This is a genomic window from Pseudomonas sp. BN515, from assembly GCF_029873155.1.
Taxonomy (GTDB): Bacteria; Pseudomonadota; Gammaproteobacteria; order Pseudomonadales; family Pseudomonadaceae; genus Metapseudomonas.
Window position 1 is genome coordinate 57,672 of record NZ_SSOH01000053.1, and the last position, 55,793, is coordinate 113,464.

Consider the following 55,793-nt stretch of genomic DNA (forward strand, 5'->3'; position numbering starts at 1 on the left):
GTGGTGCGCGGGATGTTCGGTTTCTACGTCCTCTTCGACCCTCTCGACTCGGGTAACGAGAAGGACCCGAGCCCCGAGGCCCTGCGCCTGCCCAGCTACCCGTATGACTACATGCTGAGCTTCAACGACATGCGCTTCGACGCGAGGGGCCAGCTCGTCTTCGACCGTTTCAGCCCCGACGGCACCCTGGGCGACAAGATCCTGGTCAACGGCAAGATCGAACCGGTGCTGCGGGTGGCCCGTCGCAAATACCGGCTGCGCCTGCTCAACGCCGGCCCGTCGCGCTTCTACGAGTTCTACCTGAATGACAGCAAGGGCAAGGCGCAGACCTTCACCTACATCGCCAACGACGGCAACCTGCTGCCCGCACCTATCCGCAACATGGGCAAGGTGCACCTGGGTGTTGCCGAACGCGCGGACCTGGTGGTGGATTTCTCCAAGTACCCCGTCGGCACCGAGCTGTTCCTGACAAACCGCCTGATCCAGGACACCACCAGGGGCCCGGACAAGGTGGAGGGCTCCGGTACCAAGGTGCTCAAGCTGCTGGTGGACCGCGACCCGCCTGAACAGGACCTCAGCCAGGTGCCCGACGTGCTGCGGCCACTGCGCCCACTGTGCGACGAGGAAATCGCACGGGCCAAGGTGCGCCGCTGGGTGTTCGACCGCAAGGGCGGTGAATGGGCGATCAATGGCAAGCCGGAGAACATCCTCGACACCAGCGCGAAGATCGACAAGGGCGAGTGCGAGATCTGGGAGCTGGTCAACGAAAGCGGCGGCTGGCAGCACCCGGTGCATATCCACTTCGAGGAGGGCCGCATCCTCAGCAAGGCGGTCAAGGGCGTGCCGGTGGCCATTCCGCAACACGAGCGAGGGCGCAAGGACGTCTTTGTGCTCGGCAAGGACGAGACGGTCAGGGTGTTCCTGCGCTTCCGCGATTTCACCGGCAAGTACGTCATGCACTGCCACAACGTGATCCACGAGGACCACGGCATGATGTTGCGCTGGGACATCGAGGATGACACGCCGCCCGAACCGCCGGCCGGGTGCGGCGTCAGCTGATCACAGCCAACCCTTGATCGTTACTGGAGATGCCAGATGAACACTCGCAGAAACCTGCTGTTCGGCGCCGGTATGGCTGCCGCGGGCCTGGCCGCGCTGGGCACCGGCCTGGTGGGCCGCAACTGGGCCGCCCCGGAGCCCGAGTACGCCGAGGGCGACAGCTTCGGCGCCCGCTACTTCCCCAACCTCACGCTCTACACGCACCAGGGCAAACGGGTGAAGCTCTACGACGACCTCATGCGTGACAAGGTGGTGGCCTTCAACATGATGTACACGATGTGCGGCGGCCTCTGCCCCACCATGACCGCCAACCTGCGCGGCACCCAGAAGCTGTTGGGCGACCGGGCCGGGAAGAATGTCTTCATGTACTCCATCACCCTGCAGCCTGAGCTGGACACACCGGAGATCCTCAGGGAATACGCTGAGTCCCACCACGTCGGCCCGGGCTGGCTGTTCCTCACCGGCGACCCGACCGACCTGGAGAAGCTGCGCCGCAAACTGGGCTTCTTCGACCCGGACCCGGTGGTCGACGCCGACCGCACCACGCACATCCGCATGGTGCGCATCGGCAATGACCGCTATGACCAGTGGACCATGGCCTCGGCCCGCTCGCAGCCCGAACAGCTGGTGGCAGCGATCAACATGGTGGACCGGTCGGTGGACTTCACCTCGCACAATGGGAAGGATGCGAGCTTGCCGGTTTGAGGATGAAGCTGACGGGAATCCTTGTAGGGGCGAATTCATTCGCCAAGGGTGGCGAAGCCGCCCCTCTGGGAGTCCCCAGGGCAGACCTTCGGCCTGCTTGGCGATTGAAATCTCCCCTACAGGAGGTCATGCCCCCACAAAGGGGTCAGGCGACTCTGCCCAGATTCACCACCAACGGCCAGCTCACCCGGCGGGTGCTGGCCGGGTCGCCCCAGGCCTGCTGGAAGCGTTCGCGCAACGGGTCCAGGGGGTCGGTGCCGTGGGCGGATTTGTAGGTGCCGAGGGCCGACCAGCTTTCCAGGTAGCCCAGCAGCCGCGCCAGGTCCCACTCGGCATCCAGGGTGAAGGGCGGTACGTCGATGCGTTCGAAGGGGAACGGCAGGGTGCGATAGCCCTGCTCCACGTGCTTGCGCTCTTCGGCCCAGTAGCTGCCGAGGATGTCGCTGTAGAGGTGATCGACCAGCGCATCCACTTCCGGCGCGATGGTCGAGCGGTTGTAGGAAATCACCGCCAGCAATCCGCCCGGCCGGCTCACGCGGCGCACTTCCGCGTAGAAGCGCTCCAGGTCGAACCAGTGCAGCGCTTGCGCCACCAGGGTCAGGGACACACTGCCAGCGGCCAGTGAGGTCTGCTCCGCCGGTTCGCAGCGGTAGTCGATGTTGGCCGCAGGCTCGGCCTTGGCCAGTTGCTGCGCACTTACATCGGTTCCCACCACCCGCTGGAAATGCCGCGCGAGGTCGACGGTCGCCTGGCCGGAACCGCAGCCGCAATCCCAGGCCAGGGAAAGGTCCGGTGCCTGCTGGCTGAGCCAGGTGATCAGGGCGGGGTCATAGGTGGGGCGATTGGCGCGGTAGGCGTCGGTGTTGCGGGTGAAGAGCGCACTGGTGTCGGACATGGCAGGAAATCCGCTTCGGGTCGCTGGGGCTGCCAGCATAGCGCGGGTTGCCTGCTAGCAGGGGCGGGCCTTCTGTGGGAGCGAATTTATTCGCGAAACCGAGCAGGCGAATCGGAATGCGGACTGTATTGCAGTCCTTCGCGATTGAAATCGCTCCTACAGGACGGTGCCCGCCGACAATCCGGCATTGTCATTTCACAATGGCCAGCTCGAAGGAGCCCTGGTCGGCATGCTCGTGCACCTGCATCCCCGCCTCGCTCAGGGCGAGGTCTTGCAGGGGGCGCTTGAAGGGTTTGTTGTCGAGGGTCTGCAGGCTGCGGTCTTCATCGGTAGTCAGCAGCAGCACGTAGCGCTCGCCCTGGTTGGCGCGGACCTGCACCGTGCCTTCGATGAAGGCGTAGCGGTACCAGGTTTCGCCATGGAGCTGGTACACGGCGTCGCTCACCAGGCGTGTCGGGCGCTTGGCTTCGTCGAGGAACAGCAGCGACGGGTAGACCACCTGACGATTGGCGAAACTGCGGATGCGCAGGCCGTAGCTGTGTTGCGAGCGCGGCAGTTTGAGCGCGCTGTAGTAACTGCGGCCCATGGGGAAATCGAAACTGGGCGACAGGTTGTTCAGCTCCTCGAAGCGCGGCTCTTCGACCGACACTTCGGTGAAGGCGTCATCCGGGAGCTGGCCGCAGCAGCGGTCCACCAGGCTCTGGTAGAGCGCCTCACCCTGCTCTTCGCTGCCTTCCAGCAGGGCCTTCATGGCAGCGGTGGGCTGGCCGTCCAGGGATGGCAACAGCGCCGTCTTGCGCTGGAACTCCATTTCACGCGCCTCGGTGTAGGCAATGGGGCCCGGCCGCTCTTCATCGTCTCCGCTGTCCTTGCCGCGCGCGGGCACTGGCGAGTTGTGGGTGCGGCCCTGTTCGTCGACCCAGGTGAAATACGCCGGGCCCTGCTCCGGGCGCGAATAGCCACGGCCTTCAAGCACGTCGGAGTCGACGTACTCTTCCGAGCGCTGGCCATTGGGCAGGACGAAATTGCGTTGCCCCGAGTCCACCTGCCCTGCCGCGTAGAAGCTGTTCTGCAGATTGCCGCTGGCATCCACCCAGGTGAAGTAGCGCCGCTTGCTCTCGCCGGCCTTGGCATTGCCGGGCCAGAGCGTGCCGTCGCCATCCTTGAGGCGCGCCTGGTCGCTCTGGACGATGCGCCTGGCAGCCTGGCGCTGCTGCTCGCTGTAGCGGCCATCGACGAAGGTGTTGTGCACCCTGCCCTGGTCGTCGATCCAGGTCAGGTAGCGGCCGCTGCTGGCATGGGCGGCGCCGGCGAGGGTCAGGGCGAGGAGCAGGATGGGTGCTTTCATCAGAAGGTCGTCTGGTAGGTCAGGGCCAGGATGTAAGCCTTCACCGAAGTCTCGACGTTCTGCCCGGCATAGGGGTTGTAGACCAGGTTGTCGATGCCGGTGCAGTTGAGGCTGCAACTGGTGTTGGCCTTGGTGCTCTGCTTGGTGGTGAAGTAGTTGAAGCCGATGTCGATGTTGGTGTCCTTGTCCCAGCGGTAACCCAGGCCAAGTCCGTACAGGTGCGCGTCGCCGATCGGCGCCAGCACATCGGCCTTGTCGTCGGGGATGGCCGACGGGCGCCACTCGTAGCCGGCGCGCACGGCAAGGCGGTCGGTCCACTGGTACTGCATACCCAGTGCCCAGCTCCAGGTGTCGCGGTAGCCGCGGTCGAGGATGATGCTGCGGTCGGTGGCATTGCCGCCGCCGAAGTTCTTGGCGATGCGCAGCAGGTCCAGTTCGCGGTCGAACTCGATCTCGAATTCGTTCCAGTCGCTGTAGCCGCTCCACTTCAGGTCGAGATTGAACTGCCAGCGCTCGAACGGCTTGAGCTTGATGCCGGTGGAGAAGTTGTCCGGGTAAGTCATGTCCAGGGACGCGTTGCCGACTTCCTCATCGACGTTGCCGAGGGGGAACAGCGGGCTCAACACCTGACCGAACAGCGAAGACTGCATGCCGGACCAGAAGCCCTGCCATTGCTTGCTGTAGTCCACCCGGTACTTGCCCTGCAGGTGCATGCGCGCCTCGCTCTGGTAGGTGGCGCCCCAGGCGAACCAGTCGGTGGGTTCCCAGAGCACGCCAATATTCCAGGTCGGCGACAGCGACTGTTGCAGGTCGAGATCCATGTTGGCCAGGGTGTCGAAGGGGCCGATCTTGCCACCGCAGACGTTGATGATCCCGGAGACGACCTCACCCAGCCCCGGCAGACAGAGGAACTCGTTGAACAGCCGCGTCAAGCCGGTGAGGAAGCCCGGGTTGCGGAAGTCCTGGTTGAGCGCCATGGCCTGGTGGGAGAAGCCGACGGACAGGCCCACGGCCAGCTCATCGTTCACCTGGTAGCCCACCGAGGGCGAGAAGTAGGTGATGCGCTGCAAGGCGACTTCACGCCCCTGGTAGCGTGCCGGATCGCTGTCGGAATCCCGCGAGTAGCCCAGGGCCATGGGCGCGTAGACGTTGGTGGCGAAGGTGAACTTGGATCCCGGCGGATTGATCGACAGGCCCGCCAGCGGTGCGAACAGCACCGGCACCTCGGTCATGCCGCCCATGCCGGGCAGGTACATGGCCGGGGTCAGGGTGCGGCTGCTGGAGTTGGCCACCGGGTCGTCGTCGAAGCCGAGGAAGCCGTAGTCCTCGGGGGCTTCGAACTTGGCGCGGATGTCCATCACCCCGGTGAGGAACTTCACCGTGGTCTGGCGGCCCTTGAGTTTGGTCAGGGCGGCCGGGTTGTAGTGCACGGCGTCGATCCCCGAGGAATCGGCGGTGATGGCGTTGGCCATGGCCATGGCCTTGGGGTTGCCGATGGTCAGGTCGTTGGCCAATTGGGCCTGGGCCAGCCCCGCCCAGCACAGACCGACCCCGGCGATCGCCCGCGCAAGCGGCGAAAGATGCATGCTCATGAGGTGTTCGCTCGTCGGTTACTGGGCCTTGAGGCCTTTGATGTCGAGGGGAACGGAAAACCCCAGGAGAACGTCGGGCGAATCCTCGGTCATGCCGAAGCCGGCGTTGACGTTGACGATGTAGTCCGGCGACGTTCGCAGGCCGAGGGAGAAGTTCATGATCGAACTGGTCTGCTCGGTCCCTTCCAGGTTCACATCGCCGAACTCGTAGGTCGGCTTGGTCGTGTAGGCCATCTGGTAGGAGGTGGCCAGGGACACGTCGTAGGACAGCGCGTAGGCGAAGCCCATGCTGAAGTTGAGGGTGTCGCCCGGCTCCACGTCCTGCAGGATGCGCCCGCCGCGCATCTGGTGGATGTCGTGCACCGGCATGTTGTAGGTGTAACCCACCGAGCCGAACAGCACGACCGGGTCGATCACGTAGGACATGTTGGCGCCCACGCCGAGGCTGTAATAGCCGTTACCGGTGGAGAGGTCGTTCTCCGAGTTGATGTCGTAGGGACTCTCGCCGGTGGGCAGGCCGAGGGTGGCGAACAGTGTGGTGACCGGGCGGCCGCGGGTGGACGCCCAGGGCTGCCAGCGCAGCGACGCGGAGATGTCGCCGAGGCTGTAGACGTTCAGGTCGCGCTCGGTGTCGTACTTGGCCACGAACGGCAGACGCACACTGAAGGTCAGGTTGTCCCACACCCCATAATCGAAGGTGAAGGAGTTGGTGAAGGTGTGCTGGGCCTCGCTCTGGCTGAGCACGCTGTAGACGTTCTGGCCAGTACGGAAGGTCTCGATCTGGGTGTCGCGTACCAGCGAATAGTCGAAGCCGTAGGTGAGCGTGCGCTCCCCTTTCTTCAGCAGGGTGTAGCTCTTCTCGGAGGCCTGGAACACCTCTTCCAGCGCCTTGGCGCTGTCGGCGTCGTCATCCTTCTTGCTCAGCGCGTCACGCGCGTCGTCCACCGAGGTTTCCTCGGCGTGCAGCGGCAGACTGGTACAAAGCACCAGCATGGCCAGCCATGCGTATTCCCTTGGTCCCATGGTGCAATCCCCAGGTCTTTCTTGTTATGAGCGGGTGTCACTTGCGGCGGATGTAGCGGATGTCGCCCCCCGAGCCCAGTTCGTCGATTTCGTTCTGGGTGAATTTGGTGATCTGCGGAAACTCTTGGAACGCCAGCAGGCTGACGATGCGGTCGTCCACCAGGCGCAAGTCGCGCTCGGTGAGGGCCATGGCGTTCTGTGGTTCATTGCCCGTGGGGAAGATCACGAAGAGGACGTTCTGGTCCCAGATCTCCTCGAAACGGGCACGGGTGAAACTGATGTTGCCCAGCGCGGGGTCCGCGACGAACACGTGGTCGTTGTAAACGTCGCGCACCACCACGAAATGCTTGAAGCCGCCGTAGTGGATCGGAACGATGGCCGGATGCTCCAGGGCGTCGAGGTCGGAGAATTCGGCACGGAAGCCGCCACTCTTGTAGCCCAGGGCACCGACGAAGCGCTTCATGTCCAGCAGCGAAAAGCCACGGCGCTCGACGATCTTGTCGGCTTCGCCATAGCGCAGCAGGCCCTCCATCACCTGGCGTTCTTCCAGGTTGCGGCCCAGGTAATAGTCCAGCAGCGAGGTCAACGCGGCGGAGCCGCAGCTGTAGTCGTACGCCTGGCGAATGACGTTGCGGAACTGCAACTGGCTCATCGGCTCGACCACGGCCGTTTCGCGATACGGGCCGTTGGGCGAGAGGGGCTGGCTGATGTTCACCGCACCTTGCGGTTGCGGTTTGGTGTCCACCGCCTGGGTGAAGCCGAACAGACCGAGCAAACTGCCAACCAGGATTTCGATCATTGCCGTTCCGACTACTCGACTCTTTTTCGGGGAAAGGCCCCGCCGACAGAGTCGGCGAGGCTTTCCGGCTTACAGGATGAACGCGTCTATCAGTGGCCCCAGACCTTGATGGTGGAACCGGACATGTTCATGTTGTTGATGGCCAGGGAACCGATGCTGGCGGCGCTGGAGTCGCCGACGCGGATAGCGCCGACCGACAGCTGGCCGGTGATGGCCGGCAGGCTGATCTGCAGCTTGTCGTTGCCACCAGCGCCACCGTCGATCACGTCGATCTTCAGCGGGTCGCTGTCGAGAATGTCGAAGCCGGTGAAGGAAATGGTTTCCAGACGCAGCGTACCGTTGGTGGTGGTGCCACCAGTGGTTTCGGAGTCGGTGTAGACGACGCTGCCGATGCTGCCGTTGAAGCTACCGGAGATGCTGATGCCGTCCTGACCGGTCACACCGGACAGAGCGGAGTCGTCCATGGCCTTGAGGTCGGCCTGGGCCATGAACGGAGCGGCGAGTACAGCTGCGGCCAGAGCCAGTTGTTTGAAGCTTTTCATTCTTTTTATCTCCAAAGTTCACAGGTGGGTTGCCCCAGGGCCTGCCGTCGACTCCTGTCATCGGCAGTTGGACCGGCTCACGCCGATCTCCTGGCCGGACACTGCTTCCCTAAGTGCATCCGGCGAGGATTCGTGAAGCACCATGCTTCTCGACCTGGGAACAAAACTACTGAGCCCCTCCCCCGCTGCCAGCCCATCCAAGGGATGGAGGGCAGTTGGGCTCCCCACCTCAGGCCTCGCTCAAGAGGCCCATGCTCTTGCCTTTCAATACCGCCTGGGTACGGCTACGCACCCCGAGCTTGGCGAACAGGTTGTGCAGGTGCCACTTGATGGTGGCCTCCGACAGGTGCACCGCCTGGGCGATGTCGCGGTTGGAAAGACCGGCCGCGACGTAGCGCAGGATCTCCCGCTCACGGTGGCTAACATCTTGATTTTCATCGAAAGTTTCAGGATCCACGGAAAGCCGGCGGCACTGTTCGCGCAGGCTCTCGGCCACCCCTTGCCAGGCGCCGGCGCGCTTGGGTTCGGCGGTGCGCCAGGCATCCCAGAGCGGCAATAGCCACAGCGCGTCGTCCTGGAACAGCCGGCGATAGCCGCGATTCCAGGCTTCTTCCAGGGTGTTCTGGAACAGGTTGAAGGCCTTCTCGCTGTTACCTTTGCGCCAGTACGCCACAGAAAGTAACAGCGACAGGCGCAGGCGACGGTCACGCTGGTGCTCGTCCTGCTGCCGCGCCAGGCAATTCTCCAGGCTGGCCTGTGCCCGTTCGGGGCGGCGCTCGGTCAGCGCGAGACGCGCTTCGGTGAGGGCCAACGCAGTGTGAGCGTCGGAGTAACGCGCCAGTGGCAGCACGGACAGGTGCTGCTGCAGCTGCAGGCAGATTCGCTCGGCTTCGTTGGGCCGGCGCAACCAGAGCAGGAACTGCACCTTGCACGCCATGCCGTGGGCGAAGACCCGCTCATAGCCCGCGCCCTGCAAGCCAGCCAGCCATTCGTCGAGCTGGACCAGCGCTTGCTCCGGTTCCCCGGCGAAAAAGCGCGCCCGCGCCATCACCAACTGGCCGCGGCTGATCAGTTCCACCGGGGTCGCCACATCACGCCAGGTAGTAGCGAGCGGCAGCTCGGCGAGGATCGCCGCCTGGCGATCCTGCTCGTACAGGAGGTCGGCATAAGCCAGGGCCAACGGTCCGCCTACCCGGCTGCGCCGGCCGAACACCCGCTCCACCCGCGCGCGGGCGGTCTCGGCGATGGCGCGGCCGCGTTCCAGCTCGCCGCTTTCCTTGCAGATCAGCGCCTCGATCAGGCTGGTCATGACGTGCAGGTATTCGCTGTCCACCAGCTTGAGGTTGTCGCGGGCAACGGCGATGGCCTTGGCGGCCTCGCCGAATTCGCCCATCAGCGCATAGGCCGCCGCCTGCACGCAGGCCAGGCTGGCGCGGAACACCGGCTGGTTGTCCGGCACCATGGCGAGCCACTGGCGCGCGACCTTCAGGCAGGCCTCGAGCTTGTCCTGGTAGAGCATCACCAGGGCCTTGAGCACCTGGGAGGCCGCCAGCAGTTCGCCGAGGCCGAAGTGGATCACCTTGCCGCGCCCTTGCAGCAGGCGCGTGCTGACTTCCTCGATCAGCGCCTCGGACTCGGCGAAACGCTGCTCGAAAGCCAACTGCCAGGCATAGAAGATCTGAAACACCGGATGCTCGCGGATGACCTCGGCAGGCACTTCCTTGAGCATCGAAAGAATGCCGTACACGCGGTTGCCAGCGATCAGGCGCGCGCCCTGGCGCTCCAGCATTTGCGCGGCGAAGGCAAAGTCGCGGCCACGCAGGGCGTACTTGATGGCGCGGTCCGGCATGTCGTGGGCTTCGCACCAGCGGGCGGCGGCGTGCAGCAGGGTCGCCGTGTCGGTCTGGCGCGCCAGCCGACCCTGGAGGAATTCGGCGAACAGGTGGTGGTAGCGGAACCACTCGCCCTGCTCGTCCAGGGGAATGATGAAGAGCTGCTCGCGCTGCAACCGCATCAGCATGTCGAGCCCGTCGCGGCGCCCGGTCAGGGCGTTGCAGAGGTCGGCGCAGAAATCGTCCAGCACCGAGGTCTGTTCGAGGAATTGCTGCAGCGGCGGCGGCAGGCTGTCGAGCACATCCTCGGTCAGGTAGTCGGCGATATTGCGCTCGGTACCGCTCAGGCTGGCGAGGAAAGCCGCGCGGTCCGGGTGCCGGGCCAGCGCCAGGCTCGCCAGATGCAGCGCAGTGATCCAGCCCTCGGTACGGGCGTGCAGCAGGCGTACGTCGCTGCCTGATAGCGGCAGCTGGCGTACTTCACGGAAGTACGCCTCGGTCTCTTCGAGGGTCAGGCGCAGGTCTTCCGCCTTCAGCAGCAGGGACTCCGATTCGCTGAACAGCATGCGCGGCGTGAAGCGGGTGCTGCTGACCAGGTGGACGTTGGCCGGCAGGTTCTCGATCAGGTAGCGCGCGCCCTGGTCCAGGGCGACGTGGCGGATGCGATGGAAGTCATCGAGCATCAGGTAGAGGTCGCCGTCGATGCGCTTGAGGTCGCCGACGAAGGCGTCGATCACCGCTTCGATTGGCCAGTTCACCTCGCCTTGCAGCAGCCCGACGGTGTTGCCACCGAAACCGGGCAAGGCGGCATCCACGGCGGCGACCAGGTATTGCAGCAGGCGCAGCGGCTCGCTGTCGGCCTCGTCGCAGGAGAGCCAGGCGACATGCGCGCCATCAGCCTGCAGCTGCTGGCGGAACAGGCTGAGCACGGTGCTCTTGCCGAACCCGGCGGGGGCGCTGAGGACCAGCACACGGCGCTGGCGGGCGAGCTTCAGGCGCTCGATCAGGGCACGGCGCGGCAACACCGGACGGCCACCGGCGTCGGCCGGGAACAGCTTGGTGCGTAGCAGGGGAATCTGGTGCGGACGTGACAGGCTGAGGTCGGTCATGATTCGAGCAGCCCCAGCTCGCGGGCACGCCGGATCGCCTGGGTCCGGTTACGCACCTTGAGCTTTTCGTAGATGTTGTGCAGGTGCCATTTGACGGTCCCCAGCGCCAGGGCCAGCTGCTGACCGATCTCTTCGTTGGAAAGCCCCTTTGCGGCCAGGCAGACGACCTCGCGCTCGCGGTCGGTGAGGCCCTCTTCGAGCACATCCAGGGATTTGCGCGCGTCCTGTCCCGGCCAGGAGGCCAGCAGGTCGCGGATGAACCCCTGCAGCGCCGGCTGGCGTTCGGCCGACTCCAGCTGCTGGAGCAATTGCCGAATCGCCTCGCCCTCCTCGATGAACAGGCTGCGCACACCTTCGCGCTCGGCGCTGAGCAGGCATTGCACCAGCAGGCTGTGGGCCCGCTCCTGGTAGCCCAGGCGCTGGTAGCTGAGGGCCGCCAGCAGGTCCAGGCGCAGGCGCTGCAGGCCGTGCCAGTTGGGCTGGAGCTTGCTGCGCAGTTGAGTGATTTCGTGCAGGGCCTCGCTGAAGTGGCCACGGGCTTGCTGCAATCGCACCCGAATCAGGCCCTGTACCCAGAGTGCCGAGTTGGCGCCTTGGTGGGTGCTACCGCTGGCCAGTTTGTTCCAGTCCACCCCCTTGAAGCGCTGCTCGGCCCGCTTGACGCGGTCGGTGCCGGGCTCCTGAAGCATCAGCGAAATCTCGTCGGCCACCGCCCGGGCGTAGAAGCGCCAGGACTGGTTGCGCGCGGCGAGATTCTGCATCAGCACCAGGGTGGCCTGGGCTTCCTTGGGCTTGTCCTGCATGCGCTGGATGCGTGCGAGGAACAGCATGCCCTGGGCATAGATGTCGATCGGTCGGATGACGTCGATATTGGTCAGGGCCGCACCAAGGCGCTCTTCCAGTCCGTCGAGACGCCCTTGCTGATAGGCGATCAGGGCCTCGACTATGACCGGCAGCGCCATGGCGCGGGACTTGTCGGCCAGGTGCGGCATGACCTGGGAGCGCATCTGGTCGAAGAGCATTTGCGCCTGCTTCACCTGGCCCTGCTCCAGGGCGAGGAGGATTTCCACGTTGGCCAGCTGCATGTCCAGGTAGCGGCCTTCGAGGAAGTGGTTGCGCTGCTGCGCGAGGGCCAGAAGGCGCCGCGCCTGGTCCGGCTGGGCAAGGGTCACCAGCGCCATGGCACCGATCACCAGGATGGCCACTTCGAGGAAGGCCTGGTTGCGCCCGAGCTGGGCCTCGACCCTCCGCGCAATGGTCACGCAGAGTTCGAGGTCGTCCTTCTGCAGGGCAAGAGCGGCCTTCACCGCCAGGGTGGCCAGGTACTTGTCGCTGAGCTGGGTCTCGGCACGGGCGCCGCCCCAGCGCGCCAGCACCTCGTCGAGCATCTGGTTGGCTTCGGGCAGGGCCATCTCGGTGGCGCGGTTCCAGACATCGGCCAGCACCAGGGTCGGATAGCGCTCGGCGATCTCGTCCGGCACCTTCTGCCGCCAGCGATAGATCTTGTTCAGCTGGCCACGGTTGATCAGTTCCAGGCCGCAGCCGTCCACCAGCGCCGCCAGCATCTCGGGGTCCTCGGCGAGGCTGGCGTGCTCGATGGCGAGGTTCTGCATGTGGTGGTTGGTGAACCAGAGGCTGGCGTTGAAGTGCAGTTGCTTCAGGCGCTCCGGATCACGGGCCTTGAGCCGGCTGCGCAGGAAGTCCGCGAACAGATGGTGGAAGCGGTACCACTGGCGCTCGCGATCCAGTGGCAGGAGGAACAGCTGCATGGTTTCCAGCCGTTCCAGCAGCGCCTGGCCGTCGTGACGACCAGTCAGGGCGTTGGCCAGGTCGCCGCTGAGCTGGCTGGCGATGCCCAGGGCCAACAGGGCGTCCTGCAGGTCGGCCGGCAGGTGTTCGAAGACGCTGGCCAGCAAGTACTGGCCCACGGTGGCCTGGTCGCTGCCCAGGCATTCCATCTGCTCGCTGGCCTGGGGCTGGTGGCGCAGCCAGAGGCTCGCCAGCTGCACGCCAATCGCCCACCCTTCGGTATGGCTGTGAAGTGCCGTCAGTACGGCATCATCCAGTTGCAGCCCGGTGCGGGCCATGTAGTCGCGGGTTTCCTCGGCCGACAGGCGCAGCTCGTCGAGGCCGACTTCCAGCAGCCAGCCCTTGGCACGCAGGGTGGCCAGGTTCAGCGGCGGCAGGGAGCGGCTGCCGACCGCCAGGGTGAAGCTGGCCGGTGCCAGGCGCACCAGGCGGCCGAGGGCGGAAAAGAGTTCCGGGTCTTTCAGCAGGTGCAGGTCGTCCAGCACCAGCAGAAGCGGAGCATTGTGCTGGGCGAGGTCCACCAGCAGGCTTTCCAGCACGGCGTTGACCGGCACCTGCATGGTGTTCTGCAGGTAGCCACGGGCGTAATCGCCGAGGCCGGGCACGGCTTCGCCGAGGGTCTTGAGCAGTTGCAGGAAAAAACGCGCGGGGTCGTCGTCCTCGGCCTCCAGGGAGAACCAGGCCACTGCGCTCCCGGTAGTGCGGCGCTGCTCGGCCAGGGCCGCGAGGGCGGTGGTCTTGCCAAACCCGGCGGGGGCCGAGAACAGCAGCAGGCGAGCATGGGGATGGGCGGCCAAGGCGGCTTGAACCTGGGACCTGGGCAGGTAATCGGCGGATGCCTGGGGTGTTACGAGCTTGGAGCGCTGGCGGCTACCGGCTGCGGGGTTGAGAACTGCGTCCACTGCCTGAATCCCTTATGTCGTTATCGTTGTGGATCGGAGGTACATCTCCGTGGGATTGGTACATAAGTAACAGAATGCTTTTCCTACGTAAACGTCAGAAAAGGCTCTAGGATCGACACTACAGGCAGACTAGAATCCGCTCCTGCATCCTGCCCGCGCCGCCCCTATGCCTGACTGCCATCTACACGTCCTTCCCTATCAAGAATCTCCCTGCGAACGCTTTGCCCTGGTGCGCCAGGCGCCGGGCGCCGTGCTGCTGGACGCTGGCCGCCCGGTCGCCGAGCGTGGACGCTATGACCTATTCAGCGCCTGGCCATTGGCAGCATTTGCAGCAACACCGGGCGAATCGGCCAACGACTTCGCCCAGCGCCTGCGGAAGGCTCTGGCCAGCCTCGGCGAAGCCAGTCTTCCTGCGGGAATCGAGCTGCCGTTCGTCGGCGGACTGATCGGTTACCTGGCCTATGACTTCGGCCGCCGGGTGGAACAATTGCCGGAACAGGCCATCGACGACCTGCAACTGCCGGATGCTCGACTGGGCCTCTATGCCTGGGCGCTGGTCAGCGACCACCAATTGCGCACCAGCCAACTGGTGTTCCACCCCAGCCTTGGAGAAGCCGAGCGCGCACGCCTGATCGCCCTGTTCAGCGAGCCGGCGCAGCCTTCGTCCGCCCCCTTCCGCCTGCGGGCACCGTTCAGCGCCAACTTGACGGAAGAGCGCTACCGCAGCGCCATCGAGCGGGTGCAGGCGTACATCCAGGCGGGCGACTGCTACCAGGTGAATTTCACCCAGCGCTTCCAGGCCCCCTGCGAGGGAGACCCCTGGACCGCTTACCAGGCCCTGCGCACGGCCTGCCCGACCCCCTTCGCCGGCTACCAGGCACTGGATGACGGTGGCGCCATTCTCAGTCTGTCGCCGGAACGCTTCATCAAGGTCAGCCAGGGCCAGGTGGAAACCCGCCCGATCAAGGGCACCCGCCCACGCGGCCGCACGCCCGACGAAGATCGCGCCCAGGCCGATGAGCTGCTGGCCAGCCGCAAGGACCGCGCCGAGAACCTGATGATCGTGGACCTGCTCCGCAACGACCTGGGGCGCAGCTGCGCCATCGGCTCGGTGCGGGTGCCCGAGCTGTTCGCGCTGGAAAGCTACCCCAACGTGCATCACCTGGTGAGCGCCATCACCGGCCGCCTGGCCGACGACAAGGACGCGCTGGACCTGATTACTGGCAGCTTCCCGGGCGGTTCCATCACTGGCGCCCCGAAGATCCGCGCCATGCAGATCATCGACGAACTGGAACCCAACCGCCGCTCGATCTACTGCGGCTCCCTCCTCTACCTGGACGTGCGTGGCGAGCTCGACAGCTCCATCGCCATCCGCACCGTGCTGGTGAAGGACGGCCAGGCCAGTTGCTGGGGCGGCGGCGGCATAGTCGCCGACTCCGACTGGCAGGAGGAGTACCGGGAGTCCATCACCAAGGTGAAGGTGCTGATGACGGCGCTGGAAGAAATGAGCGCCTGAGTCCTTGTAGGGGCGAATTCATTCGCCAAGGTCGGCGAAGCTGACCCCTGGAAGTCCGAAAAGGCAGACCTGCGGCCTGCTTGGCGATTGAAATCGCCCCTACAGGTTTTACCCGCGAGCAGAAATGAAAAAGCCCGCTTTCGCGGGCTTTTTCATGGGCGGGAGGCTCAGAGGCTCAGCTGGCGGCTGGAGGCCTTGATGAACTCGCGCTTGAGGTCTTCGTAGGTGTGCACTGCCGGAAACTGCGGGAATTCGCGGATCACGTTTTCCGGGGCATGGAACAGGATGCCGGCATGGGCCTCGCTGAGCATGGTGGTGTCGTTGTAGGAGTCGCCAGCGGCGATCACGCGGTAGTAGAGGCTCTTGAAGGCGAGCACGGACTGGCGCTTCGGGTCCTTCTGGCGCAGTTGGTAGTCCACCACGCGATCGGTGTCGTCGGTGATCAGACGGTGGCAAAGCAGCGTCGGGAAGCCCAGTTGGCGCATCAGCGGCTGGGAGAATTCGTAGAAGGTGTCGGAAAGGATGACGACCTGGAAGCGCTCACGCAGCCAGTCGACGAACTCGACGGCGCCGTCCAGGGGCTTCAGGGTGGCGATCACTTCCTGGATGTCGGCCAGCTTCAGGCCATGCTCGTCGAGGATGCGAAGACGCTGTTTCATCAGCACGTCGTAGTCCGGGATGTCCCGGGTGGTCGCCTTCAGCGCTTCGATTCCGGTTTTTTCCGCGAAGGCGATCCAGATTTCCGGAACCAGTACACCTTCAAGGTCGAGACAGGCGATTTCCACGAGCAATTTCCCCGCATGGCTTTTTTGATTGGAGGCGGCACTCTAGCGGCTCGCCCGGGACCACGCAACGCGAGGCTTATACCCAAACGCAGCAGTGGTACTTCCTCATGGTTATTTAGGGGCATATCCGCCCTTTGTTAAGATGCGCGCCATAGAGCGCGCCCAGCGCCAACTCCTATAAGGAAGCCTGCCTGATGAGCCAACCCTTCGACGTCGCCGAACTGGCGGCGAGCTATGCCAGCAAGTCCCCCCAGGACATCCTCAAGCTCGCCTTCGAGCATTTCGGCGACGAACTGTGGATTTCCTTCAGTGGCGCCGAAGACGTGGTGCTGGTGGACATGGCCTGGAAACTGAACAAGAACGTCAAGGTGTTCAGCCTGGATACCGGCCGCCTGCACCCGGAAACCTACCGTTTCATCGAGCAGGTGCGCGAACACTACGGCATCGCCATCGAGGTGCTGTCGCCGGACCCGCGCCTGCTGGAACCCTTCGTCAAGGAAAAGGGCCTGTTCAGCTTCTTCAAGGACGGTCACGGCGAATGCTGCGGCATCCGCAAGATCGAACCGCTCCGTCGCAAGCTCTCCACCGTGACGGCCTGGGCCACCGGCCAGCGCCGTGACCAGAGCCCGGGCACCCGTTCCCAGGTAGCGGTATTGGAAGTGGACGGCGCCTTCTCCACCCCGGACAAGCCGCTGTACAAGTTCAACCCGCTGGCGCAGATGACCAGCGAGGAAGTCTGGGCCTATATCCGCATGCTGGAGATCCCTTACAACCCGCTGCACGAGCGCGGCTTCATCAGCATCGGCTGCGAACCCTGCACCCGCCCGGTGCTGCCGAACCAGCACGAACGCGAAGGCCGCTGGTGGTGGGAAGAAGCCACCCAGAAGGAATGCGGCCTGCACGCCGGCAACCTGATCAGCAAGGCCTGAGCCATGCGCATCACCCTGGTGAAGAAAGTCCTGGCCGATGGCCAGGACTGCCGCAAATGCCGGGATGTGATGGAACGCCTGGAGCGCGACGGCCACTTGGGCCGGATCGACCGCATTCTCGTGGCCGACGAGCGCAACCCGGCCAGCGCCGGCTGGATGGCAGCACAGCATTACGGCGTGGATACCGCGCCCTTCTTCGTGGTGCGTCACGACGACGGACGCGAGCAGGTCTACACCGTGTTCCTGGCCTTCGTCCGTGATGTGCTGCAAGCCTCCGCCCCCGATCAATCGTCGTAGCTTGCAGCCAAAGCGTTGGGCTTCGCGGAACTCAGCCCAACCTACGAAAGCTCTCAGGGGGCCGGCAGGTTGTGGTAGAGCACAGCGAAACCCAACAGTTCCAGCCTCATGATTCATTGGCACCGCCCATAAAAAAGCCCGGCATCCGCCGGGCTTTTTTCGTTGCCAAATGACTTAGTAAGTCGGCAGTTCCACATCATGGAACAGCTCATCCAGCTCAGCCTTGTTATGGCACTGCACGGCCTTGGCCTGGACGTCGCGGGTCAGGTGCGGGGCGAACTTCTCGATGAAGTCGCACATGAATCCGCGCAGGAAAGTGCCGCGACGGAAACCGATCTTGGTCACGCTGGCTTCGAACAGTTCGCTGGCATCCAGTACCACCAGGTCGCTGTCGAGCTTGGCGTCCACCGCCATCTTGGCCACGATGCCCACGCCCAGTCCCAGCCGCACGTAGGTCTTGATCACGTCGGCGTCGGCGGCGGTGAACACCACCTTCGGGGTCAGGCCGCGATGGCTGAAGGCTTCGTCCAGCTTGGAGCGGCCGGTGAAACCGAACACGTAGGTCACGATGGGATGCTCGGCCAGGGCTTCGAGGGTCAGTTTGGGCAGCTTGGCCAGCGGGTGGCTCTGGGGAACGATGACGCAGCGGTTCCAGCGGTAGCACGGCATCATCACCAGGTCACCGAAGAGTTCCAGTGCTTCGGTAGCAATGGCGAAGTCGACGGTGCCGTCAGCGGCCATTTCCGCGATCTGCATCGGGGTGCCCTGGTGCATGTGCAGGGCAACGTCGGGATATTGCTTGATGAAGCCACCGATCACCGGCGGCAGTGCATAGCGCGCCTGGGTATGGGTGGTGGCGATGGACAGGGTGCCCTTCTTCTCGTTGGAGAACTCCTGGGCGATCTGCTTGATGCTCTCGACCTTGCGCAGGATTTCGCCAGCGGTGGTGATGATGCGCTCGCCGGCCGGGGTGACGCGGGTGAGGTGCTTGCCGCTGCGGGCGAAGACTTCGACGCCCAGCTCGTCTTCCAGCAGGCGAATCTGCTTGCTGATGCCCGGCTGCGACGTATAGAGACTTTGCGCAGTGGCGGACACGTTGAGGTCGTGGTGCGCCACTTCCCAGATGTAGCGCAATTGCTGGAGCTTCATAGGCAATCCTCAAAGCGATTACGCCGCAGGATGTCGACGGCGTTTATAACCATATTAATGGTTTGCTGAATAAAACTAGACGTTTTTTTCTGCTTTGCACAACGAGCGACCAGCGGCGGTCAGAAGTCGTTGCGTCCACGATGCTGGAGCATCGGCACCAGATACACCGGCACCTCGGATAACTGGACGAGTCGAGCCGCGGTACGGCCCAGCGGCGTCTCCAGCGGCGTCCCGTGGCTGTGGCTCCCCACCACGAGCAGGTCCACCGAAAGCTTCTGCACTTCTTCGAGGATGACCAGCGGCGGATCGCCCTGGACCACCCGCACGGCGCGGATCATGTCGAGGTCCTGGACGGCTTCACCCATTTCGTCGCGAAAGCCCTCCAGCACCCTTTGCTCGATGCTCGACATGACGGTGCCAAGCCCCTTGGCCCGCAGTTCTTTCAGGGTGTCGTCATCGAGATAGGTCTGCAGCACGGACTCGGCGAACAGACCCAGAGGTTCGACCGCGTGCACTACATAGAGTTGGGCGTTGTAGGCCCTGGCGAGGGACAAAGCGTGTTGTAGAACGTAGGGAGCATAGAGACCGAGGTCCGTGGCATAGAGAATGGAGCGAATCATGAGGCCTCCTACCGCCTTGCTTGGCTGGCCTCACCAGAGCTTAGTCACAACTGCGATTCGTTGCTCACGCCATGGGGCACGTGCCCAGTAGCCACTACATCGCGGGCTTTTTCGCAGTGCCCGGCCTGATCATCGAAAAACACATCCGCGCCGAAGGTTTCGAGGATAGAGGCCTTTTCAAGCCCACCGAGGAAGAAGGATTCGTCCAGGCGGATATCCCACTCGCGCAGGGTGCGAATGACCCGCTCGTGGGCCGGCGCCGAGCGCGCGGTCACCAGCGCCGTTCGAATCGGACAGGCATCCGGCGGGAACTCCTGTTGCAGCCGGTTCAGCGCCGAGAGGAAGGGTTTGAAGGGGCCGCCATCCAGCGGTTCGCGGGCCGAGTCGCGCTCGTGGGCCTGGAAGGCCTCGAGGCCACCGGCCTGGTAGATGCGCTCGGAATGATCGGAGAAGAGCACCGCATCGCCGTCGAAGGCGATGCGCAACTCATTGCTCGCCGCCCGGCGCGGGCCGCCGGAAAGGATGGTCGCGGAGGCAAAGCCGCTCTGCAGTGCCCGGCGAACGTCGTCGGCGTGGGTGGACAGGAACAGGTGGCAACCGAAGGCGCGCAGGTATGGCTCCGGGCTGCGCCCGCCAACGAAGGCCGCGCGGGAGATGCCAAGACCATAATGCTGGATGGAATTGAACGCGCGCAGGCCGGTGTCGGCGCTGTTGCGCGATACCAGGATGACCTCCACCCGCTGCTGGCCGAGCTGTTCGTTCAGCCCGAGCAGTTTTTCCACCAGCGGATAGGCATCACCGGGTTCCAGCACCTCGTCCTCGTGCTCGATCTGGTACTGACGGTAGGCTTCTATGCCCTCCGCCTCGTAGACCCGATGGCTTTCGTCGAGGTCGAACAGCGCCCGCGACGAAATCGCCAGTACCAGCTTGTCACCCAGTCCCTTGCCCATGGAGGTTCGCCTCTCAGCCCTGGTTGCGTGCGTCGATGAAGCGTAGCGCCTGGTACAGCGCGCGGATGCGTGGCATCTCGAAGCCTGCCGCAGCGGCGGCGGCCAGCGGGGCTTCGTAGATGGCACCGAGCTCCAGCGGGCGCTTCTGTACGAAGTCGTGGTACATGCTCGGCAGGTAATCGGGCATGCGGTCGGTGGAAGCCAGCAGCTTGGCGGCGAAGTTGTCGGGAATGCGGTGGCCGACGGCGGTGGCGGCATCCACCACTTCCTGCATGATCGCCTGGATCAACTCGCGGATGTCGGCGTTCCCCATAAGCGCGGTGGTGCCGGCATTCAGCAGCACCGACAGGCCGTTATAAGGCACGTTCCACACCAGCTTCTGCCAGCGCGCCTGATCCAGGTTGGCGACAGCGGCCGAATCGATGCCAGCCGCCTTGAACATGGCCGAACCTTCCTCCGTCAGCGCTTGCCGCTCCTCGTCATCACGGGCCGGGCCGGAGTGATAGCCGAGATTTACCGCCCCCAGGGACTGATGCTCGATCACCCCCGGCGCCGAGCGGTGCACGCAGATGTAGCAGAGTCCGCCAATCAGATGCAGGGACTCGGGCAGCAGCGGACGCAGCTCATCCTCCACGGCCAGGCCGTTCTGCAGCAGGACCACCTTGGCACCGGGCGCGGCGGCCTTTGCAATCACCGGCGCCAGCGCGGCGTTGCTGGTGGTCTTGGCGCCCACCAGCAGCCAGTCGCAGGGCGGCATGTCGGCAACGTCGCGATAGGCCTGGGCGGGGAACAGCGCCTGGGCACCATGCACCACGCTGTTCAGCTGCAGGCCGCGCGCGGCCACGGCGTCGTACTCGCTACGCAGCAGGAAATGCACGTCGAAGCCGGCACGGGCCAGCATCACGCCATAAAAGCCGCCGATGGCGCCGGTACCGATGATGCCGATGCGCGGTTTGCTTGAACTCATCTAGGGAAGCTCCTCTGCCGGCCGGGCCAGCGCCCGGTCCAGGGCTTGAATCAGATCGTCGCGCCGCAGGCTGGAGTGCAGCGCGCCATGGAAATCGCCATTTCGGACCACAAACAGCGCAGGGAGGTGGAATACCTCATAGCGCTGCACCAGCCCACCATTATTGCCGGCATCTATCCAGCACAATCGCTCGACCGGCAGGCCTGCGCGCGGCAGATGCTCCCGTGCCCAGCGACAACTGGCACAGCCCGTGCTCGTGAAGATCACCAGGGAAGTGCCGGGAAGGTCGAGCAGTCGGTGGTCGGCGTCCAGGTCGGACAATTCCACCTCGGGCACTATAGTGTCTTGGGCAATGCCGGATTCGAGGCTCCGGGAGTTCGCGGTCATGCGTCAGTTCCTGCGTCACCCCACGGAAATGCCCGTGGAGCTGGTTCCGCGCAAGGGCAGGCACCTGCCCCTGCAGCGGCTGCACGATATCAGCCTGGGTGGGGTAGCGTGCAACTCCGCCCGTGCGTTTCGGCGCGGCACCGCCATAGAACTGTTCATCCCGCTGCTGGGCGAGCTGGCGCGTTTTTCAGGCACCGTAGCCTGGTGCCGCAAAGAGACGCAGGACTACATGATCGGCGTCGCCTTCACCGACGAAGAGAACATGTTCCGCGCGCGCATGGTCGAGCAGATCTGCCTGATCGAGCAGTACCGCAAGCAGCAAGAGAATGTCGTCGGCCATGCCTTGGCACCGGAAGAGGTGGCGCAGGAATGGATCGCCCTTCATGCGGCGGACTTCGCCCCGGTCTGAAATCGTGCAAATTCCACGTTCTACGCATGCATTCGCCATTGTCGAGGTCGCGTGGAAAGCGTTAAGGTTCCCGTCCCCGCTGCGTTTTTACTGCTGTGCTCTCCGCCAAACGGGGATCGCTGGCGGCCCGCACCCGTGACCTGACGACCCTGACCGATGAAAAGCACGATGGCTGATTTACAGATCGACGACCTTAACGTTGCCTCCAACGAGACCCTGATCACGCCGGAGCAGTTGAAGCGCGAAATTCCCCTGACCGATGAAGCCCTGGGCACCGTCGCCAACGGTCGCCAGGTGGTCCGCAATATCCTCGATGGCAAGGACCATCGTCTGTTCGTGGTCGTGGGCCCCTGCTCCATCCACGACATCAAGGCCGCTCACGAGTACGCCGATCGCCTCAAGGGCCTGGCTGCCGAAGTGTCCGACACCCTCTTCCTGGTGATGCGCGTGTACTTCGAGAAGCCACGCACCACCGTCGGCTGGAAAGGCCTGATCAACGACCCCTACCTGGATGACTCCTTCAAGATCCAGGACGGCCTGCACATCGGTCGCCAGCTGCTGCGCGACCTGGCCGAGAAAGGCCTGCCCACCGCCACCGAGGCCCTGGACCCGATCTCCCCGCAGTACCTGCAGGACCTGATCAGCTGGTCGGCCATCGGCGCCCGTACCACCGAATCCCAGACCCACCGCGAAATGGCTTCCGGCCTGTCTTCCGCAGTCGGCTTCAAGAACGGCACCGACGGTAGCCTGACCGTGGCGATCAACGCCCTGCAGTCGGTTTCCAGCCCGCACCGCTTCCTCGGCATCAACCAGGAAGGCGGCGTGTCCATCGTCACCACCAAGGGCAACGCCTACGGCCACGTGGTGCTGCGCGGTGGCAACGGCAAGCCGAACTACGACTCGGTCAGCGTCGCCATCTGCGAGCAGGAACTGACCAAGGCCGGCATTCGCCCGAACATCATGGTCGACTGCAGCCACGCCAATTCCAACAAGGACCCGGCCCTGCAGCCCCTGGTCATGGACAACGTCGCCAACCAGATCCTGGAAGGCAACAACTCCATCGTCGGTCTTATGGTGGAAAGCCACCTGGGCTGGGGCAGCCAGTCGATTCCGAAAGATCTCGACCAGCTCAAGTACGGCGTTTCCATCACCGACGCCTGCATCGACTGGGATACCACCGAGAAAGCCCTGCGCAGCATGCACGCCAAGCTCAAGGACGTGCTGCCCAAGCGCCAGCGCTGATCGGCAGATAGAAACGAAAACGCCGGGCAATTGCCCGGCGTTTTTCATTGTGCGTCGGCTCAGGCGTTATGTTGCGACTGGCGCTGGCGACGCTCGATGTAGCGTTCTACGTAGGAGCAGGACGGGATCACGGTGTAACCATTGTCCTCGGCATATTCCAGGGCGGATTCAGTCAGTGCTGCCGCGATCCCGCGACCACGCAGGACGTTCGGCACGAAAGTGCGATAGATGTCCAACGTCTGTTTACCCAGGTCCATATAGGCCAGGTATGCACGATGACCGTCCACGGTGGTCTCGAACTGATGACCTGCCTGGTCATGGTGGATGGACAATGCCTCGCTCATCACTACTCCTCTGAGGGGGTCTAAAACCGTACCCGTACCTTATCTATCTTTTCTAGCCGAAGGAACATCTCTGCCGTGCCGGAACCGAATTGCACGCTGAGATACGCCTTTCCGTTCTCCACCTTGTGTAATACGCCCTGATAATAGGCGCCATCGAAGGTGATGAACTGCAGACGCTTGCCGGCATATCCCGGCAGATCGGCAACATTGACGAACTCATACTGCTGCACGGCACGTCCGTTTTCTTCGTTTTCCTGGGTTGCCGTGATTTTCTCGAGGCCGACAGGTTCGTTTCGTGCCACCGTCGGATCGACCCAGGCAAATTCGACCGACTGTACCAGCTCCTGGTTCACCAGCACCGCCGGACGCAACATGGACACCACGTCCTTGGGCTCGAAGAACTGCAAGCCATCCCACGCCATGCCTTCGCTTGGCGTCAGCTCCACCCGCAGCGACTGCGGGTCCTTCAGGTAGCGGCCGTAGGCATCGAGCATCGGCTGCCCCAGTGCGATCTTCTGGCTGCGCAGCACGGTATCGAACTTCTGCACTGCGGTTTTCAGGTATTCCTCGGGCGACTGACCCAGCTTGCCCGCACAGAACTGTTGGATCTTGCGCTGGTACTGGTTGTCGTTCAGTTCGAAGACCACGCTGGACATGTGCGGCGGATTCACCCGCAGATCACCCGGGGTCTCTGGCATGTTAGACAAGGAGAGGCTGAGACGCACTTCACCCATGTCGCGGGTATCGGAGGTCAGGTTCAGATTGAGTTTCTGTGCACCCGGCTGGAACAGGTAGGAGAACTCCGCATCCGTTTCCAGGGTGCGATAACCCATCTCCAGAAGTTCGTCGGTGCCAATGTTACGCACGGTGCCGCAAGCGACTTCGCTCATTGCGGTGAACAGGCTGCGCTCGGGCGGCGTGTTGTACAGCTGCTGCATGAATGGTCCGTGCACTTCCAGGGCAATGCCCTTCAGGCTCAGTGCCATCTGCTCGGGAAACTTGCCCTCGGCAAGGCGCTCCTTGAAGCTGAGGAGTTCACCCAGGCTCTTGAACTTCAGCTCAGCTCGTTGCACTCCCAGGCTATCGCCAATGGCGGGAATACGAATCTGGAGGTTCTCCAGGCCGACTCGACCATCGAAAGAAGAAGTAATGCCGCCATAGGTGACATCCATCACCGGCGACAACTTGCTGATAGCGTCATCCATGATCGATCTGACCGACCACCAGAGCGACAACTTGATGATCAACCCGACGGCCAGAACCGCGAGCACTCCCCACTTGAGAATCTTCGACATAGTGACGTCCTTGAAGTCTGCGCTTCGCCTTGGATATCGGAAGCAGCGCAAGCTTATCAGTGGGCAGCAATCACAACCACGCGGACACTTTGAATGGGCGAAGATATTTTACGAATTCCTGAAAAAGTTCCCTTTCCAAAGCAAATTTTTAACGCGGGCAACATCCGTACCCGGGCCGGAGTAACGTCTGTCCGAAGATGGGGAGGATTCCGCGCACACGGCTGGCTTGGGCCTACACTTGCCTACTCGACTGATCAAAGAACAATCAGTCTGGCCATTTTTTGATCAGCGACCTCGTTATTTGCTCGTGAACTAGCCGGCAAGCTGAAAAAAATGTGCCTGCCTTGCACAAGGTCAGTTTACTTACTACAAGTTATGGGTAGTATGTACGCCGGCTAATTTCCCAAGCTCGGGGAATTGCTTTATGGAAATGTCCACCTTAAGGGGAACACGATGAACAACGTTCTGAAATTCTCTGCTCTGGCTCTGGCCGCAGTTCTGGCCACCGGTTGCAGCAGCGTATCCAAAGAAACCGAAGCTCGTCTGACTGCTACTGAAGACGCAGCTGCTCGCGCTCAGGCTCGTGCTGACGAAGCCTACCGCAAAGCTGACGAAGCTCTGGCCGCCGCTCAGAAAGCCCAGCAGACCGCTGACGAGGCTAACGAGCGCGCCCTGCGCATGCTGGAAAAAGCCAGCCGCAAGTAATAGCCTTCTGGGCTATGTGAAGCCGACCCGGTCAAACGGGTCGGCTTTTTTATTGCCCGCGTTTTTCTACCACCCTCTTCCATCCCGTTGTCTCTCTACCCCGAGTTTCATGAACGCCAAGTTGCAGGCAAAAGAAAAGCCCGCTGGCGATTCGCTCAGCGGGCTTTCTTAACGCGGGAGTTCGCTCAGAGCTCGGTATTGGGCACAGTTGCCGCAACTGCAGAGTTGGGCTCGGCAATTTCCACCGGCAGACCGTCTTCGGCCGCAACTACTTCACGCACCACGTCCCAGTCCAGGCGAATGGTGTTGACCAGATCCTCACGCTTTAGCAGCGCATTGATCACAGCGGTGTGCTTGTCTACCACCGACGGATCGCCATTGTCATCCAGCGGTGCGTGGGCTTCGAGGTAGACCTTGCCGCCGCTGACGCCGAACTTGTAGGGCTCGTTGACGATGCGCACCGGAGTACCTACCGGCGCCATGGCCGCCAGGGCCAGGACGTTGTTGTTCAGCATGCGGAAGCAGCCGTGGCTGACGCGCATGCCGATGCCGAACTTCTTGTTCGAGCCGTGGATCAGGTAACCCGGCACGCCCAGGTTGAACTTGAACGGACCAAGGGGGTTGTCCGGACCCGGCGGCACCACGGTGGGCAGGGGATCGCCGTCAGCGGCATGTTCTTCGCGGATCGACTTCGGCGGATACCAGGCCGGATTGTTGGTCTTGGCAGTGATGGTGGTGTGCGCGATAGGCGAACCCCAACCTTCACGGCCGATACCCAGCGGGTAGGTATGAACCACATTCTGCCCTTTCGGGAAGTAGTACATCCGGTACTCGGCGAGGTTGATCACGATACCCTCGCGCGGACCCGGCGGCAGGATGTAACGGGTCGGCAGGATGATCTCGGTACCAACGCCCGGCAGCCAGGGATCGACGCCGGGGTTGGCGGCGACCATCTCCAGGTAGCCCAGGTCATTGGCGACACCGATATCGGCGAAGGTGTCTTCGTACTTGGCCTTGATCACCTGGACCTGGCCGACGATGTCTTCGCCGGGCGGGGGCAGGGGCAGCTCGAGGGCTGCGACGGGCCCCGCCACCAGCAGGGATGCTAATGACAGGGAACGGGCGACGGCTGTAAAGCGCGGCAACATCCGGGAATCCTTGACAAACTGACTGATTAAAAGACTCGGAATTCTACACTGGCGCGAGCCGCGCCGGGAGTCCTCAGACTCCCGACCAGACCGAGTGCTGCCCCTGCCGCTGGGCCTCGAGGGTCGAGCGGCAGTTGGTGCACAGGCGTCGGTCACGCAGCAGGCCTTGCTCCAGAGTACTCCAGCGGGGCTGGGCTGGCAGCAGTCCCCCGCAGAGGGTCCGGTCGGCGAATCCACCCAGTTCCAGCTGGCGGGCCACCAGGTGCAGGCGCACTTCGCGGCAAGCGAACAGGTCGAGTTGCTCGTCGGGCTCTATCACTTTGTAGCCAAACAGGGACCAGACGGGGCGCGGCATGGAGGACTCCAGGGAGGGTGCGCAACATTAGCCGAAAGCGAGCCTCGGGAAAAGCGTCAGAGCATGGGTTCCAGGGTCGGCCAGACATTGTCCAGCAACCGCGGCTGGGCCTGCAGCGCCGGATGCAGGCCATCGGACTGCATCATCCCCGGCACGCCACCCACGCCTTCGAGGAAGAACGGCACCAGCGGCACCTGTTTCTCGGCAGCCAGGGTGCTGAAGACATTGGCGAAAGCCGTGGTGTAGCGCACGCCGTAATTGGGTGGCAGACGCATGCCAAGCAACAGGACGGACGCCCCTTGCGCCTTGGAACTGTCGATCATGCTGGCAAGATTCTGTTGCAATTGCGCAGGCGGCTGGCCACGCAACCCATCATTGCCGCCGAGTTCGATGATCACCAGTTCCGGCTTGTGTTCGGCGAGCAGCCCCGGAAGCCTGGAGACCCCGCCAGTACTGGTGTCGCCACTGATCGAAGCATTCACCACGCGCTGCTTGTAACCCTTCTCGTCGAGGCGTTTTTGCAGCAGGGAGACCCAGCCCTGGCTTGATTCCAGCCCGAAAGCGGCGCTGATACTATCGCCGATGACCAGCACGGTCCCCGCCATGGCCTCCTGCGCCAGAATCAGCAGTGACAGGCAGCCACCCAACAACCAGGCACGCATTGGATTCTCCATGAGCGCAAGCATTCTCGATGCGCGGAACCTTAGCAAAGTGGTTCCCAGCGCGGAAGGCGAGCTGATCATCCTTCACGACCTCTCCCTCAACCTTGGCAAAGGCGACAGCCTGGCCATCGTGGGCAGCTCCGGATCGGGCAAATCCACCCTCCTCGGCTTGCTCGCAGGTCTCGACCTGCCCAGCGCCGGCGAAGTGCACCTGGCCGGCCGAGCCCTGTCGACCCTGGATGAAGACCAGCGCGCCCGGGTCCGTGCCGAACACGTCGGGTTCGTCTTCCAGTCATTCCAACTGCTCGACAACCTCAATGCCCTGGAAAACGTCATGCTCCCCCTGGAGCTGGAGGGACATCGCGACGCACGCGCCCGCGCCCGCCAACTGCTGGATCGGGTCGGCCTGGGCCAGCGGCTTAGCCACTATCCGCGCCAACTTTCCGGTGGTGAACAGCAACGCGTCGCCATTGCGCGCGCCTTTGCTGCCGAACCCGACGTACTGTTCGCCGACGAGCCTACCGGCAACCTCGACAGCCACACCGGTGAACGCATCAGCGACCTGCTCTTCCAGCTCAACCAGGAACGAGGCACCACCCTGGTTCTGGTGACCCACGATGAACGCCTGGCCCATCGCTGCCGGCGTCTGATCCGCCTTGAAGGCGGCCGTCTGGTCGATCAGGTGGAACCCTGATGCGACGCCTCCCCCTCGCCCGCCTGCTGGCCATGGCTGCCCGCCAACTGTGGCGCGACGCCCACAGCGGCGAGCTGCGAGTACTGTTCTTCTCCCTGTTGGTAGCCGTCGCCGCCAGCAGTGCAATCGGCTATTTCAGTGCCCGCCTCAACGCCGCCATGTTGCTGCGCGCCACCGAATTCCTTGGCGCAGACCTGCTGCTGAGCGGGTCGTCGCCAGCCAGCGCGGAACAGGTCAATCGCGGACTGCAACTCGGCCTGAAGCACTCCAGTGCCGTGGAGTTCTCCAGCGTGATCGCCGCCGACAACGGCATCCAGCTCTCCAGCGTCAAGGCGGTCGACCCTGCCTATCCACTGCGTGGCGAACTGAAGAGTGCCGCCCAGCCCTATGGCGAGGAAGCCGTTGGTAACGGTCCTAAGCAGGGCGAAGCCTGGGCGGAAGCCCGACTGTTCGCGACACTGGATCTCAAGCCCGGCGACAGCATCGACGTTGGGCAGAAAACCCTGCGCCTGACCCGCGTGCTCACTTACGAACCGGACCGCGCCGGTGATTTCTACAGCCTTACCCCGCGAGTGCTGATCAGCCACGATGACCTCGAGGCGACCGGCGTGGTGCAGCCCGGCAGCCGTGTGCGCTATCGCGAGCTCTGGAGTGGCCCGAACGAAGCCCTGAGCCAGTACCGGGCAGCAATAGAGCCCGGACTGGAAGCCAACCAGCGCCTGGAAGACGCCCGTCAGGGCAATCGCCAGATCGGCGGCGCCCTCGGTCGCGCCGAACGCTACCTGAACCTGGCCAGCCTCGCCGCCGTATTGCTCGCGGGCGTCGCGGTCGCCCTCTCCGCCGCGCGCTTCGCCGCACGCCGCTATGACGCCAGCGCTCTGCTGCGCTGCCTCGGCCTGTCTCGTCGCGAAGCCCTCTTCCTATTTGGCATGCAGCTGGCGCTACTCGGGTTGTTGGCCAGCGCCCTGGGCGCGCTCCTGGGCTGGCTCGCACAAGCGGTCCTGTTCAAGCTGCTGGGCGGATTGCTCCCGGCAGTGATTCCCTCCGGCGGACTGGTACCGGCGCTGGCGGGTGTCGCCACCGGCCTGCTGGCCCTGGCGGGATTCGCCCTGCCGCCGTTGGCTGCGCTGGGCCGGGTGCCGCCACTGCGAGTCCTTCGCCGCGACCTGCTGCCATTGCCACCCAGCGCCTGGCTTATATATGGAGCCGCGCTGCTGGCCCTCGGGCTGATCATGTGGCGCCTGAGCCTGGACCTGAAGCTGACCCTCGCCCTGCTCGGCGGCGGCCTGATCGCAGCACTGCTGCTGGGCGGCGTGCTGCTGGCCGGACTGAAGGGCCTGCGCCGACTCCTGGCCAGTGCTGCCCTGCCCTGGCGCCTCGGCCTCGGCCAACTGCTGCGCCACCCGCTGGCGGCGGCCGGACAATCCCTTGCCTTCGGCCTGATCCTCCTGGCCATGGCGCTGATCGCGCTGCTGCGCGGGGAGCTGCTGGACACCTGGCAGAACCAGTTGCCGGAGAACGCTCCCAACCATTTCGCCCTCAATGTCCTACCCGCCGAGAAGGACGCTTTCGCCGGCCGCCTCGCAAGCCTGTCGCCCCATCCCGCACCGCTCTATCCAGTGGTGCCCGGCCGCCTCACCGCCATCAATGGCGAAGCCGTGCGCCAACTGGTGAGCAAGGACTCCCAGGGCGAACGCGCGGTACAACGCGACCTCAGCCTGACGTGGTCCGCCCAGTTGCCCAGCGACAATCGCCTGGTGGCGGGCCATTGGTGGAGCGACCTCCACGGCGGCGGACTGCCCGGTGTATCGGTAGAGGCCAAGCTCGCCGAAAGCCTTGGTCTCAAGCTGGGCGATCGGCTCACGTTCAGCGTTGGCGGCCTGCAACGTGATGCCCAGGTAACCAGCCTGCGCGAGGTGGACTGGGACAACTTCCAGCCGAACTTCTACATGATCTTCGCCCCGGATACCCTGGCTGACCTCCCCGTGACCTACCTCACCAGCTTCTACCTGCCACCGCGCCACGACCGCGAGCTCGTAGAACTGGCCCGCGCCTTCCCGGCGGTCACGCTGCTGCAGGTAGAGACAATCCTGGCGCAACTGCGCAGCATCCTCGCCCAGGTCACGCTGGCCGTGGAGTTCGTGCTGCTCTTCGTGCTTGCGGCGGGCCTGGCCGTGTTGTTCGCCGGCTTGCAGTCCACCCTGGATGAACGTATTCGCCAGGGCACGCTGCTCCGAGCCCTTGGTGCCGAACGCCAACTGCTGATGAAGGCGCGGCGCGCCGAGTTCGCGCTGCTGGGCGCCTGCAGCGGCCTGCTTGCAGCGCTCGGCTGCGAACTGGTCAGCGCCCTGCTCTACCGCTTTGCTTTCGACCTCAGCTGGCAGCCCCATCCCTGGCTGCTCCTCCTGCCGCTGGTGGGAGCCTTGCTGGTGGGTACCGCTGGCGTGATGGGCACTCGCCGCGCGCTCAACGCCAGCCCACTGACGGTCTTGCGCGAAGCTTGATAGGCTTTGCCTCCCGAAATTCCGCAGGACCACCATGAGCCGTTATCGTCCGCCCCGCACCGCCGGCACCCCCCTGATCACCCCGGAAGGCGAAGCCCGTCTGCGCGCCGAACTCCACGACCTGTGGCACGTGCGCCGGCCCAAGGTCACCCAGGCTGTGAGCGAAGCAGCCGCCCAGGGTGATCGATCGGAGAACGCCGAGTACACCTACGGCAAGAAGATGCTGCGCGAAATCGACAGCCGCGTGCGCTTCCTGACCAAGCGGCTGGAAAACCTCAAGGTGGTGCGCGAACGTCCGAGCGACCCCGACAAGGTCTACTTCGGCGCCTGGGTGACGCTGGAAGACGACGATGGCGAGCAGGCCCGCTACCGCATCGTCGGGCCTGACGAATTCGACCTGAAGCAGAACCTGATCAGCATCGACTCCCCTCTCGCTCGCGCCCTGGTGGGCAAGGCGCTGGATGCCGAAGTGCGGGTCAACACGCCTACCGGGGAAAAGACCTGGTACGTGGTCGAGATCGACTACCCGTAACGCCGTCCGATATCAGCGGCGGGTGATGAGTCCCTGCCGCGCCACCCGCACCAGTTGACCCAGCACTTCCGGTAGCTCTGCGGCCGAAGGCGCCTGGATCACAGCCATGTCGAAACTGTCGCTGGCAAAACGGGCAAGTGATTCACCGTCACGGGCGAACTGGATGAGGAGGTTGCGTGGACGGCCCCAACGCTTGGGCCAGCCTTCGAGATAACGCAGGAGTGTCGGCTGGTGGGAACCGCCGAGCAGGATTCGCGGATTGCGCAGTGCCAGCCCGGTGGTGATCGGGGCTAGTCGGAGCAGGGGTTGGGGACAGGTCATGGTGTCATGTCTCCGCCTCGTTGGGTCCCGCTGGGCAGCGGTGAGAGGCGACACCGAACCAGCGTTTTAGCGGTATTTAGAAGCCTCTGATGACTTCCGCGCCCCGCAAGTAGCTGACTAAATCGGCGCATGGGGCGACATCCTAGAGAAGCCCGCGCAATACTGTCAAGGCGACTCATTCGCCTTGGGAGACGCCCATGAGCACCCCGCCGCTGCGCCTGTTCTTCGCCATTCCCTGCTGCCCCCAACTGGCCCGTGACATCGTTGATTGGCGCGCCCGGAATCCGGTCGAAGGCAAGCCGGTTGCGCCGGAAAACCTGCACCTAACCCTCGCCTTCCTCGGCTCGCAACCCCGTGGCCAGGTGGAAGCCCTGGCAGCACTGGCCGCCAGCCTGACGCCCACGACATTCACCCTGCACCTGGACCGACTGGCGCGCTGGAAGAACGGCTTGCTGCACCTGGCACCGAGCAAAGTCCCACCGGCCCTGACCGACCTTGAGCGCAGCCTCCGCGAGCAGTTGCTGACCTTGGGCTTCACTCTGGAGACACGCCATTTCAAACCCCACCTGACCCTGGCCCGGCACTGCCCACGGCTGCCCTCCACCCCCACCCCAACCTTTGATTGGCCAGCGACCGAATTTGCCCTTTTTGCCTCGGAAAACACCGCCAAAGGCACGCGCTACCACGCTCTCGGACACTGGCCATTGCGGCCTCCGACCCCAGCCTGACGTTTCGCCGCGTAACAGCGAACTGGCAGCCATCTTCGGGTTAACGGATGTAAACATCCGCGAAAAGCCCAATCCAGAGCGCTCATCCTCGACGCGCGATGAATGGCATGGTTCCTGCCCTCGGCCCTGCTTGAAGTGCACGCCCAGGAAGGGCGTGGCCATGCCAGGGAATGCAGACAGGCCCTCCCACGCACAACATCGAGAGCGCACATGAAGAACAAGACCCTGCTCGCCCTTTGCCTTGCCACCGGGCTCGCCGCCACGGAACAGGCCCAGGCACTCTGGTTCGGCTCCAGCGGTTATACCCAGACCCGCTATCCCATCGTCCTCACCCACGGCATGCTCGGCTTCGACAGCATCCTCGGCGTCGACTACTGGTACGGCGTTCCCTCCGCGCTACGCCGCGATGGCGCGCGCGTCTACGTCACCGAAGTCAGCCAACTGAACACCACCGAAGCCCGCGGCGAAGAGCTGCTGGAACAGGTGGAAGAAATCGTCGCGATCAGCGGCAGCCCCAAGGTCAACCTGATTGGCCACAGCCACGGCGGTCCGACCATTCGCTACGTGGCGGCGGTGAGACCGGACCTGGTCGCATCGGCCACCAGCGTCGGCGCTCCGCACAAGGGTTCGGCCGCTGCCGACTTCATCCGCAATGTGCCGCCGGGCTCAGCCGGCGAGGTCGTACTAGCGGGCATCGTCAACGGCCTCGGCGCACTGATCAACTTCCTCTCAGGCAGCAGCAGCGATCTGGAGCAGAACGCCCTCGGCTCTCTGGAATCGCTGAACAGTCAGGGCGCGGCGGCCTTCAATGCACGTTTCCCGCAAGGCCTACCCACCACGGCCTGTGGCGAAGGCGCCTACCAGGTCAACGGCGTGCGCTACTACTCCTGGAGCGGAACCAGCCCGCTGACCAACGTGCTGGATGTCAGCGATGCCATGCTCGGCGCCAGTTCCCTGACCTTCGGTAGCGAAGCCAACGACGGACTCGTGGGGCGCTGCAGCTCGCACATGGGCAAGGTGATCCGCGACGACTACCGGATGAACCACCTGGACGAGGTCAACCAGACCCTGGGGCTGACCAGCCTGTTCGAAACCGATCCGGTCACCGTCTATCGTCAACAAGCCAACCGGCTGAAGAACGACGGGCTCTGAGCCCTGCCCGCGGAGCCTTTGGGCTCCGCACCTCCCTTGTCTGCCGAGAGCCCCAGTGAGAAGACTCCTGCTGCTGTTCCCGATTGCCTTCGCCGGCGCCCTGGCCATCCTGCTGCAATGGGGCGGCAAACCGGCACCGGCGGCATCCAGTGTGGCTCCAGCGGTCATGACAACCGCGACGTCTACTCCCCCTGCGCCGCCACCTGCCAGCCATAGCGAACCGCTCGCATCCTCGACGAAAGCGCCCACAACAAGGGCGATGCCGGCTTCACTTTCAGGAACGGCGGTGGACGGTCGTTTCCATCTCGACTCCGGCGGCAATCTCCTGATCACCGAAGACATTCGTCGAATCTTCGACTACTTCCTCAGCACCCAGGGTGAAGAACCACTGGCTGGCAGCATCCAGCGGCTGCGCGGCTACATAGGGCAACAACTGGACGCCCCGGCGGAAGACCAGGCCCTGGTGTTGCTCGACCAGTACCTCGATTACAAGCGCCAGCTGGTGCAACTGGAACGCGACATACCGCTGCTCGCCGACCTGAACGCCCTGCGCCAGCGCGAAGCAGCCGTGCAGGCATTGCGGGCAAGGATCTTCAGCACCGATGCCCACCAGGCGTTCTTCGCCAGCGAGGAGACCTACAACACCTTCACCCTGCAACGCCTGGCCATCCAGCGGACCAGCCTGGACCCGGCAGCCAAGGCCGCCGCCATCGACCAACTGCGCAGCGCCCTGCCCGATGAGCTGCAAGCCCTGGCGGCAAGCCAGCTACAGGCGGAACTCCGGGTCCAGGTCGGCGCACTCAGGGAGGCGGGCGGCAGCCCGGAGCAGATTCGCCAGCTCCGCCAGCAGTTGGTCGGCGCCGAAGCCACCATCCGGCTGGAAGCCCTCGACCAACAGCGCCTGCAATGGCAACAGCGGCTGCAGTCCTATCTGAAGGAGAGGTCTCGCATCGAAGCCAGCGAGGGGCTGAGCCAGAGCGACAAGGCAGCGGCCATCGCCCAATTGGAGGAAGAAGGATTCAATCCGCAGGAGCGCTTGCGCCTGCAGGCCGCCGCAGAACTCGCGGCAGCCAGGAAAAAGCAGCCCTGAGAACGCAGAAAGGCCCGCCGAAGCGGGCCTTTCTCTTTACCGGGTTCAGTTGCCCAGGTTGCGGTCCAGGGACATCTTGCCGGCGCCTTCCACCAGCAGGGTGGCGCTGATCAGGCCGAGAATCATCGCGTACTCGAAACCGCCGTTGGTGATGAAGAAACCGCTGGCCCAGTGCACGCTGAAGATCGCCACCACCATCGCGACGATCAGCGCCGCCGCAGCAGGACGAACCAGCAAGCCGATTACCAGGGCAAGGCCGCCGAAGAACTCGGCACTGCCGGCCATCAGGGCCATCAGGTAACCCGGGGTAAGGCCGATGCTTTCCATCCACTGACCAGTGCCCGCCAGGCCATAACCACCAAACATGCCGAAGAGTTTCTGCGAACCGTGGGCCATGAAAGTGAGGCCGGTGATGACGCGCAGCAGGGTGATGCCGTAGCCAGCGTTGGTGGCGAGGATGGATTTGATCGGGTTGCTCATCGAGGTGTTCCTTGTGTTGTGGGAGTCGATGAGCACAAGCTTAGTAGAATTTTTTGATATTAAAACCGGAAAATTCTCAGCCACACCATCGATTAATTCGATTATTTGCGTGCCTTGGTGGCCTTTTTCGAAGGCTCCAATAGATAACGCTCGCGATCGAAGGCCAGGTAGTACTTGTTCACGCTGTTGACGTAGCTGACAACGCCCATACCGGCCTGCTCAGCGGCGATGCGTTCCACCTGGAAAAACCACTGGTTGGGATTCAGGCCGCGTCGCCGGGCTTCCGCGCGCATGCCCTGGACTCGCTGCGGCCCCAGGTTGTAGGCGGCGAGCACGAAGGCCATGCGTTCGCGCTCCTCAAGCTGGGCGCTGGCGAAGAAGTTGCGCCGCAACATCGCCAGGTACTTGGCCGAAGCCTGCACGTTGTTATCGAGTTTCTGGATGTTCCCCACACCCACACTTCGCGCCGCCCCCGGAGTGATCTGCATCAGGCCGGTGGCACCGCTGGCGCCTCTGGCGGCCGGATTTAGGCTCGATTCCTTGTAGGCCAGCGCAGCCAGGTTCAGCCAGTCGAAATCGTGCTGGTCGGCGTAGCGCTGCAATACCGGGCGTACTCGCTCCAGGCGCTGGCGCTCGCGACGTGCGAGGGGGTTGTGGACCTTGTAGAGGCGCCGATAGACGCGCTGGAAAGCCGCATCCTGGTCGTCCGGCGCGCGGTATTCGGCCAGGAAGCGGTCGACGCTGGCCCGAAGGGTCGGTGCATCCCGGCGAACGAACCAGGTCAGGTCGCCCTGCCGGTCCAGTACTAGGTGCTTGTCGAGGCGTAGCTTGGGCATCACCTTGGCCCAGCGCTCGGCAATCGGCTGCTCCACCGCTGTCAGCGGAAAGATGCCGGCCTGGACCATTTCCAGCACATCCTCCACCGCCAGGGTCGGATCGACCCATTCGATGACGATGGGCGCCAGCTTGCGCCCGGCCAGTTTCTCGTTGACCTGGCGCAGCGCCTCACCGGCGGCACTGCCCACCGGCAGCGCGATGCTGCGTCCGGAAAGTTGTTCCAGCCGCTGATAGCGGCGCTGTCCCTGGCGGCTGACAAGCACCAGCGGCACGTCCTTGCGCAGCGGCGCGCTGGCGCTGACATTGGTACCCACGCCCTGGTACATCAGCTCACCGGGGGCCACGAGGTCGCCCTCGCCGCGCTGCAGCGCCGGGAGTAACTGGTCCTTCGACTTGGGGATGAGCTTCAGTTTGATTTCACGCCCGTCGCGGGCGTTGCGATTGAGGTACTGCTCGAAGGCGCGGACGCGGTGATATTCCACGCCTACCTGTTCGCCCTTGACCTCACCCGAGCTGTTGCGGCTCTGGTTCACCAGCACCTTGAGCACGCCACTGCGACGGATTTGCGCCAGGTCCCGGGCTTCGGCCGGTTGCTGCCAGACCTCCGGCGGCCCTGCAAGGCGCGCGCTTGCCATGCTGGGCAGCAACGCCAGCAGGCAGAGCAGGATCAGCAGCGGTCGCGTCATCGAATCTCCAGGGACAGGGCGTGGCGTCAGCGCGCGCATGAGCGTGTAGAGCTGCGCCGCGAATCCTTGGCTGGTAAGCGAGGGGCGCGGAGAGTGTCACAGCTTCGCCCCCGATGCCAGCCAAAGCGTGGCATTGACTTCAACATATGCCGCCAAGTTCCTGTAAATATTGATTTTTTTGAATTATTTCGAGCTTTGTTATGCTGCCCTGCTCCAATCCGAGGTAGCACCATGCAACTCATCGACATCGGCGTCAATCTGACCCACCCCAGTCTCGCCCGCGATGTCCGCGCCTTGCTGGAGCGCGCCCACGCAGCCGGCGTCTGCCAACTGGTGCTGACCGGCACCAATCTGGAAGACAGCGAAAAGGCCCTCCTGGCAGCCGAACAGCTGGACGAAAGCGGCCTGCGACTATTCAGCACCGCCGGTGTCCACCCCCACGAGGCGAGCGACTGGAACAGCGATGGCGAGCGCCAACTGCGTGTGCTCCTGGGTGAGACGCGGGTACGTGCGGTGGGCGAATGCGGGCTGGACTTCAATCGCGACTTCTCGCCGCGCCCGCAGCAGGAAAAGGCGCTGGAAGAGCAACTCGCACTGGCCGCCGAGTTGGGCAAGCCGGTGTTTCTCCATGAACGTGACGCCGACGAACGCCTGCTGGCCATCGTGCGGGAGTTTCGTGATCGCCTCCCCGCCGCCGTGGTGCATTGTTTCACCGGCGAGAAGCGTGCCCTCTACGGCTACCTCGACCTCGACCTGCACATCGGCATCACCGGCTGGATCTGCGATGAGCGCCGCGGCACTCACCTGCACGACCTGGTGCGTGACATTCCCCGCGGCCGCCTGATGCTGGAGAGCGACGCCCCCTATCTGCTGCCGCGCAGTCTGCGACCCAAACCCAAGCACGGACACAACGAGCCGGCCTTCCTCACCGAAGTGCTGCGGGAGGTGGCCCTGCATCGCGGGGAGAGCCAGGAAGAGCTGGCGCGCCACACCACCGCCTGCGCCCGCGCCTTCTTCGGTCTGCCAGCCGTCGACTGAACAAGGCTTTCCAGTGCCCTCTTGATTCGGATCAACTTCGGTAGGAAATTTCCGTCAGAAAATACTGGCAACTTGCCAATACTGTCCGAGTCATAAGAAGAAGATCATGGGTACCTGGATTCGCGATATTTCCCTCAGATACAAGTTCTGGGCCGTCAATGCGGTGGCCTTCTTCACCACCCTCCTGCTGGTCCTGCATGCCCTCTTCCTGGAGCAGCAGGGCCGCGCCGAGGATGCTCGCGCAGCCGCTGCGGACCAGGCACAACTGCTGCGCTCCTGGCCTGCCGACCAGGCCCTGCCCTCCTCGCCTCGAATCCTCACCTTCGACGCCGGCAGCGCACCGCAACTGCCCGGCGGCCAGGTGCTGGCCAAGGCCAGCGGCTGGGTTGCGCTTGAGCACAACGGCCTGTTGGGCAACGACCCCATCATCGGTGCCCAGGTTTTCGATCTCGCTGATGGCAAGCGCGTCGCCGTCCTGGCCAGCAACCCAAGCCTGATCCAGCTATTCGGTGCCCGTCTCGTGGAATACGCGATCTCCGTATTCCTGCTGATGGTCGCCCTGCTGGCGGCGTCGCAATTGCTGATCCGCTTCCTGCTCAGCCACCTCAACACCCTCAAGGACGTGATGCTCCACGTGGAGCGCAGCGGCGACCTTTCCGCCCGCGTCCCGCTGGACAGCCGGGATGAAGTGGGCCAGATGGCCAGCGCCTTCAACGCCATGCAGGCCGGATATGAGCGCGTGGTGAGCACAGTCGCCCAGGCCGTCGCCCGTCTCGATGAAGGCGCCGCACGGCTGGCCACCAGCATGGGTGAAGTGCGTCAGGGAATGCTCGGGCAACAGAGCGAGACCGACCAGGCCGCCACCGCCATCAACGAGATGTCGGCCACTGTCCACCACATCGCCCAGCACGCGGCGGACACCCGCGACCAGTCGCAGAATGCCGATCAATTGGCGGGTGCCGGCCAGCTCGTGGTGGAGCGTGTCGAACAGTCCATCTCCGGGCTTTCCTCCGGCGTGCAGCAGACTGCGGAAATGATCCAGCGACTGGCCGAGGACAGCCAGAAGATCAGCGGCGTGGTCAACGTCATCCATGGCATTGCCGAACAAACCAACCTGCTGGCATTGAACGCCGCAATCGAGGCCGCCCGCGCCGGGGAAATGGGCCGCGGCTTCGCCGTGGTGGCCGATGAAGTGCGCAACCTGGCCAAGCGCGTGCAGGACTCCACCGACGAGATCACCAGCATGATCACTGCGCTGCAGTCCGGCACCCGCGACGCCGTGGAATTCATGCGGGAGAGCTCGATCAAGGCCGACGACTGCGTGCAGGCCGCCCATGAGGCCGGCGCTGCCCTGGTCGCTATTACCGGGGCCGTGGCGCAGATGCGCGAGAGCAACACCCAGATCGCCGTGGCGGCCGAGCAACAGAGCCAGGTGGCCGAAGAAATGACCCGCGCCGTGGTGGGTATTCGCGACGTCACCGAACTCACCGTCGGCCAGACCGTGGAATCCGCCTCCACTAGCAACGAACTGGCGGGGCTGGCCAGTGAGTTGTCGCAGGCCATTCGCAAGCTCAAGCTGCGCGCCTGACCCGCCGCCGCAGGCTATCCCCACCATAGGAAGAAGGCATTCGCCGGCCCGCAAGGGCCGGACTATGCTGCCGTCATTCCCTTGAGGAGACGGTCATGGGCAAGCGACTTCCCAATCTGCATGCATGGCAATGGCGGACTTATTCCGACAACCACCAGCACCCCGCCAACCTGATCCTGCACATCATCGCGGTGCCGATCTTCATCGTCGCAGCACTGAGCCTGGCGAACGGCTTGTTCACCTTCAGCTTCCGCGCGCTGGTGCTGGGGGTGATCGGCATTCTCGCCTCGCTGGCGCTGCAGGCGCGCGGCCACAAGCTGGAGGCCGTGCAGCCGGAACCCTTCAGCGGTCGCAAGGACGCCATTGGCCGGCTGCTGGTGGAGCAGTTCATCACCTTCCCGCGCTTCCTGCTCAGCGGCCAGTGGTGGCGCAACTGGCGCAACAAGAAGCACTGACCACGAATGGTGGACCGGTAGAAACTGCTCCGCCCCACCCCTGTAGGTTGCGGCTGAGCTACGCGAAGCCCAACGGTGTGAACCTGATACCGCGCCACGTTGGGCTTCGCTGCGCTCGCGGAACGCCGCCCGGCCCAACCTACGGAAAGGCGCATCGTGCAATCAGCCGAACACCACCACCGTCTGCCGACTCATGGCGACCAGTTCGCCGTCGGGGGTCCACAGAGCCGCCGCCGCATGGCCATAGCCGTCACGGGCATGTTCGATGCGCGCGCGGTACTTGCACCAGTCGTGGGTATCCAGTTGCGGCAGTGGCTGCACGAACTCGATGGTCCAGGTCAGGGTGCTGCCCGGCGCGGGGGAAGGCAGATGCGGCACGGTAGCCGGCGGCCAGGCATCCACCAGGGCCAGCAGATGGGATTCGGTAATCGCCTCTTTAACCACGTCGCCACGGAAGCGTACCCACCCCCCCATGTCGCGCTCGCGGCTGTTGGAGAACGGCAGCCCGCCAATGGACCAGCGCATGGCCAGGTGGCGGGTGAACTCCGGGGTAACACCGGGGATGAAAGGCAGTTCGAAGCAGTCGGCGACCGGCTTCATCTCAGGGGCGGGCTCGGCTTCCAGCTGCACAACCGACTGGCGCGAACCACCGAAACTGCCCTGCACCAGCGCTACCACCTGGCCCTTCTGCACCACGCGGCAGAACACCTGGCTCACTGCCTTGCCTTCGCGCAGCAGCTCAGCCTCGAAGTTGGCCGGCACCTCCGGCTCCAATGGGCCGACGAAGGTCATGGCCAGGGAGCGCACCGGCCGGCCCGGCTCGGCCTTTGCGCGCATGGCTTCGAACGCCAGTGCAGCGACCACGCCACCGAAGGCCGCCCGTCCCTGCCCCCAGGTAGCGGGCACCACAATTTCGCTCGGATTGCTGCGAGCCGCCTGGATCAATTCGGAAAAAATCATCTGAAATCCCTGTAGTCAAACGCCCAGGCGGCGATCTTAGGGCATTGCCGCGCCGGCCCGAAAGGCGCGTCGCAGGGCTGCTACGCCAAGGCAAAGGGGAGAACAGCCAAGGCAGGGTCAACCAAGACGGCGCAGCAACTTCTCCAGCACCCGGTCCGAACGGACTTCGGCAGCATGCATGGCCACCTGCCAGGCACGAACTCGGGGGCGCAGGTCTGGCTCGTTTTCCGCGCGGGCCAGCCATTGGACGTGATCGTGCCAGTTGCCCAGGGCGGTCTGCGCACCCACCAGCAGCTGCCGGGTCCGAGGGGACAGTTCGACCAGATTCGGGTAAGCGTCCAGGCCATAGCGCAGGCGCTTGATCAGCAGGCGCAGGCGATGGCGGTCATGGGCCGGGGCGCGCAGGGCCTGCTCGACCTGACGGAGACTCTTGCCAAGGAATTTCTCGGATTTCTTGCGCAGCCCCGTCACCAGGCCTTCGCGATCACACACCCGCATCAGGTGAGGCCAGGCTTCGAGCACCAGCAACAGGCGCGTCAACTCCGGCGCTAGCAAGAACTGCGCATAGCCGCTGCGCAGCGCCCGCTCGCGATCCGGGACCAGCCGCTCCAGGCGATGACTGCGCAGTTCGATGATCAGCACTTCCAGATCCCGCAACGGGCTGCTCAGCCTCGCCAGGTCGGTCGCCGCCTGGTCCAGCACGTCCACCGCCGCAAGGCCGCGCAGCGGGTGCAACAGGCTGCGCAAACGCCGGGTCGCCACCCGCAGGTCGTGCAAGGCCTCGTCATCGGTACGCGCCACCAGACGCTCGGTACAGGCGCGCAGACGAATCTCGAGGGCAATGACCTGAGCGATCAGGTCGTCCAGCAATGCGGCCATCTGGCGTCTCTCCAGCGATCCGGCCCGGACGGGCAGCGTATTACTCAGCATGGATCATCCGCGTACGCCCCGCAGGCGCCAGGGCAATGACTTGCGCAACTCGCTCAGCATTCGCTGCGGGTCGGCCCCCTGGTGGGCGGCATAGCGGCTGGCTTCAAATGCAGCTGCGAAGGCACGGATCTGCTCGGCCTGCCGGGGCAGCTCGCGACTGGCGCGCTCGGCGAAGGCGCGCGGCCCCTCCCCCGTTCCGCGCGACACGCCATGGCGTGCCAGCAAGCGCTCGAACGTCTGGAACTGGCGCAACTGCGGGTCACGCTCACGGCGCCAGGGCGCGAACAGGAACAGCGCCAGTACTGACATCAGTACTGCCCCGGCGCCCACCAGCCCGACGCCCAGGACGCGGCCGTCCTGGGCACCGAACCAGCGCTGCACCAGCTCCACCTGGGCCTCCCCCTGATAACCCAGCACCCAGCGCTGCCAGCCGTAGTTGAGGTTGTCCCAGGCCAGCCGCACCTGGTTCAGCCAGGACACCTGTCGATAGCGCAAGGGGGACAAGGGCGAGCCTTCGAGGAAGCTCTGCTCGCCGGATAGAGCCTCTTCCAGACCGCGCTCGATGCGGCTCGGCGCCACCTGGAAGGTGGGGTCGACGCTGATCCAGCCACGCTCCGGGAGCCAGTACTCCACCCAGGCATGGGCGTCGAACTGGTGCACCAGCACATAGTTGCCGGCGGGATTGAGTTCGCCGCCCTGGTAGCCAGCCACCACACGCGCCGGGATGCCGGCCGCGCGCAGGACGAAGGTCATGGCGCCGGCGTAGTGCGCACAGAAGCCCCGTCGCGTATCGAAGAGGAACGCATCGATATTGTCCTCCCCCAGGGGCAGCGGCTTCAGGGTGTAGACATAGGGCTCACGATTGAAATGCGCCAACAGTGCGTCCACCAGTCGTTGCGGGTCCGCATGTTGCCGCTTGAGCTCGGCGGCCCAGGCCCGAGCGCGGGGCTCACCCTGCTCCGGCAGTTGCAGGGACCGACGCAATGCCTCCGGGTTTCCCGCCGGCTCGCGCACCGCCCCAGGCCAGGACGTGACCTGGTAGAGCAATGTGCGATCCACGGGCTTGCGGCGCTCCAGACGGAAGTCGGCCCGGCTGCGCACGTCCTGGTCGCGGGTTTCGGCTACATCCAGCCCGAACAGCCACGGCCGTCCACTGGGTTGCATGACGATGCTGTAGCGCAGCGGCTCGCCTTCCTTGCGCCAGTCCGCCGCCGGACCGAACTGAGAGCCTAACGATTGCGACCAGCGGCGGCCGTCGAAGCGCTCCAGGGTGAGCGCACGCCAGTAGAGCTGGCTCATGGGCGGTACCGTGCCTTCGAAGCTGGCACGGAAGGCCAACTCGCCGGAACGGCTGAGTTCGGCGACGTCCGCCGGGCTCATGGCATCTGCCAGACCAGTGACGCCCTTGTCGTTGGGCAGCGGCAAAGACCAGAGCGGGCCCAGGCGCGGGAAAAACAGGAACAGCAGCAGCATCAACGGCGCGGCCTGCAAGAGCAGGCTGCCGGCGGCCTTCAACGGCACCAGTGGATGCTCCGCGAAGCGGCTCTGTTGCAACCCCACCAGGGCGGCCAGCAAGGCGCAGAGAGGAAGCAGGCTGTAGAGGGCCGCGAGCATGCCGTCGTTGAACAGGTACGCGGTCACCTGGGTGAAGAACCCCAGCAGGACCAGCACCAGCGCATCGCGCTGGCTGCGCAACTCCACCAGTTTGAGGATGAACACCGCCACCAGCAGCACGACGGCCGCCTCCAGCCCCACCAGCGTGCCCCGCGACAGGAACACCCCCAGGGCCACGGCGAGGATGAGCCCGGCCTTGACCAGGCCACTGGGGTACCGGGAGCGCATGCGGAAGATCTGGATGCGCCAGCCGGCGCACCCCAGCCACATGGCGATGATCCACAGCGGCAGGTGCGGCAGCAGTGGCAGGATCACCAGCACCTGCGCCACCAGCAGCCAGGTGAGGCCGATGCGGGTGATGGGCAGGCTGGACTTCATCGCGGCGTCCCGAACAGGGCCAGGGCACGGAGGCAGGCTTCGCGGTGGGCGTCCCCGGTCTCCGGTGCCAACTCCTGCCCGCCCAGCCGCAGGCCGAAAGGCTGGCCACGGGAGGAGAACTGCAACACCCAATGGCACAACAGGCTGAGGCGCTCTTCGAGGTCACCGTTCATCTGGTCCAGGTCGAGCCAGAGATCACGCCCGGCCAGTGCGGCGAAATCCTTCACGAACAGGCCCTGCCCTCGCGAATAGGCCTTCCAGTGCAAGCGCCGGCGCGAATCGCCTGGCTGATAGGCACGCAAACCCTGGTAGTCGTCCGCTCCGGCGCCGAGCACGTGCTGGCCGTCTTCACCGTCATCTTCGCCGCGTCCCGGTATCAACGGCAGGTCGCCCTCCAGCGGACGCGGGTAGACCAGCAGCGCCTGATCCAGGTCCACCCAGCTCCAGGCCACCAGCAACCCGAGGGGATAGCGACTCTCGACCCGCAGGCGCCTGGGTCGCAGCCAGCCACGACGTTCGGTGGGAAGGTGCAGCTCCACGTCGCAGGCGCCCTTGGCCGCCACGTCCTGGACCTGCAAGGGCAAGGGTGGCCAGCCAATCGCGATGGCCTGGTGTTCACGGCGGGTACTTTCCAGGGTGACGTGGAAGTGCGCCTGTTCGCCGAAAAATACCGGGGCACCGCCCGCCGCCTTGAGGTTCAGCCCCGACAGGTTGCGGAAGGTATGCAGGATGGCCACCAGGAAAACCGACAGCAGCAGGAAGGTCAGCCCGTAGGCCAGGCTGTTCTGGTAATTGATCGCCACCAGCAGCATGGGCACCAGCGCCACTCCGAAGGCGGCGCCGGCACGGGTCGGCAGTATGAAGATGCGCCGCTGGTCGAGGCGCACCTGATTGGCCCGCGGGATGCGCCGGGCCAGCCAGCGGTCGACCTGGACCTCCAGCATCAGAGCGCCGGCACTTCGCGCAGCAACCACTGCACCAGCGCGCCGCCACCGTGGCCGGAGGGATCAGCGCGCTCGCGCAGGCGGTGGCCCACGACCGAGGGCAGTACGGCCTGGACGTCTTCGGGAATCACGTAATCGCGCCCCGCCAACAGCGCCCAGGCACGGGCGGCAGACAGCAGCGCCAGGCTGGCGCGCGGCGACAGTCCCCAGGCGAACTGCGGCTGGCTACGGGTGGCATCCACCAGGCGCAACACGTAGTCCACCACGGCATCGCGGGCTATCACCTTGGGTACTTCGGCCTGGATCAGACCCAGTTCGGCATGGGTGAAGACAGGTTCCAGGCGCGGCAACAGTTCGCGGCGCGACTCCCCCTGCAGCAACGCCTTCTCCGCCGCCTTGGCCGGATAGCCGAGGGACAAGCGCATGAGGAAGCGGTCCAGCTGCGACTCCGGCAAGGCGAAGGTGCCGCCCTGGCTCGCCGGGTTCTGGGTGGCGATGACGAAGAAGGGCTCCGGCAATGGCCGGGTCGCGCCCTCGATGGTCACCTGCCCCTCTTCCATGGCCTCCAGCAATGCGCTCTGGCTCTTGGGCGTGGCGCGGTTGATCTCGTCGGCCAGCACCAGCTCGGCGAACACCGGGCCGGGGTGGAAGACGAACTGGCCACTGTCCTTGTCGAAGACCGAGGTACCCAGGATGTCGCCGGGCAACAGGTCGGAGGTGAACTGGATGCGCTGGAAGCTCAGCCCCAGCACCTTGGCCAGGGCATGGCCCAAGGTGGTCTTGCCCATGCCGGGCAGGTCTTCGATCAAGAGGTGTCCACGGGCCAGCAGGCAGGTCAGGGCCAGGCGTACCTGTGCCTCTTTGCCCAACAGCACCTGATTGACCGCGTGCAGGCAGGCATCCAGTTTGGTTCGCATTCGTCGCTCCCTGTGCAATGCGACGATGCTACTGGCAGGCCGGGCGATGGCAAAGCGCCCGGCAAACTTTACTTATGAAACTGTGCGTCAGCTCGCTGCGGCGGCCTCGGCGTGCAGGTCGCCGGAGAGGAACAACGAGCCTTCCTGGAACAGGTGCGGATAGACAGTCTCCAGGTGGTCGAAGAACAGCGCCTCAGGCAGATCGGCGAACTGGCCGTGGTCCGCCAGGTACTCCATGTAGCGCTCACCCTGGTTATTGAAGGGATGGAAGATGCTGTCGCTGTACCCGTCGAACTCCAGCGGGGCCACGTTGAACAACCGGCACAGCGCCAGGTTGAAGGCCGGCGTGGCCTTGACCCAGCGACCCTCGAGGTACAGCTCGGTGTAACCGTGCATGGCGAACACCTCGCTGCGCAGCAGTTCCAGCAGCCGGGGCGTGGCCAGGTGATTGCGCACATCGGCCAGGCCGATGCGCGCGGGAATACCGCAATGCCGCGCGCAAGCAGCCAGCAGGATCGCCTTGGGCACGCAGTAGGACTCCCCCGCCGCCAGGGCATGGCTGGCCTTCAGGGTCTCGGGATTGCGGCTGAACACGTAGGGGTTGTAGCGAACCTCGTCGCGCGCCGCGAGGTACAGGCTGACGGCCGTATCGACGGGGTCGCGGCTGGTGCCACGGTGTCTTTGCGCGAACTCGACCACCAGGGGGTGGTCACTATCAACGAAGCGGCCGGGTTCCAGATAGTGCTGCATGGGGGATCTCCTGCGGACATGGCGCCCAGTCTATCCAGCCCGTTTTCCCTGCGGACACGACATTCCGGCCAAGTTTGGCTCTCCTGTCGCCATGGTCCTGGTTGGTGACCAGGCTCGTGGCGCGCTCGCCACCATCAAGGAGGATCGCTCATGTTGTTCTTCTGGTTGCTCACCCTGGCCCTGGGCATCGCCTGCCTCGCCCATCGCCGTACCGCGCCGTTTCCCGCCCTGGGCCTGGTGGCCGGCTTCCTGCTGCTGATGGGTTTCTTCAGCCACGCCCCGGGCTGGCTGTTGCTCCTGCTCTGGCTGGGCTGGCTCGCCACCGCCCTGCCCCTGGCAATGCCGGAACTGCGCCGCCGCTGGCTCAGCGCCCCCCTGTTCGCCTGGTTCCAGCGGGTGTTGCCGCCCATGTCGGAGACCGAGCGCGATGCCATCGAGGCCGGCACCGTCTGGTGGGATGGCGAGCTGTTCATCGGCCGGCCGGACTGGCGCAAGCTGCTGGATTCGCCCCGCCCGCAGCTGACGGAGGAAGAACAGGCCTTCCTCGATGGCCCCACCGAGGAACTCTGCGCCATGGTCAGCGACTGGGAGATCGGCCAGCAGATGGACCTCCCAGCCAAGGCCTGGGCGCACATCAAGCAGCACGGCTTCTTCGCCCTGATCATCCCGAAGGAATATGGCGGCAAGGGCTTCTCCGCCTATGCCCATTCCCAGGTGGCAATGAAACTGGCGACCCGCAGTGCCGACCTCGCGTCCACCGTGATGGTGCCCAACTCCCTCGGCCCCGCCGAACTGCTACTGCACTACGGCACCGACCAGCAGCGCCAGCGCTACCTGCCGCGCCTGGCGAGCGGCGCGGACATCCCCTGCTTCGCCCTGACCGGTCCGCTGGCCGGGTCGGACGCCGGCGCCATGCCGGACCTGGGCATCGTCTGCAAGGGGCAGTGGCAGGGTGAGGAAGTCATCGGCCTGCGCCTGACCTGGGAGAAGCGCTACATCACCCTCGGCCCGGTAGCCACGCTCCTCGGCCTTGCCTTCAAGGCCTACGACCCGGAGCACCTCCTGGGGGACGTGGAAGACCTCGGCATCAGCCTGGCGCTGGTCCCCACCGACACCCCCGGCGTGGAGATCGGCCGGCGCCACCTGCCCCTCGGCGCCGCCTTCATGAACGGCCCCAACTCCGGCAAGGATGTGTTCGTGCCGCTGGACTTCGTCATCGGTGGCCAGGCCATGCTCGGTAAAGGCTGGATGATGTTGATGAACTGCCTCTCGGTGGGCCGTTCGATTTCCCTGCCGGCAGCGGCCACCGGCGCGGCCAAGTTCACCAGCCTGGTGACCGGCCAATACGCCCGCATCCGCGAGCAGTTCAATGTGCCCCTGGCAGCATTCGAAGGGGTTCAGGAAGCCCTGGCGCGCATCGCCGGCAACGCCTGGCTGATGGACAGCGCGCGAATCCTCACCGCCAGTGCAGTCGACCTGGGGGAAAAGCCCTCGGTACTTTCGGCCATCCTCAAGTACCACCTCACCGAGCGCGGCCGCGAATGCATCGGCCACGCCATGGACGTGCACGGCGGCAAGGGCATCATCCTCGGCCCGAACAACTACCTCGGTCGCGCCTGGCAGGGCGCCCCCATTTCCATCACGGTGGAAGGCGCCAACATCCTCTCGCGCAACCTGATGATCTTTGGCCAGGGGGCCATCCGCTGCCATCCGTTCGTACTCAGGGAAATGGCCCTGGCCAGCCGTGAAGATCGCCACCAGGCCCTGGAAGAGTTCGACCAACTGCTGCTCAAGCACATCGGTTTCACCGTGGGCAATGCCGCCAGCAGCCTGCTGCTGGGCCTGAGCCTGGGGCGCATTGGCGATGCTCCCGGCGACAACCTCAGCCGCCCTTACTTCCGCGCCCTCGACCGCCTGGCCGCGGCCTTCGCCCTGCTCGCCGACAGCAGCATGCTGTTGCTCGGCGGCGAGCTGAAACGCCGGGAGAGGCTGTCCGCGCGCCTCGGCGACGCCCTCAGCCATCTCTACCTGGCCTCGGCGGCACTCAAGCGCTACCACGACCGCGACTATCCCGAGCACCTGCAACCCCTGGTGCGCTGGGCCCTGGAGGAAAGCCTGGGCAAGGCCGAGTCGGCCTTGGACGGACTGCTGGACAACTTCCCCAACGCCATCGCGGGCGGCCTGTTGCGGGTGCTGGTGTTCCCCCTCGGCCGTCGCCATCCAGGCCCATCGGACGCATTGGACGCCGAGGTCGCCGGGGTGATCGGTCGCGACCGAGGCGACCCGGCGCTGGAGGAACTGCTGACCGGCTGCTACCGCCCGCAATCCGCCGACGACCCGGTAGGCGCCCTGCAAGTCGCCATCGACCAGATCGGCCGCAGCCGCCCCCTGCTGCACAAGCTTCAAGCGGCGCTGAAATCCGGCCAGTTGCGACCTGCACCGGGTGAGCCGCTGGTGGACGCAGCCCTGGCGGCAGACCTGCTGGATGCGGAGGACGCGCAACAGGTCCGTGCCGTCGAAGCGGCCCGGCGGCGGGTGATCGACGTCGACGATTTCGCCAAGGAGGAATTGCACCTCCGCGAGGGCGGCATCCGCTGATTCCCGCGGGCACGACAGCGGGCGCGCGGGGCCTTATACTCCCGCGCCCGATTCAGCTTCAGGACATCCGCCATGGCCAATCCCTACCTCGACCACCACATCGCCCTGCTCGCCCACCTGCGCAGCATCCTGGTCGCCCTGGGCGAGGCCGAACAGGTTCCCGAGGAGAACCACGCCCTCTTCGTCGAGCGCTTCGACGAACTGATGAGCGAGCTGCCGCGTGACCCGGAAGGCAGCCTCTACCTGGGCCAGGACCTGATCGGCCAGGTTTTCCATCGCTATCCGCAGATCGCCCACCTGGTGCCGCGCGACCTGCTCTGGTTCTTCGGTGGCGACTGCCTGCACTTCATGCCCGATGAAGAAATCGACCTCTACCAACGTCTCGATGAGCGCCGCTACGAGGCCGAACAGAACGACGAGCCCTTCGACTGGAACCAGGAAAAGCAATTGCTCGCCCTGCCGGCAGACGGCAACAAGCACTGAGCCCTCCGGGGCGGCGCCTGTGCCGCCCCTCCCCGCCTTTCTCCCCCGCACCGCCATCCATCGCCCACCGCCCCAAGCCGATTGCGGCACGGCGCCAGCCTCTGTCATAATTGCGAATAATTCTTAAACACTTTTCCCAGTTATTCTCAATGAGGTCAGCGTGTCGGCCGGTGATCCCGCGAACCCGCATCTGGTAGGGCTGCTTTACCGAGACCATCGTGATTGGCTGTTCCACTGGCTACGCAAAACGGTGCAATGCCCCCACCGCGCTGAAGACGTCAGCCAGGACACCTTTCTGCGCCTGCTCGCCCGCGCCGATCTGCAACCGCCCCGCGAGCCTCGCGCCCTGCTGGCGACCATCGCCCGCGGCTTGCTGGTGGACCAGTTCCGCCGCAACGACCTGGAACGCGCCTACCTGGAAGAACTGGCCCAAGCCCCGCAGGACCTGCACCCGAGCCCCGAGGACCAGGCACTGATCCTGGAAAGCCTGCGGGAGATCGATCGCCTACTCGGCCAGCTATCCAGCAAGGCGCGCGCCGCCTTCCTCTATAACCGCCTCGACGGGCTTGGCCACGCCGAGATCGCCGAGCGCCTGGGCGTTTCCCCATCACGGGTTCGCCAATACCTGGCCCAGGGCATGCGCCAGTGCTACATCGCCCTGTACGGGGAGCCGGTATGAGCCGGGTTTCTGCACGCGCGCTGGATGAGGCCATCGCCTGGCAACTGTGCCTGGATTCCGGCGAGGCCACCGACCAGGAGCGCCATGAGTTCCGCCGCTGGCTGGGAGCGCACCCGGAACACGCGCAGGTCTGGCAGCAACTGGCGGGCATCGACCAGCACCTCTCAGCCGCCGCTCCCGGCCACGCCCGTCGCGCCTTGCTGCGCAGCGGTGGCGTGCGTCGGCGCAGCCTGCATCGTGTCGCCGGCAACGCCCTTGCCCTGGTACTGGCGGTGGGCCTGGGGCTCGGCCTGCTGGCCCAGCAGCGCCCCCTCGGTGATTACCTGGCCGATGAAATGACCACCAGCGGCCAACATCGCGAACTGCGCCTGGCGGACAAGACCATCGTGCAGCTCAACAGCCGCACGGCGCTGGATATCGACTTCGATGGCCCGCAGCGCCGGCTCTACCTGCGTAGCGGCGAAATCCTGGTGAAGACCGGCCACGCCGATTCGCGCCCGTTCTTCGTCTATACCGACCAGGGTCGCCTGCAGCCGCTGGGTACCCGCTTCCTGGTGCGACGCGAGGGCGATTCGACCCGCCTGATCGTGCTCGAATCGGCGGTCGCCGCCGAGCCGCGCAGCGCGTCCGGCGAGCGCATCATCCAGGCCGGCGAACAGGTACGCATCGACCGCCAGCACCTCGGCCCAACCCAAGCCGCGCCGGTCGGAGCCGAAGCCTGGAGCCACGGCATGCTGGTGGCCGACGACATGCCGCTGGCGGAGCTGATCGACAGCCTGGGTGAATACCGCAGCGGCTACCTGGGCCTGGACCCGACCCTGGCCAACCTGCGCATCAGCGGCGTGTTCCCGCTGAACGACAGCGACAAGGCCCTGGCCGCCCTGCCTCCGAGCCTGCCGGTGCGCATCGAGCGCTTCAGCGACTGGTGGGTGCGCGTGGTACCGGCCAAGGACTAGACCCGAACGCAGCCCATCAGTCCATCGATGGGCTGCGTGCCTCGACCCGCACCACAAAAAACCTCAAGCACAACGACGAAAACGGCCGAAAAGGTCCATTCGCCCCACACAAGATGAGTCCAGGGACGGGCCAGAAAATTTTTCTCCGTCCCCCTGTCACTTTTCGATTCTGGCTCGGCAAGAAGGCATTGAGACGATTTCTCACTTAGGAGATGTTCGCAATGCACCTTGCTTCCGCCCCGTTCCGACGTACCTTGCTGGCGCTGGCCGTCACCCTCGGCGGCCTGTCCACCCAGGTACTGGCCGAGACCTACCAACTGCCGTCCGCCTCGCTGGCCAGCACCCTGAATCGAATCGCAGCGGATGCGGGCATCGTCATCAGCATCGACCCGGCCCTGACCGCCGGCCGTACCGCGCCCGCCGTACAGGGTGAGCTCACCCCGCTGCAGGCGCTGTCCCAGGCCCTGCAGGGCAGCAACCTGCGCCTGGTGCAGAACGGCGCCGACAGCTACAGCCTGGCGCCCTTGGCCGACGAGGTAATGAACCTGCCGGACGTGAACATCGACGGCAGCCGCAACTACGAAACCGCCTGGGGCCCCACCACCGGCATGGTCGCCAGCCGCACCGCCGCCGGCACCAAGACCGACACCGCGATCAACGAGATTCCCCGTTCCATCTCCGTGATCACCCGCGAGCAACTGGATTCGCGCCCCACCCTCAACCTCAATGACTCGCTGCGCTACACCGCCGGCGTGATGAGCAGCGGCTACGGTTCCGATTCCCGCGCCGACTGGCTGAAGGTGCGTGGCTTCGTGCCGACCCAGTTCCTCGATGGCCTGCCGCTGCCGGTCGGCTCCTTCGCCAACCCGAAGATCGAGCCCTGGAACCTGGAGCGCATCGCCGTGTTGCGTGGCCCGGCCTCTTCCGTCTACGGCCAGACCCCGCCCGGCGGCCTGCTGGACATGGTCAGCCGCCGCCCCCAGGAGGAACAGGCCAATGAGGTGGAGCTGCAGGCCGGCAGCAACGAACACAAGCAGATCAACTTCGACAGCACCGGCAAGATCGACGATGCGGGCCAGTTCCTCTACCGCGTCAGCGGCACCGTGCGCGACAGCAACACTCCCATCGATCACATCCCGGACAAGCGCTACAACATAGCGCCCAGCCTGACCTGGAACATCAACGAAGACACCCGCCTGACCTTCCTCTCGCAGTACACCCGCGACGATACGGGCATCACCGGCCAGTTCCTGCCGCTGCAAGGCACCAAGATCGATTCGCCCTTCGGTGATATCTCCCACCACAAGAACCTGGGCGAGCCGGACTGGGACTTCTACGACCGCACCTACTACGCGCTGGGCTACTCCTTCGAACACCGCTTCAACGATGTCTGGCAGTTCCGCCAGAACCTGCGTTACACCAAGAGCGACCTGGAATTCCAGGCGGTGAACGTGGCCACCTTCAACAGCATCGACGCCGACGGCAACGTCAACCGCGAATCCGGCATCGTCGACGAAGACATCAGCCAGTTCGCCGTGGACAACAACTTCCAGGCCGATTTCAGCACCGGCGAGCTGGACCACACCGTGCTGCTCGGCCTCGATCACCAGCGCGCGAACACCAACTACCGCTGGCTCTACGGCATGGGTGTACCACCGATCAACGTGAACAACCCGATCTACGGGGCGGACATGTCCGGTGTCACCTACTTCACCATGCAGGACTTCAACCAGAAGACCTACCAGACCGGCCTCTACATCCAGGACCAGATCGCCCTGGACAACTGGCGCCTGACCCTCGGCGGCCGTGAAGACTGGGTGCACACCGGCACCGAATTCTTCAACAAGAACGACGCCACCAATACCCAGCGGGACGCTGCCTTCAGCGGCAACGTGGGCCTGAGCTACCTGTTCGACAACGGCATCACCCCGTACTTTTCCTACGCCGAGTCCTTCCAGCCCGCCATCGGCGCCAACGTCGACAGCACCGTCTCCTTCGAACCCACCGAGGGCAAGCAGTACGAAGTCGGCATCAAGTACCAGCCCCCCGGTACCGACGCCATGCTGACCGCCGCGGTCTACGACCTGAACCAGACCAACGTCAGCGTCACCGAAGGCAGCGTGACCCGCCAGATCGGCGAGCTGGAGATTCGCGGCCTGGAGCTGGAAGCCACCGCCGACGTCACCGAAAACCTCAAGCTGGTGGCTTCCTACAGCTACACCGACAGCGAAATCCAGAAGGGACCAGACAAGGGCAACCGCATGGCCCAGGTGCCACGCAACCAGGCCACCGCCTGGGCCGATTACACCTGGCACAGCGGCGTCCTCGACGGTTTCGGCGTGGCCGGTGGCGTCCGCTATGTCGGCGACAGCTACGGCAACACCGCCAACACCTGGCTGGGCCACACCGGCTCCTACACCGTCTACGACGCCTCCGTGCACTACGACCTGGGCCGCCTGGACAGCTCGCTGCGCGGTGTTTCCGTCGCGGTGGACGCGAAGAACGTGTTCAACAAGGAGTACCTGTCTACCTGTGACGGCTACTGGTGCTACTACGGTGACGAACGCACCGTGGTCGGCAGCGTGAACTACAAGTTCTGAGCCTCGCGCGATCGCGAACAAGGGCTGCCCCGGCGGGCAGCCCACGCAACAGGGATTCGCCATGCAAAGCAGCACCATCCGTCGCTGGTCCAGCGTCCACACCTGGACCAGCCTGATCTGCACCCTCTTCCTGCTGATGCTCGCCCTCACCGGCCTGCCGTTGATCTTCCACCACGAGCTGGAACACCTGCTGGGTGAAGCGCCCGAACTGCGCGAGATGGCGCCGGACACACCGCATATGGGCCTGCAGCAGCTGGTGGAGGCCGCCCAGCGCCACCGCCCCGGCGAGGTGGTGCAGTACCTGGGCTTTGAAAAGGACGAACCCAACGGCGTGGTCGCAATCACCGCCGCCACCGCCGGCACCGAACCCAACTCATCCCACACCTTCATGCTCGACGCCCGCACCGGCGAGCCGGTGGCCATGCCGGCTGCCAACGGCGGCGTGCTGATGTTCATCCTGCGCCTGCACGTCGACATGTTCGCCGGGTTACCCGGCAAGCTGCTGCTGGCCTTCATGGGCGTGCTCTTCGTGATCGCAATCGTTTCTGGCGTGGTGCTCTATTCGCCCTTCATGCGCCGCCTGAAGTTCGCCGAAGTGCGGCACCAGCGCGCCACCCGCACCCGCTGGCTGGACCTGCACAACCTGATCGGCATCGTCACCCTGACCTGGGCGCTGGTGGTGGGCCTCACCGGCGTCATCAGCGCCTGCGCCGACCTGCTGATCAGCGCCTGGCGCCAGGACGCCCTCAGCGCCCTGGTGGAGCCTTACCGAAATGCGCCGCCGCTCACCGATCGCGCCCCGGCAGATAACGTCCTGAAGATTGCATCCGAAGCCTTGCCCGGCATGCAGGCGGACTTCATCGCCTTCCCCGGCACCCGCTTCTCCAGCGAGCATCACTACACGGTATTCATGGTCGGCAGCACGCACCTCACCGCCCACCTGTGGACGCCAGTGCTGATCGATGCCCGCACCCTGGAGGTCACCGCCGTGGCCCATCGCCCCTGGTACATGGACGCCCTGGCGATGTCACAGCCGCTGCACTTCGGCGACTACGGTGGTCGTCCCATGCAATTGCTCTGGGCCGCGCTGGATATCCTCACCATCATCGTGCTCGGCAGCGGCCTGTACCTCTGGTGGGTTCGCCAGCGCCGCAGCGCCGGGCAGCGCTCGACCGAGGCGGCAACGGCATGAACTGGCGGCAATCGACCTTCGTCCTGCCCACGGTCATCGGCCTGCTCTGCACCCTGGGCCTGTTCAGCGCACTGGTGGGCGACAGCTGGTGGGACGCCCTGTCCTGGCTGGGTCTTGGCGTACCCGCCGCGCTCGGCACCTGGCCGCTGTTGCGCCGACTGCGCGAGTAGGCTTTCTCGCTCGCGCCACCCAGCCCGAGATGATTCGAGAGATGCAAAAAAGCCCGCCTGGCACTGCCGGGCGGGCTTTTTTGATGGGGTGCGAAATGCGCTGGAGGGCCGTGAAGAATGACGCCAGCCAGCGCCTCGAATCAGCCCTGCTTGGACAGTTCGGCGCGTTGTTTTGCAGCGACAGCTTCTTGCTGCTTCTGCTCTTTCAGCTGGACCTGTGCCAGGCGGGCCTGCCAGCGTGCCGTTGTACGATCGGCACCACCAGAAGCCATGGCCGCGGTGGCCGAAAGGGCGATGGTCAGGGCGGAAGCAAGGGCAATAACAGATTTCATAATCAAACTCCGGACAACAAAAAAGGCAAAACAGAAACGATCTGCGGGAGCCTCCTCGGCCAACTCGACTGACTGGACGGCTACGACCCAACGATCGATCTCGGAAAATAGGACCGGCCCAAATGCACTTCGTTCGCTAGCTAACGAAGTGCATCGCGCCGTAGCCCCTGGAAAAATCCACTACCTACTTGGGTCTAGAGCGGCGCGAGCCGCCCGTCGGGCGACCCGCTGAAGACCCTCTGAACGGCAAGCTGAGAACGCTACTTCCAGCATGCGGACTCCGACCTCGCACGCACCACGCAAGGCCGGCACTTCTGCCAAAATTCACGAATAACCGGAAACCCCGCTTCAAAAGAAGGGGAGCATCACTAGACTGCGGGGCACACCAACAAGACTGCCGGAGCAGCCATGAGCCACGACACCCAGGCGTTTCGCGACCGCTATCGCGCAGGCATCCACCCCCTCTACAACGTCTGGTTGCATGGCGGCTTCGTCCTGCTCTACGGCGTCGCCTGCCTGGCTTTCTTCATCGGCCACCTGGGTGAGGTGAAACCCTGGGAGTGGCTGGTGGTGCCGGCTGCCCTGGTGTTCTTCAACTGGGGCGAATACTCCATCCACAAGAACCTGGGCCATCACAAGACGCGTGTTGGCGGGATGTTCTACAAGCGCCACACCGGCGACCACCACAGCTTCTTCGTCGCTGGGCGAATGACCTGGGAATCGGCCCGGGATTGGCGGGTGATCCTCTTCCCCGCCTGGCTGATCGTGTTCTACAGCGTCGGCCTGTTCGCCGCCTGGTGGTTGCTGTCC

General features: G+C 64.6%; 54 protein-coding genes (2 of these 54 cut by a window edge). 26 read left to right on the forward strand and 28 right to left on the reverse strand.

The features are described 5' to 3' along the window. Together E8E91_RS13780 and E8E91_RS13785 are read left to right on the forward strand one after the other, a co-directional pair. Window positions 1-1,059 carry the 3' portion of a multicopper oxidase domain-containing protein gene (locus tag E8E91_RS13780; RefSeq protein WP_280376216.1) on the forward strand. The gene continues 825 nt to the left of window position 1, outside the view, so the window shows 1,059 of its 1,884 coding nt (coding positions 826-1,884); its start codon lies beyond the left edge, outside the window; it ends in the stop codon at window positions 1,057-1,059. A gap of 36 nt (window positions 1,060-1,095) precedes the next feature. Beyond that, window positions 1,096-1,764: an SCO family protein gene (locus tag E8E91_RS13785; RefSeq protein WP_280376217.1), complete on the forward strand. Its 669-nt coding sequence runs from the start codon at window positions 1,096-1,098 to the stop codon at window positions 1,762-1,764. Window positions 1,765-1,909: 145 nt separating this feature from the next. Here E8E91_RS13785 and E8E91_RS13790 read toward each other — a convergent pair whose 3' ends face one another. The 8 genes from E8E91_RS13790 to E8E91_RS13825 form a co-directional block, all read right to left on the reverse strand. After that, the gene (locus E8E91_RS13790) at window positions 1,910-2,659 is read right to left on the reverse strand and encodes a class I SAM-dependent methyltransferase (RefSeq protein ID WP_280376218.1); all 750 of its coding nucleotides are present in this window, start codon (window positions 2,657-2,659) and stop codon (window positions 1,910-1,912) included. 190 nt (window positions 2,660-2,849) lie between these two features. After that, window positions 2,850-4,007: a MalM family protein gene (locus tag E8E91_RS13795; RefSeq protein WP_280376219.1), complete on the reverse strand. Its 1,158-nt coding sequence runs from the start codon at window positions 4,005-4,007 to the stop codon at window positions 2,850-2,852. Further along, window positions 4,007-5,599 (reverse strand): outer membrane protein transport protein, encoded by a 1,593-nt coding sequence (locus tag E8E91_RS13800; RefSeq protein WP_280376220.1) that lies wholly within the window; start codon window positions 5,597-5,599, stop codon window positions 4,007-4,009. The genes E8E91_RS13795 and E8E91_RS13800 overlap by 1 nt, the downstream gene beginning before the upstream one ends. Window positions 5,600-5,617: 18 nt before the next feature. After that, window positions 5,618-6,592 carry a transporter gene (locus tag E8E91_RS13805; RefSeq protein WP_280376257.1) on the reverse strand — a complete coding sequence of 325 codons (975 nt, stop codon included), beginning with the start codon at window positions 6,590-6,592 and terminating at the stop codon, window positions 5,618-5,620. 67 nt (window positions 6,593-6,659) lie between these two features. Beyond that, complete coding sequence (locus tag E8E91_RS13810; RefSeq protein ID WP_190828061.1) at window positions 6,660-7,421, reverse strand: C39 family peptidase; 762 nt, start codon at window positions 7,419-7,421, stop codon at window positions 6,660-6,662. A gap of 89 nt (window positions 7,422-7,510) precedes the next feature. Beyond that, a complete protein-coding gene (locus E8E91_RS13815) occupies window positions 7,511-7,963 on the reverse strand; it encodes a DUF6160 family protein (RefSeq protein ID WP_280376221.1) in 453 nt (150 codons plus the stop codon). A gap of 229 nt (window positions 7,964-8,192) precedes the next feature. Then, window positions 8,193-10,904 carry a LuxR C-terminal-related transcriptional regulator gene (locus tag E8E91_RS13820; RefSeq protein WP_280376222.1) on the reverse strand — a complete coding sequence of 904 codons (2,712 nt, stop codon included), beginning with the start codon at window positions 10,902-10,904 and terminating at the stop codon, window positions 8,193-8,195. Next, the gene (locus tag E8E91_RS13825) at window positions 10,901-13,615 is read right to left on the reverse strand and encodes a LuxR C-terminal-related transcriptional regulator (protein WP_280376223.1); all 2,715 of its coding nucleotides are present in this window, start codon (window positions 13,613-13,615) and stop codon (window positions 10,901-10,903) included. The genes E8E91_RS13820 and E8E91_RS13825 overlap by 4 nt, the downstream gene beginning before the upstream one ends. 166 nt (window positions 13,616-13,781) lie before the next feature. Here E8E91_RS13825 and pabB point away from each other — a divergent pair, with 166 nt between their 5' ends. Further along, complete coding sequence (pabB, locus tag E8E91_RS13830) at window positions 13,782-15,131, forward strand: aminodeoxychorismate synthase component I (RefSeq protein ID WP_280376224.1); 1,350 nt, start codon at window positions 13,782-13,784, stop codon at window positions 15,129-15,131. A gap of 167 nt (window positions 15,132-15,298) precedes the next feature. Here pabB and thrH read toward each other — a convergent pair whose 3' ends face one another. Further along, entirely contained in the window at window positions 15,299-15,916 is a 618-nt protein-coding gene (gene thrH / locus E8E91_RS13835) for a bifunctional phosphoserine phosphatase/homoserine phosphotransferase ThrH (RefSeq protein WP_280376225.1), read from the reverse strand. A 194-nt stretch (window positions 15,917-16,110) separates the two neighbouring features. Here thrH and E8E91_RS13840 point away from each other — a divergent pair, with 194 nt between their 5' ends. Both E8E91_RS13840 and E8E91_RS13845 read left to right on the forward strand, forming a co-directional pair. Further along, window positions 16,111-16,845, forward strand: a complete 735-nt coding sequence (locus tag E8E91_RS13840) for a phosphoadenylyl-sulfate reductase (RefSeq protein WP_190828073.1) — start codon at window positions 16,111-16,113, stop codon at window positions 16,843-16,845. 3 nt (window positions 16,846-16,848) lie between these two features. After that, on the forward strand, window positions 16,849-17,142 hold the full coding sequence (locus E8E91_RS13845) for a hypothetical protein (RefSeq protein ID WP_280376226.1): 294 nt from the start codon (window positions 16,849-16,851) through the stop codon (window positions 17,140-17,142). Between the two features lie 174 nt (window positions 17,143-17,316). On the opposite strand, the gene cysB is transcribed toward E8E91_RS13845, so the two are convergent. The 5 genes from cysB to E8E91_RS13870 form a co-directional block, all read right to left on the reverse strand. Further along, entirely contained in the window at window positions 17,317-18,291 is a 975-nt protein-coding gene (cysB, locus tag E8E91_RS13850; RefSeq protein WP_190828077.1) for an HTH-type transcriptional regulator CysB, read from the reverse strand. A 119-nt stretch (window positions 18,292-18,410) separates the two neighbouring features. Then, window positions 18,411-18,911 (reverse strand): universal stress protein, encoded by a 501-nt coding sequence (locus E8E91_RS13855; protein ID WP_151134420.1) that lies wholly within the window; start codon window positions 18,909-18,911, stop codon window positions 18,411-18,413. A 44-nt stretch (window positions 18,912-18,955) separates the two neighbouring features. Further along, window positions 18,956-19,861: a 5'-nucleotidase gene (locus E8E91_RS13860; protein WP_280372206.1), complete on the reverse strand. Its 906-nt coding sequence runs from the start codon at window positions 19,859-19,861 to the stop codon at window positions 18,956-18,958. Window positions 19,862-19,874: 13 nt separating this feature from the next. Beyond that, entirely contained in the window at window positions 19,875-20,828 is a 954-nt protein-coding gene (locus E8E91_RS13865) for a putative 2-dehydropantoate 2-reductase (RefSeq protein WP_280376227.1), read from the reverse strand. After that, window positions 20,829-21,215: a thioredoxin family protein gene (locus E8E91_RS13870; protein WP_190828083.1), complete on the reverse strand. Its 387-nt coding sequence runs from the start codon at window positions 21,213-21,215 to the stop codon at window positions 20,829-20,831. On the opposite strand from E8E91_RS13870, the gene E8E91_RS13875 reads away from it, so the two are divergent. Continuing rightward, window positions 21,214-21,624 carry a PilZ domain-containing protein gene (locus tag E8E91_RS13875; RefSeq protein ID WP_280376228.1) on the forward strand — a complete coding sequence of 137 codons (411 nt, stop codon included), beginning with the start codon at window positions 21,214-21,216 and terminating at the stop codon, window positions 21,622-21,624. The genes E8E91_RS13870 and E8E91_RS13875 overlap by 2 nt on opposite strands. A 168-nt stretch (window positions 21,625-21,792) precedes the next feature. Further along, window positions 21,793-22,866 carry a 3-deoxy-7-phosphoheptulonate synthase gene (locus E8E91_RS13880; RefSeq protein WP_280372202.1) on the forward strand — a complete coding sequence of 358 codons (1,074 nt, stop codon included), beginning with the start codon at window positions 21,793-21,795 and terminating at the stop codon, window positions 22,864-22,866. A 59-nt stretch (window positions 22,867-22,925) separates the two neighbouring features. Here E8E91_RS13880 and E8E91_RS13885 read toward each other — a convergent pair whose 3' ends face one another. Both E8E91_RS13885 and E8E91_RS13890 read right to left on the reverse strand, forming a co-directional pair. Continuing rightward, window positions 22,926-23,210, reverse strand: a complete 285-nt coding sequence (locus tag E8E91_RS13885) for a GNAT family N-acetyltransferase (protein ID WP_190828087.1) — start codon at window positions 23,208-23,210, stop codon at window positions 22,926-22,928. Window positions 23,211-23,230: 20 nt separating this feature from the next. Then, window positions 23,231-24,505, reverse strand: a complete 1,275-nt coding sequence (locus tag E8E91_RS13890) for a hypothetical protein (RefSeq protein WP_280376229.1) — start codon at window positions 24,503-24,505, stop codon at window positions 23,231-23,233. 453 nt (window positions 24,506-24,958) lie between these two features. Between E8E91_RS13890 and oprI the strand changes: the two genes are divergently transcribed. Next, complete coding sequence (gene oprI, locus E8E91_RS13895; RefSeq protein WP_003448337.1) at window positions 24,959-25,210, forward strand: outer membrane lipoprotei OprI; 252 nt, start codon at window positions 24,959-24,961, stop codon at window positions 25,208-25,210. Window positions 25,211-25,395: 185 nt separating this feature from the next. Here oprI and E8E91_RS13900 read toward each other — a convergent pair whose 3' ends face one another. The 3 genes from E8E91_RS13900 to E8E91_RS13910 all read right to left on the reverse strand — a co-directional run bounded on the left by E8E91_RS13900 (window position 25,396) and on the right by E8E91_RS13910 (window position 27,375). Continuing rightward, window positions 25,396-26,358 carry a L,D-transpeptidase family protein gene (locus E8E91_RS13900; RefSeq protein ID WP_280372200.1) on the reverse strand — a complete coding sequence of 321 codons (963 nt, stop codon included), beginning with the start codon at window positions 26,356-26,358 and terminating at the stop codon, window positions 25,396-25,398. Window positions 26,359-26,431: 73 nt separating this feature from the next. Continuing rightward, window positions 26,432-26,713, reverse strand: coding sequence for a hypothetical protein (locus tag E8E91_RS13905; RefSeq protein ID WP_280376230.1), 282 nt, complete (start codon window positions 26,711-26,713; stop codon window positions 26,432-26,434). Between the two features lie 56 nt (window positions 26,714-26,769). Then, window positions 26,770-27,375: an arylesterase gene (locus E8E91_RS13910; protein WP_280376231.1), complete on the reverse strand. Its 606-nt coding sequence runs from the start codon at window positions 27,373-27,375 to the stop codon at window positions 26,770-26,772. A 10-nt stretch (window positions 27,376-27,385) separates the two neighbouring features. Between E8E91_RS13910 and E8E91_RS13915 the strand changes: the two genes are divergently transcribed. From E8E91_RS13915 to greB, 3 genes are read left to right on the forward strand one after another with little or no spacing between them, the layout of a single operon-like run. Continuing rightward, window positions 27,386-28,069 carry an ABC transporter ATP-binding protein gene (locus tag E8E91_RS13915; protein ID WP_280372197.1) on the forward strand — a complete coding sequence of 228 codons (684 nt, stop codon included), beginning with the start codon at window positions 27,386-27,388 and terminating at the stop codon, window positions 28,067-28,069. Beyond that, entirely contained in the window at window positions 28,069-30,573 is a 2,505-nt protein-coding gene (locus E8E91_RS13920) for an FtsX-like permease family protein (protein WP_280376232.1), read from the forward strand. The genes E8E91_RS13915 and E8E91_RS13920 overlap by 1 nt, the downstream gene beginning before the upstream one ends. Window positions 30,574-30,607: 34 nt before the next feature. Then, window positions 30,608-31,105: a transcription elongation factor GreB gene (greB, locus tag E8E91_RS13925; RefSeq protein ID WP_280376233.1), complete on the forward strand. Its 498-nt coding sequence runs from the start codon at window positions 30,608-30,610 to the stop codon at window positions 31,103-31,105. A gap of 12 nt (window positions 31,106-31,117) precedes the next feature. Here greB and E8E91_RS13930 read toward each other — a convergent pair whose 3' ends face one another. After that, on the reverse strand, window positions 31,118-31,426 hold the full coding sequence (locus E8E91_RS13930; protein WP_280376234.1) for a class I SAM-dependent methyltransferase: 309 nt from the start codon (window positions 31,424-31,426) through the stop codon (window positions 31,118-31,120). A 197-nt stretch (window positions 31,427-31,623) separates the two neighbouring features. Here E8E91_RS13930 and thpR point away from each other — a divergent pair, with 197 nt between their 5' ends. From thpR to E8E91_RS13945, 3 genes are all read left to right on the forward strand, one after another. Continuing rightward, window positions 31,624-32,154: an RNA 2',3'-cyclic phosphodiesterase gene (gene thpR, locus E8E91_RS13935; protein WP_280376235.1), complete on the forward strand. Its 531-nt coding sequence runs from the start codon at window positions 31,624-31,626 to the stop codon at window positions 32,152-32,154. A 210-nt stretch (window positions 32,155-32,364) separates the two neighbouring features. Further along, window positions 32,365-33,306: a triacylglycerol lipase gene (locus E8E91_RS13940; protein WP_280376236.1), complete on the forward strand. Its 942-nt coding sequence runs from the start codon at window positions 32,365-32,367 to the stop codon at window positions 33,304-33,306. Between the two features lie 55 nt (window positions 33,307-33,361). After that, window positions 33,362-34,396 (forward strand): lipase secretion chaperone, encoded by a 1,035-nt coding sequence (locus tag E8E91_RS13945; protein ID WP_280376237.1) that lies wholly within the window; start codon window positions 33,362-33,364, stop codon window positions 34,394-34,396. Between the two features lie 45 nt (window positions 34,397-34,441). Here E8E91_RS13945 and E8E91_RS13950 read toward each other — a convergent pair whose 3' ends face one another. Next, a complete protein-coding gene (locus E8E91_RS13950) occupies window positions 34,442-34,876 on the reverse strand; it encodes a DoxX family protein (protein ID WP_226284071.1) in 435 nt (144 codons plus the stop codon). Window positions 34,877-34,977: 101 nt separating this feature from the next. Beyond that, entirely contained in the window at window positions 34,978-36,399 is a 1,422-nt protein-coding gene (locus E8E91_RS13955; RefSeq protein WP_280376238.1) for a transglycosylase SLT domain-containing protein, read from the reverse strand. A gap of 231 nt (window positions 36,400-36,630) precedes the next feature. On the opposite strand from E8E91_RS13955, the gene E8E91_RS13960 reads away from it, so the two are divergent. The 3 genes from E8E91_RS13960 (at window position 36,631) to E8E91_RS13970 (ending at window position 39,480) form a co-directional block, all read left to right on the forward strand. Then, window positions 36,631-37,437 (forward strand): TatD family hydrolase, encoded by an 807-nt coding sequence (locus E8E91_RS13960; protein ID WP_280376239.1) that lies wholly within the window; start codon window positions 36,631-36,633, stop codon window positions 37,435-37,437. A 106-nt stretch (window positions 37,438-37,543) separates the two neighbouring features. After that, complete coding sequence (locus E8E91_RS13965; RefSeq protein WP_280376240.1) at window positions 37,544-39,025, forward strand: methyl-accepting chemotaxis protein; 1,482 nt, start codon at window positions 37,544-37,546, stop codon at window positions 39,023-39,025. A 95-nt stretch (window positions 39,026-39,120) separates the two neighbouring features. Further along, window positions 39,121-39,480, forward strand: a complete 360-nt coding sequence (locus tag E8E91_RS13970; protein WP_280376241.1) for an Mpo1-like protein — start codon at window positions 39,121-39,123, stop codon at window positions 39,478-39,480. Window positions 39,481-39,642: 162 nt separating this feature from the next. Here the strand turns inward: E8E91_RS13970 and E8E91_RS13975 are convergent, their stop codons facing one another. The 6 genes from E8E91_RS13975 to E8E91_RS14000 form a co-directional block, all read right to left on the reverse strand. After that, window positions 39,643-40,440 carry a thioesterase family protein gene (locus E8E91_RS13975; protein WP_280376242.1) on the reverse strand — a complete coding sequence of 266 codons (798 nt, stop codon included), beginning with the start codon at window positions 40,438-40,440 and terminating at the stop codon, window positions 39,643-39,645. Window positions 40,441-40,557: 117 nt separating this feature from the next. Further along, on the reverse strand, window positions 40,558-41,319 hold the full coding sequence (locus E8E91_RS13980; protein ID WP_280376243.1) for a CHAD domain-containing protein: 762 nt from the start codon (window positions 41,317-41,319) through the stop codon (window positions 40,558-40,560). Window positions 41,320-41,373: 54 nt separating this feature from the next. Next, complete coding sequence (locus E8E91_RS13985) at window positions 41,374-43,362, reverse strand: DUF3488 and DUF4129 domain-containing transglutaminase family protein (protein ID WP_280376244.1); 1,989 nt, start codon at window positions 43,360-43,362, stop codon at window positions 41,374-41,376. Then, window positions 43,359-44,306: a DUF58 domain-containing protein gene (locus E8E91_RS13990; protein ID WP_280376245.1), complete on the reverse strand. Its 948-nt coding sequence runs from the start codon at window positions 44,304-44,306 to the stop codon at window positions 43,359-43,361. The genes E8E91_RS13985 and E8E91_RS13990 overlap by 4 nt, the downstream gene beginning before the upstream one ends. Continuing rightward, the gene (locus tag E8E91_RS13995; RefSeq protein WP_280376246.1) at window positions 44,306-45,223 is read right to left on the reverse strand and encodes a MoxR family ATPase; all 918 of its coding nucleotides are present in this window, start codon (window positions 45,221-45,223) and stop codon (window positions 44,306-44,308) included. The genes E8E91_RS13990 and E8E91_RS13995 overlap by 1 nt, the downstream gene beginning before the upstream one ends. Before the next feature lie 87 nt (window positions 45,224-45,310). Further along, a complete protein-coding gene (locus E8E91_RS14000; protein WP_280376247.1) occupies window positions 45,311-45,973 on the reverse strand; it encodes a transglutaminase family protein in 663 nt (220 codons plus the stop codon). Window positions 45,974-46,123: 150 nt separating this feature from the next. On the opposite strand from E8E91_RS14000, the gene E8E91_RS14005 reads away from it, so the two are divergent. The 9 genes from E8E91_RS14005 to E8E91_RS14045 all read left to right on the forward strand — a co-directional run. Then, a complete protein-coding gene (locus tag E8E91_RS14005) occupies window positions 46,124-48,571 on the forward strand; it encodes an acyl-CoA dehydrogenase (protein ID WP_280376248.1) in 2,448 nt (815 codons plus the stop codon). Between the two features lie 72 nt (window positions 48,572-48,643). Further along, the gene (locus tag E8E91_RS14010) at window positions 48,644-49,054 is read left to right on the forward strand and encodes a PA2817 family protein (RefSeq protein WP_280376249.1); all 411 of its coding nucleotides are present in this window, start codon (window positions 48,644-48,646) and stop codon (window positions 49,052-49,054) included. 160 nt (window positions 49,055-49,214) lie between these two features. After that, complete coding sequence (locus E8E91_RS14015) at window positions 49,215-49,733, forward strand: RNA polymerase sigma factor (RefSeq protein WP_280376250.1); 519 nt, start codon at window positions 49,215-49,217, stop codon at window positions 49,731-49,733. Beyond that, window positions 49,730-50,689: a FecR family protein gene (locus E8E91_RS14020; protein WP_280376251.1), complete on the forward strand. Its 960-nt coding sequence runs from the start codon at window positions 49,730-49,732 to the stop codon at window positions 50,687-50,689. The genes E8E91_RS14015 and E8E91_RS14020 overlap by 4 nt, the downstream gene beginning before the upstream one ends. A gap of 221 nt (window positions 50,690-50,910) precedes the next feature. Further along, window positions 50,911-53,289, forward strand: coding sequence for a TonB-dependent siderophore receptor (locus E8E91_RS14025; RefSeq protein ID WP_280376252.1), 2,379 nt, complete (start codon window positions 50,911-50,913; stop codon window positions 53,287-53,289). A gap of 61 nt (window positions 53,290-53,350) precedes the next feature. Further along, window positions 53,351-54,481 (forward strand): PepSY-associated TM helix domain-containing protein, encoded by a 1,131-nt coding sequence (locus E8E91_RS14030; RefSeq protein WP_280376253.1) that lies wholly within the window; start codon window positions 53,351-53,353, stop codon window positions 54,479-54,481. After that, window positions 54,478-54,651, forward strand: coding sequence for a hypothetical protein (locus tag E8E91_RS14035; protein ID WP_280376254.1), 174 nt, complete (start codon window positions 54,478-54,480; stop codon window positions 54,649-54,651). The genes E8E91_RS14030 and E8E91_RS14035 overlap by 4 nt, the downstream gene beginning before the upstream one ends. Before the next feature lie 110 nt (window positions 54,652-54,761). Next, a complete protein-coding gene (locus E8E91_RS14040; RefSeq protein WP_280376255.1) occupies window positions 54,762-55,055 on the forward strand; it encodes a hypothetical protein in 294 nt (97 codons plus the stop codon). Between the two features lie 336 nt (window positions 55,056-55,391). Beyond that, window positions 55,392-55,793, forward strand: partial view of an SRPBCC family protein gene (locus E8E91_RS14045; protein WP_280376256.1) — the beginning only. Its footprint extends 738 nt past the window's final position; the window shows 402 of its 1,140 coding nt (coding positions 1-402); the start codon lies at window positions 55,392-55,394; its stop codon lies beyond the right edge, outside the window.

Bases quoted from the DNA above. Each gene is read 5' to 3' on its own strand.
- E8E91_RS13860 (WP_280372206.1), bottom strand. From the start codon at position 19,861: ATGGGCAAGGGACTGGGTGACAAGCTGGTACTGGCGATTTCGTCGCGG.
- E8E91_RS13820 (WP_280376222.1), bottom strand. From the start codon at position 10,904: ATGACCGACCTCAGCCTGTCACGTCCGCACCAGATTCCCCTGCTACGC.
- E8E91_RS13790 (WP_280376218.1), bottom strand. From the start codon at position 2,659: ATGTCCGACACCAGTGCGCTCTTCACCCGCAACACCGACGCCTACCGC.
- E8E91_RS13815 (WP_280376221.1), bottom strand. From the start codon at position 7,963: ATGAAAAGCTTCAAACAACTGGCTCTGGCCGCAGCTGTACTCGCCGCT.
- E8E91_RS13870 (WP_190828083.1), bottom strand. From the start codon at position 21,215: ATGACCGCGAACTCCCGGAGCCTCGAATCCGGCATTGCCCAAGACACT.
- E8E91_RS13845 (WP_280376226.1), top strand. From the start codon at position 16,849: ATGCGCATCACCCTGGTGAAGAAAGTCCTGGCCGATGGCCAGGACTGC.
- E8E91_RS13965 (WP_280376240.1), top strand. From the start codon at position 37,544: ATGGGTACCTGGATTCGCGATATTTCCCTCAGATACAAGTTCTGGGCC.
- E8E91_RS13990 (WP_280376245.1), bottom strand. From the start codon at position 44,306: ATGCTGGAGGTCCAGGTCGACCGCTGGCTGGCCCGGCGCATCCCGCGG.
- E8E91_RS13810 (WP_190828061.1), bottom strand. From the start codon at position 7,421: ATGATCGAAATCCTGGTTGGCAGTTTGCTCGGTCTGTTCGGCTTCACC.
- E8E91_RS13880 (WP_280372202.1), top strand. From the start codon at position 21,793: ATGGCTGATTTACAGATCGACGACCTTAACGTTGCCTCCAACGAGACC.
- E8E91_RS13955 (WP_280376238.1), bottom strand. From the start codon at position 36,399: ATGACGCGACCGCTGCTGATCCTGCTCTGCCTGCTGGCGTTGCTGCCC.
- E8E91_RS13800 (WP_280376220.1), bottom strand. From the start codon at position 5,599: ATGAGCATGCATCTTTCGCCGCTTGCGCGGGCGATCGCCGGGGTCGGT.
- E8E91_RS14010 (WP_280376249.1), top strand. From the start codon at position 48,644: ATGGCCAATCCCTACCTCGACCACCACATCGCCCTGCTCGCCCACCTG.
- E8E91_RS14005 (WP_280376248.1), top strand. From the start codon at position 46,124: ATGTTGTTCTTCTGGTTGCTCACCCTGGCCCTGGGCATCGCCTGCCTC.
- E8E91_RS13930 (WP_280376234.1), bottom strand. From the start codon at position 31,426: ATGACCTGTCCCCAACCCCTGCTCCGACTAGCCCCGATCACCACCGGG.
- greB (WP_280376233.1), top strand. From the start codon at position 30,608: ATGAGCCGTTATCGTCCGCCCCGCACCGCCGGCACCCCCCTGATCACC.
- E8E91_RS14025 (WP_280376252.1), top strand. From the start codon at position 50,911: ATGCACCTTGCTTCCGCCCCGTTCCGACGTACCTTGCTGGCGCTGGCC.
- E8E91_RS13940 (WP_280376236.1), top strand. From the start codon at position 32,365: ATGAAGAACAAGACCCTGCTCGCCCTTTGCCTTGCCACCGGGCTCGCC.
- E8E91_RS13915 (WP_280372197.1), top strand. From the start codon at position 27,386: ATGAGCGCAAGCATTCTCGATGCGCGGAACCTTAGCAAAGTGGTTCCC.
- E8E91_RS13885 (WP_190828087.1), bottom strand. From the start codon at position 23,210: ATGAGCGAGGCATTGTCCATCCACCATGACCAGGCAGGTCATCAGTTC.
- pabB (WP_280376224.1), top strand. From the start codon at position 13,782: ATGCCTGACTGCCATCTACACGTCCTTCCCTATCAAGAATCTCCCTGC.
- E8E91_RS13840 (WP_190828073.1), top strand. From the start codon at position 16,111: ATGAGCCAACCCTTCGACGTCGCCGAACTGGCGGCGAGCTATGCCAGC.
- oprI (WP_003448337.1), top strand. From the start codon at position 24,959: ATGAACAACGTTCTGAAATTCTCTGCTCTGGCTCTGGCCGCAGTTCTG.
- E8E91_RS13980 (WP_280376243.1), bottom strand. From the start codon at position 41,319: ATGGCCGCATTGCTGGACGACCTGATCGCTCAGGTCATTGCCCTCGAG.
- thpR (WP_280376235.1), top strand. From the start codon at position 31,624: ATGAGCACCCCGCCGCTGCGCCTGTTCTTCGCCATTCCCTGCTGCCCC.
- E8E91_RS13855 (WP_151134420.1), bottom strand. From the start codon at position 18,911: ATGATTCGCTCCATTCTCTATGCCACGGACCTCGGTCTCTATGCTCCC.
- E8E91_RS13975 (WP_280376242.1), bottom strand. From the start codon at position 40,440: ATGATTTTTTCCGAATTGATCCAGGCGGCTCGCAGCAATCCGAGCGAA.
- E8E91_RS13960 (WP_280376239.1), top strand. From the start codon at position 36,631: ATGCAACTCATCGACATCGGCGTCAATCTGACCCACCCCAGTCTCGCC.
- E8E91_RS13805 (WP_280376257.1), bottom strand. From the start codon at position 6,592: ATGCTGGTGCTTTGTACCAGTCTGCCGCTGCACGCCGAGGAAACCTCG.
- E8E91_RS14000 (WP_280376247.1), bottom strand. From the start codon at position 45,973: ATGCAGCACTATCTGGAACCCGGCCGCTTCGTTGATAGTGACCACCCC.
- E8E91_RS13950 (WP_226284071.1), bottom strand. From the start codon at position 34,876: ATGAGCAACCCGATCAAATCCATCCTCGCCACCAACGCTGGCTACGGC.
- cysB (WP_190828077.1), bottom strand. From the start codon at position 18,291: ATGAAGCTCCAGCAATTGCGCTACATCTGGGAAGTGGCGCACCACGAC.
- E8E91_RS13875 (WP_280376228.1), top strand. From the start codon at position 21,214: ATGCGTCAGTTCCTGCGTCACCCCACGGAAATGCCCGTGGAGCTGGTT.
- E8E91_RS13795 (WP_280376219.1), bottom strand. From the start codon at position 4,007: ATGAAAGCACCCATCCTGCTCCTCGCCCTGACCCTCGCCGGCGCCGCC.
- E8E91_RS14020 (WP_280376251.1), top strand. From the start codon at position 49,730: ATGAGCCGGGTTTCTGCACGCGCGCTGGATGAGGCCATCGCCTGGCAA.
- E8E91_RS13890 (WP_280376229.1), bottom strand. From the start codon at position 24,505: ATGTCGAAGATTCTCAAGTGGGGAGTGCTCGCGGTTCTGGCCGTCGGG.
- E8E91_RS13920 (WP_280376232.1), top strand. From the start codon at position 28,069: ATGCGACGCCTCCCCCTCGCCCGCCTGCTGGCCATGGCTGCCCGCCAA.
- E8E91_RS13900 (WP_280372200.1), bottom strand. From the start codon at position 26,358: ATGTTGCCGCGCTTTACAGCCGTCGCCCGTTCCCTGTCATTAGCATCC.
- E8E91_RS14035 (WP_280376254.1), top strand. From the start codon at position 54,478: ATGAACTGGCGGCAATCGACCTTCGTCCTGCCCACGGTCATCGGCCTG.
- E8E91_RS14030 (WP_280376253.1), top strand. From the start codon at position 53,351: ATGCAAAGCAGCACCATCCGTCGCTGGTCCAGCGTCCACACCTGGACC.
- E8E91_RS13910 (WP_280376231.1), bottom strand. From the start codon at position 27,375: ATGCGTGCCTGGTTGTTGGGTGGCTGCCTGTCACTGCTGATTCTGGCG.
- E8E91_RS13905 (WP_280376230.1), bottom strand. From the start codon at position 26,713: ATGCCGCGCCCCGTCTGGTCCCTGTTTGGCTACAAAGTGATAGAGCCC.
- E8E91_RS13785 (WP_280376217.1), top strand. From the start codon at position 1,096: ATGAACACTCGCAGAAACCTGCTGTTCGGCGCCGGTATGGCTGCCGCG.
- E8E91_RS13865 (WP_280376227.1), bottom strand. From the start codon at position 20,828: ATGAGTTCAAGCAAACCGCGCATCGGCATCATCGGTACCGGCGCCATC.
- E8E91_RS13970 (WP_280376241.1), top strand. From the start codon at position 39,121: ATGGGCAAGCGACTTCCCAATCTGCATGCATGGCAATGGCGGACTTAT.
- E8E91_RS13995 (WP_280376246.1), bottom strand. From the start codon at position 45,223: ATGCGAACCAAACTGGATGCCTGCCTGCACGCGGTCAATCAGGTGCTG.
- E8E91_RS13985 (WP_280376244.1), bottom strand. From the start codon at position 43,362: ATGAAGTCCAGCCTGCCCATCACCCGCATCGGCCTCACCTGGCTGCTG.